Here is a 54,283-nt window from a genome sequence, read left to right as displayed (position 1 = left end):
TTCATCGACCGTTGCGATGGCAGCTGGCATCACGAACTCGATCCGCAAAACCACCCAAGTGCCGATATCTGGGCGGGCAAACCGGATCTGTATCACGCCTGGCAAGCCGTACTGATCCCGCGTCTGCCGCTGGCGCCGAGCATGGCGACTGCGCTGGCACAGTTGTCTCGGCCCGTTCCTGTGTAACCATGCGGTGACATTTGCGCGTCCCTTCGTTACCTGCGAAGGGAAACGCTCTGTTTAAACTCGTGTGCAGCGCAAGCACCAGACTTGCATGCATAACAACAAGAAAGGTACATCTCAGATGAATGCGATTTCTCGCCTCGCTACTGTCATTTCTGTCGCCTCCCTGTTCCCGCTCGCTGTGCTGCCCCTGAGTGTTTCCGCTGCCGAATCCAAAGGTTCGGTGGAAGTCGTGCATTGGTGGACGTCCGGTGGCGAAAAAGCTGCTGTCGATGTGCTCAAGGCACAAGTGGAAAAAGACGGTTTCACCTGGAAAGACGGCGCTGTCGCCGGTGGTGGCGGTGCGACTGCCATGACCGTGCTGAAAAGCCGTGCCGTCGCTGGCAACCCGCCGGGCGTGGCCCAGATCAAAGGCCCGGATATCCAGGAGTGGGCGTCCACCGGTCTGCTCGACACTGATGTCCTGAAGGACGTTTCCAAGTCCGAGAAGTGGGACAGCCTGCTCGACAAGAAAGTCTCCGACACCGTGAAGTTCGAAGGTGATTACGTGGCCGTGCCGGTGAACATTCACCGCGTGAACTGGCTGTGGATCAACCCGGAAGTCTTCAAGAAAGCCGGTATCGAAAAAGCCCCGACTACCCTCGCAGAATTCTACGCCGCCGGTGACAAGCTCAAGGCTGCGGGTTTCATCCCGCTGGCCCACGGTGGCCAGCCTTGGCAGGACAGCACCGTGTTCGAAGCGGTCGTGCTGTCGGTGATGGGTGTTGATGGCTACAAGAAAGCCCTGGTCGACCTCGACAACGCCACCCTGACCGGCCCGGAAATGGTCAAGGCCCTGACCGAGCTGAAGAAAGTCGCGACCTACATGGACCAGGACGGCAAAGGCCAGGACTGGAACCTCGAAGCGGCCAAGGTCATCAACGGCAAGGCCGGCATGCAGATCATGGGTGACTGGGCCAAGTCCGAATGGACCGCCGCCAAGAAAGTCGCCGGCAAGGACTACGAGTGCGTAGCCTTCCCGGGCACCGACAAGGCGTTCACCTACAACATCGATTCCCTGGCTGTGTTCAAGCAGAAGGACGCGGGCACCGCGGCCGGTCAGCAGGACATCGCCAAAGTCGTGCTGGGTGAAAACTTCCAGAAAGTCTTCAGCATCAACAAGGGCTCGATCCCGGTGCGCAACGACATGCTCGCCGACATGGGCAAGTACGGTTTCGACTCCTGCGCCCAGACCGCTGCCAAGGACTTCCTGGCAGACGCCAAGAACGGCGGCCTGCAGCCGAGCATGGCGCACAACATGGCGACCACGCTGGCCGTACAGGGTGCGTTCTTTGATGTCGTGACCAACTACATCAACGACCCGAAAGCCGACCCGGCCGACGCTGCGAAGAAACTCGGCACCGCCATCAAGGCTGCCAAGTAACACCAGCGTAGAGCAGCCGCCAGCTTCAAGTCGCGCATCGGCTTGAGGCTGGCAGCTTGCAGCGGTCCCTCATCTTCTTTACTGGATCTTCCCATGAGTTCTGTTGCTGTGTTCAGCAAGGCCTCGCCGTTCGACGCATTGCAGCGCTGGCTACCGAAACTGGTGCTGGCGCCGAGCATGTTCATCGTTCTGGTGGGCTTCTATGGCTATATCCTCTGGACGTTTGTCCTGTCGTTCACCACGTCGACCTTCCTGCCGAACTACAAGTGGGCAGGGCTGGCGCAATACGCGCGGCTGTTCGACAACGATCGCTGGTGGGTGGCGAGCAAGAACCTGGCCGTGTTCGGCGGCATGTTCATCGGCATCACCCTGGTGATCGGCGTGACACTGGCGATTTTCCTCGACCAGAAAATCCGTCGCGAAGGCTTCATCCGCACCATTTACCTGTACCCGATGGCGCTCTCGATGATCGTCACCGGTACCGCGTGGAAATGGCTGCTCAACCCGGGCATGGGCCTGGACAAATTGCTGCGGGACTGGGGCTGGGAAGGCTTCCGTCTCGACTGGCTGATCGACCCGGATCGCGTGGTGTATTGCCTGGTGATCGCGGCGGTCTGGCAAGCTTCGGGCTTCATCATGGCGATGTTCCTCGCCGGTCTGCGTGGCGTTGATCAGTCGATCATCCGTGCCGCCCAGATCGACGGCGCGAGCATGCCGCGCATCTACTGGAAAGTGGTGCTGCCAAGCCTGCGTCCGGTGTTCTTCAGTGCGGTGATGATCCTGGCGCACATTGCGATCAAGAGCTTCGACCTGGTGGCGGCCATGACGGCCGGCGGCCCGGGTTATTCCTCCGACCTGCCGGCGATGTTCATGTACTCGTTCACGTTCAGTCGTGGGCAGATGGGCATGGGCTCGGCCAGTGCAATCCTGATGCTCGGTGCGATCCTCGCGATCATCGTGCCTTACCTGTACTCCGAGCTGAGGACCAAGCGCCATGACTAGTCTCGCTGCCAAACCTTCCATCAGCCTGAGTCGCATCGCGATCTACGCGGTGCTGATCCTCGCTGTCCTGCTGTATCTGGTACCGCTGGTGGTCATGCTGTTGACCAGTTTCAAGACCCCGGAAGACATCTCCACCGGCAACCTGCTGAGCTGGCCGACCGTGGTCAGCGGCATCGGCTGGGTGAAAGCCTGGGCGACTGTTGACGGTTACTTCTGGAACTCGATCAAGATCACCGTTCCGGCCGTGATCATCTCCACCGCCATCGGTGCGTTGAACGGCTACGTGCTGTCGTTCTGGCGCTTCCGCGGTTCGCAGCTGTTCTTCGGCCTGTTGCTGTTCGGCTGCTTCCTGCCGTTCCAGACCGTGCTGCTGCCGGCGTCGTTCACCCTCGGCAAGATGGGCCTGGCGAGCACCACCACCGGCCTTGTGTTCATCCATGTGGTCTACGGTCTGGCGTTCACCACGCTGTTTTTCCGTAACTACTACGTGAGCATTCCGGATGCGCTGATCAAGGCGGCACGCCTGGACGGTGCAGGGTTCTTCACCATCTTCCGCATGATCATCCTGCCGATGTCGACGCCGATCATCATGGTCTGCCTGATCTGGCAGTTCACCCAGATCTGGAACGACTTCCTGTTCGGTGTGGTGTTCTCCAGCGGTGATTCGCAACCGATCACGGTGGCGCTGAACAACCTGGTCAACACCAGCACCGGGGCCAAGGAATACAACGTGGACATGGCGGCGGCGATGATCGCCGGGCTGCCGACCCTGCTGGTCTATGTGGTCGCAGGCAAGTATTTCGTGCGCGGGCTGACGGCCGGCGCAGTCAAGGGGTAATCATGGCTACGCTCGAACTTCGCAATGTAAACAAGACCTACGGTGCCGGCCTGCCGGACACCCTGAAGAACATCGAACTGTCGATCAAGGACGGTGAGTTCCTGATCCTTGTCGGGCCTTCGGGCTGCGGCAAGTCGACCCTGATGAACTGCATCGCCGGCCTGGAAACCATCACCGGCGGCGCGATCATGATCGGTGACCAGGACGTCAGTGGCATGAGCCCGAAAGACCGCGACATCGCGATGGTGTTCCAGTCCTACGCGCTGTACCCGACCATGAGCGTGCGCGAGAACATCGAGTTCGGTCTGAAGATCCGCAAGATGAGCCAGTCGGCTATCGACGAAGAAGTCGCCCGCGTGGCCAAGCTGCTGCAGATCGAGCACCTGCTCAATCGCAAGCCGGGCCAGCTCTCCGGCGGCCAGCAACAGCGCGTGGCGATGGGCCGTGCACTGGCGCGTCGACCGAAGATCTATCTGTTCGACGAACCACTGTCCAACCTCGACGCCAAGCTGCGCGTCGAGATGCGCACCGAAATGAAACTGATGCACCAGCGCCTGAAAACCACCACGGTCTACGTGACCCACGACCAGATCGAAGCGATGACCCTGGGCGACAAGGTGGCGGTGATGAAGGACGGGATCATCCAGCAGTTCGGTACGCCGAAAGAGATCTACAACGACCCGGCCAACCTGTTCGTGGCGAGCTTCATCGGTTCGCCGCCGATGAACTTCATCCCGCTGCGCCTGCAGCGCAAGGATGGTCGTCTGGTGGCGCTGCTCGACAGCGGCCAGGCCCGTTGCGAGCTGCCGATGGCGATGCAGGACGCCGGTCTCGAAGACCGCGAAGTGATCCTCGGCCTGCGTCCGGAGCAGATTGTTCTGGCGAACGGCGAGGGCAACGGCCTGCCGAGCATCAAGGCTGAAGTGCAAGTCACCGAGCCGACCGGTCCGGACACCCTGGTGTTCGTCAACCTCAACGACACCAAGGTCTGCTGCCGTCTGGCCCCGGACGTGGCGCCGCAGGTGGGTGAGACCCTGACCCTGCAATTCGATCCGTCGAAAGTGCTGCTGTTCGACGCCAAGAGCGGCGAGCGCCTGGGCGTTGCCGGTCTGCCGAAGACTGAAGCGCACAGCGCCAACGTCGCTCAGTTCAAAGGTCGGTAAGAAATCAATGTGGGAATGAGCCTGCAACAGGCTCATTTCTGCAGGGGATGTAAACCGCGTTGGAAAAAAACAGTTAATAACAATAAAGACGAGGATGTAGGGATGAAAAAGAAACACGTCAATGCCCGGTTGATCTGCCAAATGTCAGCTGCGGCCGCATTGGTTCTGGCCGGCAATGCCATGGCCGCCGATGCATTCAGCTCCGATTCCAAGTGGATGACGGGCGACTGGGGTGGTGAGCGGACCAAGCTGATCGAGCAAGGCATCGACATCAAGGCCGACTACGTTGGGGAAATGGGCGCCAACCTGCATGGCGGCTACAACGATGACAAGACCGGCCGCTACAGCGACCAGTTCGGTCTGGGCGTGGCACTGGACCTGCAAAAACTCTGGGGCTGGGACAACACTCAGGCCAAGATCCAACTGACCAACCGTAACGGTCAGAACATCTCCAACGACCGCGTTGGCGATCCGCGTGCCGGCACCCTGTCTTCCTCGCAGGAAGTCTACGGTCGTGGCCACATGGTGCGTCTGACCCAACTGTGGATTCAGCACCAGTTCTTCGACAACAAACTCGACGTCAAGGCCGGTTACTTCGGTGAAGGCGAAGACTTCAACACCTTCCCGTGCGAATTCCAGAACCTGGCGTTCTGCGGCTCGCAGGTGGGTAACTGGGCGACCAACATCTGGTACAACTGGCCCGTCAGCCAGGCCGCGATCCGCGTGAAGTACAACATCAACGACGAGCTCTACGCGCAGATCGGCGCGTACAACCAGAACCCGTCGCAGCTGGAACACGGCAACGGCTTCAAGCTCAGCGGCAGCGGCACCGCCGGTACCGTGTTGCCGGTCGAGCTGGTCTGGTCGCCGAAGGTCAACAGCCTGCCGGGCGAATACCGCGTCGGTTACTACAAGAGCACGGCTGATGCCAATGACGTCCGTGAAGACATCAACGGCAACGACGCAGCAACCACCGGTAACGCCTACCGCACCCACAGCAGCAAGCACGGCTACTGGTTCGTTGCGCAACAGCAACTCACCAGCCACAACGGCGACGCTTCCCGTGGTCTGAACATCGCGGCCAACGCCACGTTCCACGACAAGGACACCAACTTCATCGACAACTACCAGTCGGTGATGTTTGTCTACAAAGGCCCGTTCGACGCCCGTCCGAAGGATGACGTCGGTATCGGTGCCGCGCGTATCCATGTCAACGACGACGTGAAGAAAAACGCCGAGCTGCTGAACGCCTCCAACGGTGTTTCGGACTACGACAATCCGGTGTTCTCGCCGATTCGCGAGACCGAATACAACTACGAGATCAACTACGGCTTCCACGTCACCAACTGGCTGACCGTGCGTCCTAACCTGCAATACATCACTCACCCGGGTGGCGTGGATCAAGTGGACAACGCATTGGTCGCTGGCCTGAAAATTCAGTCTACGTTCTAACGCGTCTGCGATAAGCTCCTCTCTATGTGCGCATATTTGCGGACAGCCCAGGCTGTCCGCTTTTTTTTGCAAAGGGGCGTCGCAGCCCATGAAAGTTGAATCTGGAACCGTGGCCCATGCATGAGCATCCGCTGCAACGCTTCTTCAAATCCTTGCGCGAACGACCGGTGTTCGCCTGGGAGCGCTATCAGATGCGCGATGTGCTGGTGATCGACCATCCGCTGTGTCAGGCGGTGTTCAGTCGTCAGGGCGCGCAGTTGCTGCACTTTCAGCCGCGCGGGCAAAAACCGTGGCTGTGGTGCGCGGCAAAGTGGCCGCATGTCGGCGCGATCCGTGGCGGTGTGCCGGTTTGCTGGCCGTGGTATGGCCGTCATCCGAGCGAAAACGCGTGGCCGTCCCACGGCTGGGCGCGACTATTGGACTGGAAACTGCTCGACAGCAGCACCAGCGATGACGGCGTGCGCTTGCATTGGCAATTGCAGCTGTGCGACTGGCAGGTGGACCTGCACGCGCACCTGGGTGAGCGCATGGAATTGCGCCTGAGCACCGAGCATCAGGACGACATGCCGTGCCAGTTGAGCCAGGCTTTGCATGCTTACTGGCGTATTGGCGATGTGAGTGAGATAGCGCTGTCTGGGCTCGAAGGCGCGCAGGGTTACGATCAATTGAACCGTGAGATTTGTCAGCAGGAAGGCGAATTACGGGTCGAAGGCGGCTGTCAGCGCGTGTTCCAGCACGACGGTGAATTGCAGCTCAAGGATCACGCCTGGCAGCGCGAGTTGTGCATCGATACCGGTGACAGCGCGGACACGGTTGTCTGGCATCCGGGGGCGCGGCCATTGTTGGGCGTGACCTGGGATGAGATCTCGGAATTTGTCTGTGTTGAAGCGGCGGCGGGGGGCACCGACAGCCTGCATCTGGCGCCGGGGGAGAAGGCGCATTTGAGTTTGCAGGCTTGGGCTGCTGCTTAGTCATCGCTCCCACGCGCAAGCGTGGGAGCGATCAGCACGAACTAGTTGAACTCGTCACCCACCGGATACCGGCTAGCATTCAAACTCTCTTTGATCTTGCGCAGATGCGGCTGAAAATCCACCCCGCGACGCAACGTCATCCCCGTCGCCAGCACATCCAGCACCGTCAATTGAATGATCCGCGAGGTCATCGGCATGTAGATGTCAGTGTCTTCCGGCAGCGGAATGTTCAGGCTCAGGGTGCTGGCCTTGGCCAGTGGCGAGTTCTCGGCGGTCAGGCCCAGTACCGAAGCGCCGTTCTCCCGGGCGATGCGTGCCACTTCCACCAGTTCGCGGGTGCGCCCGGTGTAGGAAATGATCACGAACAGCTCGCCAGTGTGCGCCACCGACGCAATCATCCGTTGCATCAGTACATCGGCGTGGGCGGTCACCGCCAGGTTGAAACGGAAGAACTTGTGCTGCGCATCCAAAGCCACCGGGGCCGAGGCGCCCAGGCCGAAGAAGTGGATCTGCCGGGCCTGGATCAACAGGTCGACGGCGCGGCTGATCAGGTTCGGGTCCAGCGCCTGGCAGGCGCTGTCGAGCGAGGCGATGGCGCTGCCGAAAATTTTCTGTGTGTAGGCTTCAGGATTGTCGTCGGCCTCTACTGCACGGCTGACATACGCCGCGCCGCTGGCCAGGCTCTGGGCCAGTTGCAGCTTGAGTTCAGGGTAGCCGCTGACACCGAACGAACGGCAGAAACGGTTGACCGTCGGTTCACTGACCGACGCCGCCTGGGCGAGGGCGGCGATACTGAAGCGGGTGGCCTGCTGTGGGTTGAGCAGGATCACTTCGGCGACTTTGCGTTCGGCCTTGTTCAGCTCTTCAAGGCGACTCTGGATTTGTTCCAGTAAATTTCGCACGCGGTCCATAAGAATTCCTAGATTCACCGGCGCCGATAAGCGCGCGGCTATGCAAATTGGGCCTTTGATGTGGCCCGTGACGGTGGCCTATCCTACTGATGGCTCCGACCGACCACCACTCGGAATCTGTATTTTGCGAAAATGTTGTGGTTATTACTACATTTTCCCTTGAGTGATGCCTTGAAAAAAGGTATTTGTAGCTTAACTTGATAAAAGAACAAACATCATGCCTTCGATTACGGTTGAACCGTGCACCTTCGCCTTGTTCGGCGCCTTGGGCGATCTGGCCCTGCGCAAGCTGTTTCCTGCCCTTTATCACCTGGATGGCGCCGGCCTGCTGCACGAGGACACGCGTATTATCGCGCTGGCCCGTGAAGAAGGCACTGAACAGCAGCACATGGCATTCATTGCTGCCGAACTGCGCCGCTACGTGGGCAAGGAACTGGACGAGGCCGTGGCCGAGCGCTTTCTGGCGCGCCTGACCTACCTGCACGTCGACTTCCTGAAGGCTGAAGATTACGCGGCGCTGGCCGAACTGGCGGGCACCAAACAACGCATGATTGCCTACTTCGCCACCCCGGCGGCGGTGTACGGCGCGATCTGCGAGAACCTGGCGAAAGTCGGTCTGGCCGAAAACACCCGCGTGGTGCTGGAAAAGCCGATCGGCTCGGACCTGGAATCCTCGCGCAAGGTCAACGACGCCGTGGCGCAGTTCTTCCCGGAGAACCGCACCTACCGCATCGACCACTACCTGGGCAAAGAGACGGTACAAAACCTGATCGCCCTGCGGTTTGCCAACAGCCTGTTCGAAACCCAGTGGAACCAGCATTACATCTCCCACGTGGAAATCACCGTGGCCGAGAAGGTCGGCATCGAAGGCCGCTGGGGCTATTTCGACAAGGCCGGCCAGCTGCGCGACATGATCCAGAACCACCTGCTGCAACTGCTTTGCCTGATTGCCATGGACCCGCCGGCCGACCTGTCCGCCGACAGCATCCGTGACGAAAAAGTGAAAGTGCTCAAGGCCCTGGCGCCGATCAGCCCGGAAGGCCTGACCACTCAAGTGGTGCGCGGCCAGTATATTGCCGGCCACAGCGAAGGAAAATCCGTACCGGGTTACCTCGAAGAACCGAATTCCAACACTCAGAGCGACACCGAAACCTTCGTCGCCCTGCGTGCCGATATCCGCAACTGGCGCTGGGCCGGCGTGCCGTTCTACCTGCGCACCGGCAAGCGCATGCCGCAGAAACTGTCGCAGATCGTCATCCACTTCAAGGAACCGTCGCACTACATCTTCGCCCCGGAGCAGCGCCTGCAGATCAGCAACAAACTGATCATCCGTCTGCAACCGGACGAAGGCATTTCCCTGCGTGTGATGACCAAGGATCAAGGCCTGGACAAGGGCATGCAGCTGCGCAGCGGCCCGTTGCAACTGAATTTCTCCGACACCTGGCGCAGCGCGCGGATCCCCGACGCCTACGAGCGGTTGTTGCTGGAAGTGATGAACGGCAATCAGAACCTGTTTGTCCGTAAAGATGAAATCGAAGCCGCGTGGAAGTGGTGTGACCAGTTGATCGCCGGGTGGAAAAAGTCCGGTGACGCGCCCAAGCCGTATGCGGCCGGGTCGTGGGGGCCGATGAGCTCCATTGCATTGATCACGCGGGACGGGAGGTCGTGGTATGGCGATATCTGATGTGAAACTGCCCGCGGGCGTAAATGCCCACGAATTCAAGAGCCCGGTGTTGCTCGCCGAAGGCCTGGCGCTGAATGTCGCCAAGCAGTTGAGCGATGCATTGGCAGCGCGCGGCAACGCTGTGCTGGTGGTGTCCGGCGGTCGCAGCCCCGTGGCGTTTTTCCAGCACCTGGCCAAGCAGGCGCTGGACTGGTCGAAGGTCGTCGTGACCCTGGCCGACGAGCGCTGGGTGCCGGTCGAACACGCCGACAGCAATGCCGGCCTGCTCAAGCAGTATCTGCTCAAGGGCCCGGCGGCCAAGGCGCAGTTCCTCAGCCTTTACAGCGCGGCGGCCAACGTCGAGCAGGCTGCGGAGCAGGCCGATCGGTTGCTCGCCGAGTTGCCGCCCATCGACGTGCTGGTGTTGGGCATGGGCGATGACGGTCACACCGCGTCGTTGTTCCCGGACAGCCCGAACCTGACTGAAGCCCTGCAAGCCGATGGCACCCGTCGCTGCTGGCCGATGCTGGCGCCAAGCGTGCCGCGTCAACGCCTGACCATGAGCCGGGCGCTGCTGGCCTCGGCGCGGCACAAGATTCTGTCGATTTCCGGTCAGTCGAAACTGACCACCCTGAATGCCGCACTGGCATCCAACGACGTCGCCGCCATGCCGGTTCGCGCGTTTCTGCAACCTACGTTAGAGATTTACTGGTGCCCATGAGCCAAGGAACAGCCGCTATGACAACCCCATCCCCGACCGTTTCCATGGCGGACAAAGTTGCCCTGATCGACAGCCTCTGCGCCAAGGCGCGGATCCTGCCGGTGATCACCATCGCCCGTGAACAGGACGTGTTGCCGCTGGCCGACGCCCTGGCCGCCGGTGGTCTGACCGCGCTGGAAGTGACCCTGCGTTCGCAGTTCGGCCTCAAGGCGATCCAGATCCTGCGCGAACAGCGCCCGGAGCTGGTGACCGGTGCCGGCACCGTGCTCGACCGCAACATGCTGGCCGCGGCCGAAGCGGCCGGTTCGCAATTCATCGTCACCCCGGGCATCACCCGTGACCTGCTGGAAGCCAGCGTCGAAAGCCCGATCCCGCTGCTGCCGGGCATCAGCAACGCTTCCGGCATCATGGAAGGCTATGGCCTGGGTTATCGCCGCTTCAAGCTGTTCCCGGCTGAAGTCAGCGGCGGCGTCGCAGCCATCAAGGCCCTCGGCGGCCCGTTCGGCGAAGTGAAATTCTGCCCGACTGGCGGCGTCGGCCCGGCCAACATCAAGAGCTACATGGCGCTGAAAAACGTCATGTGCGTGGGTGGTAGCTGGATGCTGGATCCTGAGTGGATCAAGAACGGCGACTGGGCGCGCATTCAGGAATGCACCGCTGAGGCTCTGGCACTGCTGGACTGATGTTTCTGAAATAGTTTTTTCCTGACACTTCGTTGTGTGTTCTACGGCTTTAACGGTGCGCTTGGTCGGTGCACCGTTTTTTTTTGCCCGCAAAAAACCTTCGTTATCTCGAGATACGTTATCTGGAGATACATAGTTACCGCACCTGGCTTGGTGTGTGGCGCTAACCTGCGTTCATCTTATGGAAGAGAGAACGCGTCATGGATAACCAGCCTTCAGCGCCATCGGTTTATCAACTGGCCCCCGAGCAAGTCGCCGGGCCGTATTTTCGCAATCCCAAACTGCTGCGTCGCAACATCAGTGAAGGCGCCGAGGGCCTGCCCTTGCTGCTGCGCCTGACCATCGTCGATGCGATGACCGCCGAACCGGTCAGCGGGGCACTGGTGGATATCTGGCACTGCAACGCACGGGGCGCCTATTCCGGCTGGAGTCGGGTCAACCCGGACCAGGAAGTCGATGTCGAAGACATCGGTTCAATCCCGCGAACCGACGACGACACCTACCTGCGCGGCGGTCAGTTCAGCGATCACAAGGGCAGGGTGCGCTTCACCACGATCTATCCGGGGTTTTATGCCGGACGTGCCCTGCACATTCACGTGGCGGTGCGCATCGTCGCCGGCAACGAATACCTGGACGAGCGCAATGTGGCCTGGGTCGGACAGCTGTACTTCCCCGAGGTGGTTTCTCGCGGCGTGCTCAACGCCAAGGCGTATCGCGGGCGCGGCTCGGAGCCTGTGTGCAATGCCAACGATGTCTATTACGCCAACATGGGTGGGGAAGACTCGACCCTGACCGTGTGGCCGATCGGCCGCGACTCCCACGAGGACGGTTACTTCGGCCACCTCACGATCGGCATCGACACCTTTGCGGTGTCGTCGCAGATCAAGCCCGAGGACTTCGACAAGTACACGGTTTAACGCAGTTCATTCAGCGCCAGAACCAGCGACTGGATCTCCGCCGCCGTCGTGGTCAACGACGGCGTGATACGGATGCATGGCCCGCAGGCTGCGCCGTTGCGCACGACGGTGAACAGGTTGTAGTCGTTGAGCAGGCGTTCGACCATCGCCTGCTGGTCGGCATGCCGGGTAAAACGCATCGAGGTGATGCCGCAATACAGACGCGGATCGTCCGGGGTCGTGACTTCGATGCCCGGCAGATTGCGCACGGCGCTGACCCACAGGTTGCGCAGGTAATTGACCCGTGCACCCTTGGCCGCCGCGCCACCGAGTGAGCGGTGTTCCTCGAACACCAGCGGCAGGGTCATCAGCGCCGGAATGTTCGGCGTGCTGTGGGGTGTGCGCGAGCGGATGTCGTTGAGCGGGAAATGCATCTCGCCCATGTCCGGGTCGATGTCGGCCAAGCGTTGCGGGGCGATATACAGAAAGCCCAGGGTCAGCGGCGAGCCGATCCATTTGTGCAGGTTGTACCCGGCGAAGGCGATGCCCAGCGCTTCCAGATCGAACTCGATCTGGCCGAGGGCATGGGCGCCATCGAGGATGATATCGACGCCATGCTCCTTGGCCAGCGAGGCGATGGCCTGCACCGGCATCACCAGTCCGGTGCGGTGGGTGACGTGGGTCAGCGCCATCAGCTTGAGCTTCGGATAGCGAGTGAAGGCTTCGCGGTAGGTCGCCAGCAGGCTGTCGAAGCTGGCCGGGTGCGCGTGCTCGATCTCGATCACCTCGACCCCGCGATGGTGGGCCAGCCAACGCATGGCGCCCTTGACCGTGTCGTATTCCAGATCGCAGATCAGCACCTGATCGCCAGGTTCGAGACGGTTGTAGTTGCGGATCAGCGACTGCAGGCCGGCGGTGGCGTTCTGGGTGAAGGCGATGCTTTGCGCACGCACACCGATCAGTTCGGCCAGTTGCGCGCGGATGTCGAGGCTGTCGTGCTGTTCAAAGCGTTGGCGTACGTAGATCGAGTTGCTGTTGTTGATCAGCTCGATGTGGCGCTGATAGTCCTCGACCACGGTGCGCGACATGCGCCCGAAGTAGCCGTTTTCCAGGTTCACGGGGCCGGGGTGGCGGTCGTAACGGTCGGCGAAGGTTTGCCAGAAGGCTTCGTCTCGGGCGCGGCGGGTGTTATCGGGCATGGTCGACTCGGATCAGGATGCGCCTCAGTGGCGCGGGGCGGGTTTGCCATGTTTGGCGCGCAACGGTTCAAGCAGGTCCGACAGGCCGTTGTGGTCGATTTCCTGCATCAGCGCCAGCAGGCCGCCGAGTTCGCCGTGGGGGAAGCCTTCACGGGCGAACCAGTTCAGGTACGGGCCGGGAAGGTCGGCGATGATCCGTCCCTTGTATTTGCCGAAGGGCATTTCGCGGGTAATCAGCAGTTCGAGTTTTTCGGGATTCATTGCACGGATCGTCTGAGTTCAAAACAGTCTGGAAAATACAGGCATTCTGCATGCAGGCCAAATGACAGATCATGCAAATAACAGGCATACAGATTTCGTCTTTATGAGTAACTTATTGAAAATAAAAGAATAAATTCAATAGAAAAAACTGGCACGGCCACTGCAACACTCCTTGCACCTTCCACCGAACGCAAGGAATTGAAAAATGACTGACCTCAATAAAGAAGCCATCTCCGTCCTCAACGACCTGATTGAAACCAGCAAGGACGGTCAGGAAGGGTTCAAGACCTGTGCAGAAGACATCAAACACCCTGAACTGAAAACCCTGTTCGTGAAACGCTCCGCCGACTGCGCTACGGCTGCTGCCGAATTGCAGGCGACCGTGCGTTCAATGGGTGGCGATCCGGAAACTTCCACCAGCGTCAGCGGCGATCTGCATCGTCGCTGGGTCGACGTCAAAGCCGTGTTTACCGGCAAGGACGAAGAAGCGGTGCTCAACGAAGCCGAGCGCGGTGAAGACCATGCCCTGAAGGCCTATCGTGAAGCGATCGAGAAGATCAACAAGCACAACCTGGTGGGCATCCGTGATCTGGTCGAACGCCAGTACCACGGCGTGCAACGCAATCACGATCAAGTGAAAGCCCTGCGTAACCAGGCTCGCGCACGCTCTTAAGCGTTCGGGGCCAAGAAAAAACGCCAGCTAGTCTGGCGTTTTTTTGTGTCCGGATTTAACCGAGATTGATCAGCCGATGCTGATGGCCGGCAAGGTCGGCAGGGTAACGGTCTGTTGTTTACGTGGAGCCAGAATCTCGGCTTCACCGTCCACGACCAATTCATCGCGCTGGTTGAATACGCGAGTGGCAATGCGCACGCGGAATTTTGGCAGTTTCTCGAGGATTTCCAGGCGTACGGTCAGGGTGTCGCCGATCTTTACCGGTTTCTGGAAGCTCATCTGCTGACCGATATAAATGGTGCCCGGCCCAGGCAGCTCGCACGCCACGGCCGCACTGATCAGCGCGCCGCTGAACATGCCGTGGGCGATGCGTTCCTTGAACATGCTGGCGGCGGCAAACTCGGCGTCCAGGTGCACCGGGTTGTGGTCGCCGGACATCGCGGCGAACAGCTGGAGGTCGCGCTCTTCGACAGTCTTGCTGTAGCTGGCGGTCTGGCCGACTTCGAGGGCTTCGTAAGGGATGTTGGTAACCTGGGTCATCGGTCTTGATTCCTGTGACGGATTAAATGAATCCACAATAAATTATTCGCTGCGGTGAGGGCGGCGATGGCTGAGCGCCTGGTCGATCCAGGCCAGCACATCGGCGGTCACTTCGTCGCGGTTGGTCTCGTTGAACAATTCGTGCCGCGCCTGCGGGTAGATCTTCAGTTGCAGGTTCTGGCTGCCGGCCGAGCGCAAGGCATTGGCCAGATCAGTCAGACGCTTGCCTTCGCTCACCGGATCACATTCGCCGCCAATCACCAGCAGCGGCAGGCCCGGGTCGATCTGGGCGAGATTGGACGCTTTGCTGATTTGCTGCAACCCGCCGAGCAGGTCGATCCACAACTGATTGGTGCAGCGAAAGCCGCACAGCGGATCGGTGGCGTACTTGTCGACTTCGGCCGGGTCGCGACTCAGCCAGTCAAACGCGGTGCGCGCTGGTTTGAATTTATTGTTGAACGAGCCGAACGACAGCCATTCAATCAGCGCGCTGCGACCCTTGGCGCCCTGGCGCAGCTTTTCGAACCGGGCGATCTGCCGGGCTGCGCGGTACAGCGCCACCGGCTGGAAATTCGAGCCGCTGAGAATCGCGCCGTGCAGGCTGGCGCTGTGATGCAGTAAATAAGCCTGCGCGATGTAGCTGCCCATGCTGTGCCCGAGCAGCACGATCGGTACGTCGCTATGACGCTGGCCGATGTGCTGGTTGAGGCTGGCCAGGTCGCCGACCACCTTGCACCAGCCATCGTCGTCGGCGAAATGCCCGAGCGTCCCTTGATCGGCCGTTTTGCCATGGCCGCGCAGATCGGGCGCATACACACCGTAACCTTCGGCGCAGAACGACTCTGCCAGTCGCGCATAACGACCGCTGTGCTCGGCCATGCCGTGGGCCAGCAGAATCACCGCCTTCAGCGGTGCGTTCGGCAGCCACTGGTTGATGAAGAGGCGGCTGCGGTCACTCGCGTCCAGCCAGAAAGTGTCGTGGATCATGGCTATTCCTTTTGCTGCATGCTTTTGCTGCAGGGGCCAGCAGAGGTTGCATTGTATAGCGCGTCCGATCAGCTCACGCCACGGCTGGAAGATTCACACGATCAATGAGGACGTCGCCCATATTTGCCTGAATGACCATAGCTGCTAGTGTCCGTGAAGCCCCGCTTTTTGCTTTCGGCTTTTTCAAGGACAAGAGAAAAATGACAGCGAAGCGGCCCCGGATCGGCTCAGGTAAAGAGGACAAGAACAATGCAACCTGATTTCTGGAATGACAAACGCCCGGCGGGCGTACCCCTGAACATCGACGTGGGTGAATTCAAGTCGGTGATCGAGGTGTTCGAGCGTTCCTGCAAGAAATTCGCTGATCGCCCGGCGTTCAGCAACATGGGCGTGACCCTGACCTACGCCGAACTCGAGCGCTACAGCGCCGCGTTCGCCGGTTACCTGCAAGCCCACACCGATCTGGTGCCGGGGGATCGCATCGCGGTGCAGATGCCCAACGTCCTGCATTATCCGATTGCCGTGTTCGGCGCGCTGCGTGCCGGGCTGATCGTGGTCAACACCAACCCGCTGTACACCGCGCGGGAGATGCGTCACCAGTTCAAGGACTCCGGTGCCCGGGCGCTGGTGTACCTGAACATGTTCGGCCAGAAGGTCCAGGAAGTGCTGCCGGACACCGACATCCAGTACCTGATCGAAGCGAAGATGGGCGACCTGATGCCCACCGCCAAGGGCTGGCTGGTCAACACCGTGGTCAGCAAAGTGAAGAAAATGGTCCCGGCGTACTCGCTGCCCCAGGCGATTTCCTTCAAGAGCGCGTTGCGCATGGGGCGGGGCCTGGGCATCAAGCCGCTGAAGGTCGGCCTGGACGACATCGCCGTCCTGCAATACACCGGCGGCACCACCGGCCTGGCCAAGGGCGCGATGCTCACCCACGGCAATCTGGTGGCCAACATGCAGCAGGTTCGCGCCTGTCTCGCCCAGTTCGGCAGCGATGGCCAGCCACTGCTGCGCGAAGGTCAGGAAGTGATGATCGCGCCGCTGCCGCTGTACCACATCTATGCCTTCACCGCGAATTGCATGTGCATGATGGTGTCGGGCAACCACAACGTGCTGATCACCAACCCGCGTGACATCGGCGGTTTCATCAAGGAGCTGAAGAACTGGAAGTTCTCGGCACTGCTGGGACTCAACACGCTGTTTGTCGCGCTGATGGATCATCCGGACTTCAAAACCCTGGATTTCTCCACCCTCAAGCTCACCAACTCCGGCGGCACTGCGCTGGTCAAGGCCACCGCCGAGCGTTGGGAGCAGATCACCGGTTGCCGCATCACCGAAGGCTACGGCCTGACCGAAACTTCGCCGGTGGCCTGCACCAACCCTTACGGCGATCTTTCACGAATCGGCACGGTCGGGCTGCCGGTGCCGGGCACCCGGTTGAAAGTCATCAATGACGACGGCGTCGAACAGCCTTTGGGCGAGCGCGGCGAACTGTGCATCAAGGGCCCGCAGATCATGAAGGGCTACTGGCAGAAACCCGAGGCCACCGCCGAGGTGCTGGATGCCGAGGGTTGGTTCAAGTCTGGTGACATCGCGGTGATCGACCCGGACGGTTTCGTGCGCATCGTCGACCGCAAGAAAGACATGATCATCGTCTCCGGTTTCAACGTGTACCCGAACGAGATCGAAGACGTGGTGATGGCCCACCCGAAAGTCGCCAACTGCGCGGTGATCGGTGTGCCGGACGAGCGCTCCGGGGAAGCGGTGAAGCTGTTTGTTGTGGCGCGGGAAACCGGCGTGAGCCTGGAAGAACTGAAGGCCTACTGCAAAGAGAATTTCACCGCGTACAAGGTGCCCAAACACATTGTGCTGCGTGAGTCGTTGCCGATGACGCCTGTCGGGAAGATTCTGCGGCGTGAGTTGCGCGATATCGCCTGATCGCCGAATGACTGCGCCTGACGCATTCGCGTTGAGGCCTGAAGATCGCAGCCTCTGGTGGCTTCCTTAAGCCGCTGAAGGCTGCGATCTTTTGCTTTTTGTCCCGGAATTCCGGGGCTTTTAGAGAGTTATAGGATTTTTGCTCTAAAATGACTGCCAGTAGTTCTTGAGTCATGAAAATGACTGTAGGGGCCGCTTTTGGCTCTAGTCGACCCTTGGCAAAGCTGCTACTCTCGGCGCGCTTTGTGACTTCTCGGCCTTGTAAAAAGCCAGACTCACCAATAAACAAACACCAATAATAATCGCATCAAATGCGGTGCTGAATTCGCGTTGCTGAGGAGTGGGCTTCCATGATCGAAGACTTTTGGAAGGATAAGTACCCCGCTGGAATTGCTGCCGACATCAATCCAGACGAGTACCCGAATATTCAGGCAGTGTTGAAGCAATCCTGCCAACGCTTCGCCGACAAACCGGCGTTCAGCAACCTGGGCAAGACCATCACCTACGGTGAACTGTACGAATTGTCCGGTGCGTTTGCCGCTTATCTGCAACAGCATACCGATTTGCAGCCCGGTGATCGAATCGCCGTGCAACTGCCCAACGTGTTGCAGTACCCGGTCGCCGTCTTCGGTGCCATCCGTGCCGGACTGATCGTGGTCAACACCAACCCGCTGTACACCGCGCGGGAAATGGAACACCAGTTCAATGACTCCGGTGCCAAGGCGCTGGTGTGCCTGGCCAACATGGCGCACCTGGCCGAAGCCGTGGTGCCGAAAACCGGCGTCAAACACGTCATCGTCACCGAAGTCGCCGACCTGCTGCCGCCGATCAAGCGTCTGCTGATCAACAGCGTCATCAAGTACGTGAAGAAAATGGTGCCGGCCTATCACCTGCCAAAAGCCGTCAAGTTCAACGACGTGCTGAGCAAGGGCCAGGGTCAGCCGGTCGCCGAAGCCAACCCGGACAGCGGCGATGTCGCGGTGCTGCAATACACCGGCGGCACCACCGGCGTGGCCAAGGGCGCGATGCTCACCCATCGCAACCTCGTCGCCAACATGTTGCAGTGCAAGGCGCTGATGGGCTCCAACCTCAATGAAGGTTGCGAGATCCTGATCACCCCGCTGCCGCTGTACCACATCTATGCGTTCACCTTTCATTGCATGGCGATGATGCTGATCGGCAACCACAACATCCTGATCAGCAACCCGCGCGACCTGCCGGCGATGGTCAAGGAACTGTCGAAGTGGAAGTTCAGCGGTTTCGTCGGCCTCAATACGCTGTTCGTGGCCCTGTGCAACAACGAAGGTTTCCGCAAGCTGGATTTCTCGGCGCTGAAAGTCACCCTGTCCGGTGGCATGGCCCTGCAACTGGCCGCCGCCGAGCGCTGGAAAGCGGTCACCGGTTGCCCGATCTGCGAAGGTTACGGCATGACCGAAACCAGCCCGGTGGCCACGGTCAACCCGATCCAGAACATCCAGATCGGCACCATCGGCATTCCAGTGCCGTCGACCCTGTGCAAAGTCATCGACGATGCCGGCGTCGAGCAGCCGCTGGGTGAAATCGGCGAGCTGTGCGTCAAGGGCCCGCAAGTGATGAAGGGCTACTGGCAGCGTCAGGAAGCCACCGACGAGATGCTCGACAGCGAAGGCTGGCTGAAGACCGGTGACATCGCGCTGATCCAGCCGGATGGCTACATGCGCATTGTCGATCGCAAGAAAGACATGATCCTGGTCTCCGGTTTCAACGTGTACCCGAACGAACTGGAAGACGTGTTGGCGACCCTGCCGGGCGTGTTGCAGTGCGCGGCCATCGGTATTCCGGACGAGAAGTCGGGCGAGGCGATCAAGATCTTTATCGTCGCCAAGCCAGGCGTCACGCTGACCAAGGAAACGGTGATGGAGCACATGCGCGCCAACGTCACCGGCTACAAGGTGCCGCGTTCGGTGGAATTTCGCGATGCGCTGCCGACCACCAATGTCGGCAAGATCCTGCGTCGCGAGTTGCGCGACGAAGAGCTGAAGAAGATCAAGGCGAAGAACGCCGCATAAAATAAAAAGCCCCGCAGATGCGGGGCTTTTTGTTGGCGCAGGGTGTGCTTACTGGCGGAACGGCGCAAAGTTCACGTTGGTGCCTGCCGGGCGCATGTCCTGCAGGTACGAGTCCTTGTCGGCACTCAGTTCCAGGCTCAGGGCAGCCTTGCGCTTGCCTTCGTTGCGGATCACCAGGCCTTCGAGCTTCTCGCGCAGAAACACGGTCGGCACTTTCAGGTGCAGCAGCTCGTCGGTGGCCGGGGTGTGCATCAACAGGTGAATCCACTCGTATTGGCCGATGGCCAGACGCGACACCGGCAGATCGAACCACCAGATGTTGCGGTTGCGGTTAAGTTCGGCGAAGTGGCAGTTGTTGGTGCCGAGCACGGCACCGCCCAGTTCCTGGTTGCGACGGGCGATGGCCTGCTTTTTATCGAGTTTCATAACATTCCTGCGGGATCGGTTCTGTGGCGCCTGGCGCCCTTATGGTGGGCATTCTCGGGGCTACGCTCGCAAACATAAAGCGCAACCTGCACGCCGCGACGAAATGAAGCCCTGAAAATAAATGAAACTTGGCGCAAACCGGGCCAGTCAATCGTTACGTACTGACTTTTCCCCTTCAATGCACCAAGGAGAAACACCATGAGTAGCACAGGCGATAAAGTAAAAGGCATGGCCAACGAAGCGGTCGGCAACGTCAAGCAGGGCATCGGTAAAGCCACCGACAACACCAAACTGCAAGTCGAAGGCAAACTGCAAGAGAAGAAAGGCGAGGCCCAGCAAGCCGTGGGCAAAGCCAAGGACGCGATCAAGAAAGGCGTCGACAAGGCTTGATCCAGCCTTGAACGAAACACCGAAGCGGCCATCCAAGGATGGCCGTTTTCGTGTCCCGTTCACATACAGTCACGGATCACAGTGTTTCAAAGTCGCCAAGTAAGCTACTTTGATGAGAGAAAAACGGCCCCTGAGTCGCCACGACTTCAACCTGTTTTGCGGCGAAAGGAGACGCGAATGATTTTCCCCGACATGAAAGGCCTGCCCCTGCACCGGGTCATCGTGCGCACCGTCACCGAGTTCATGGATGACGAGATGTCGACCTATGCCTCGGCACTGGCCTACCAGATGCTGTTCTCGCTGTTCCCGTTCATTCTGTTCCTGATTGCCCTGATCGGTTTCCTGCACCTGCCGGACTTCTTCTCCTGGCTGCGCCTGCAATCGGAGCTGGTGTTGCCGCCCCAGGCGCTGGAGCAGGTCAACCCGGTGATCGACCAGTTGCAGCAATCCAAGGGCGGTCTGCTGTCCGTGGGTATCGTCGTCGCCCTGTACACCGCGTCCGCCGGTGTGCGCCTGATGATGAGCGCGATGAACGCGGCCTACGACGTGGTCGAGGGCCGGCCGATCTGGAAGCGCTTCCCGCTGTCGATCATCTACACCGTCGGCATTGCCGGCATGCTGCTGGCCGCTGCCGCGCTGATGGTGCTCGGGCCGCAGGTGATGGGCTGGATCGCCGGGCAGGTCGGTCTGGAAGACTTCATCGTCACCGTATGGACCATCGCTCGCTGGCCGGTGATCGTGATCCTGATGATGGTGGCTGTCGCGTTGATCTACTACGTGATGCCCGACGTCAAACAGGAATTCCGTTTCATCACCCCGGGCTCGGTGCTGGCGGTGGTGGTGTGGATCATCGCGTCCCTGGGGTTCGCGTTTTACGTCAAGACGTTCGCCAACTACAACGCCATGTATGGCAGCATCGGTGCGATCATCGTGCTGTTGCTGTATTTCTACATTTCCGCCGCCGTGCTGTTGCTGGGCGCGGAGATGAATGCCGTGATCGAACACATGTCCAGCGAGGGCAAGGACCCGGGCGAGAAAGTCCCCGGCGAACTCGATGAGCATCCCAAACAACACGTTTCCGGACTTGGGCGCGATCATTCGCTCAATCCGAACACAGACGAAGCCTGATCATGATCCGTGAAATCCTGAAGATGGGCGATGAACGCCTGCTGCGCATTGCCCCGCCGGTGCCCGCCGAGATGCTCGACAGCCCTGAGCTTTGGCAACTGATCGACGACATGTTCCAGACCATGGAAAGCGTCGGCGGTGTCGGCCTGGCCGCGCCGCAGATCGGCGTCGACCTGCAACTGGTGATCTTCGGCTTCGAGCACAGCGAACGTTACCCGGACGCCGAAGCCGTGCCGCAGACGATCCTGATCAACCCGCTGATCACGCCGTTGAGTCCCTTGATGGAAGAGGGCTTCGAAGGCTGCCTGTCGGTGCCCGGCCTGCGGGGCGCGGTAGATCGTTATCAGCAGATCCGCTACGAAGGTGTCGATCCCAAGGGGCAGCCGATCGTGCGCGTGGCCTCGGGCTTCCATGCGCGGGTGGTGCAGCACGAATGCGATCACCTGATCGGGCGGTTGTACCCGTCGCGCATTACCGATTTCAGCAAGTTCGGTTACACCGAAGTGATGTTCCCGGATCTCGACCCCAACGCCGACGACTGACTAGTCCGCGCGCGGCGCAAGCTCCATGGCAATCATCGGCTTGCTCCGCGCATAACGGCTCAAGCGCTCGGCCATTGCCTGGGGCAGGGCGGGGTCGAAAGTGAAGCCGCGCCGTTCGTAGAAACTGCGCAGATCCGGGTGGCAGAACAACCAGACAGGCGCCTCGACGTCCTTCACCGCTTCGGCAATCAATTGCGCGGCAATACCCTGTTCGCGGCAGGTCGGGTCGACGAACAATCCGGTCAGCCAATGCCCGCCTGATACCGGCCGCAGACACAATGCAGCAACAATCTCCTCCCGCCGCGCCACCCACAATTGCGCCTCGCGCACCGCTTTCATCGACGATTGATGTTGGCGGTAGAACTTGTTCATCAAGGGCCAGGACAGGTCGTCGAGCTGGCTGTAACGGATGTCGGTCATGAATCGGACTACCGGTGCAAAAGCCGCGGATTATAAAACAACGTGCTCGCCGGGATAGGTGTATACCTGATCTCACATCCCCTCTGAGTGGAGTACGCATCATGTCCAAAGGTATGGATTCGAAGAAAGCCGCGAAGAAGAAACCGGCCAAGACCGCCATCGAGAAACGCCACGAGAAAAGGGCGAAAAAAGTCGACATCTTCGGTCATTGATCACCTCCTTCAGGAGCCTGGTTCCCGGGCTCCTGTCTCGCCCCTAAAAACCTCGCCAAAATAATCTGCAAGATTTTCCGCTGGTGTTGCACAGAACGATCAGACCCTCGTTCCGAGCCACGCCATGTCCCATTATTTCGACGATGCCCATCGCCAACAGATCGAAGCCCTGCGCCAACGCTTCACCGCCCGCACCGACTGGCCGACCTGGCTGTTGCTGATCGGCGTGTATGCCGGTTGGTTCGCGATTGTGCTGGGCAGCGGATGGCTGGGCCTCTGGTGGACCACGTTGCTGCTGATTCCGTTGTTGGTGCTGTGGCTGTCGGTGCAGCACGAATTGCTCCACGGTCATCCGACGCGCTGGACTTCGGTGAACAAAGTCCTCGGCTACGCGCCGTTTGCGGTGTGGTATCCGTACACGCTCTATCGCGACAGCCATTTACAGCACCATCGCGATGAGGACCTGACGATCCCCGGCGTCGACCCCGAAAGCCGTTACCTGAGCGCCGAACACTGGCAGGGCAGTTCGCTGTTCGAACGCAGCCTGCATTGGCTGAACAAGACCGTGCTCGGCCGATTCATTCTTGGCGCACCGCTGGCGTTGCTGGCGCTGGCCAATGAACAACTGCAACGCCTGAAAAACGGCGAGCGCCAGGCCTGGCTGATGTGGCTGACCCACGGAACCCTGACCTTGCTGATGCTGTTTTTCATCGCCCGCTACAGCGTGTTGCCGGTCTGGCATTACCTGTTTTTGATCAGCGTGCCGGCGCTGTCGATTGCGATGGTTCGCTCTTACTATGAACACCGGCCGCACGCACAACCGGAACAACGCACGGTGCTCAACGAAGCCGGATGGCCGTGGCGCTGGTTGTTCCTGAACTTGAATTTCCATCTGGTGCACCACGATTTGCCGAAGCTGGCGTGGTACGACTTGCCCAAGGCCTATCGCATGCGCCGGGAGCAATGGGTGGCGCGCAGCGGTGGATTTCTGGTGCAGGGTTATGGGCAACTGTGGCGTCGGCACGGCATCAAACCGATCGACAGTCCGCAGCATCCGTTTATTTGAGGCCACCATGACGTCAGGTTACGCAGAGCTGTTGATGTACATCGCCCCCGAGCCGATCCGCGCGGCGAACGAACAGTGGCTGGCGCGGATTCTCGATCACCTGGGCCGCTCGCGACTCAAGGCCGAAGGCTTGTCGCTGCCCGACCTCTGGCTGTCGCCGCAGTTGCTGCTGACCCAGACCTGCGGCTATCCGCTGATGACCGCACTGCGTGGCCAGGTCAGGATTGTCGGCCGTCCGCGCTATGAATTGCCGGATGCCACTGCCGGCAATCATTGCAGTCTGATCCTTGCCCGCGTCAATGATCCGCGCCGCAGTCTGGCGGAGTTCTTCGACAGTCGCGGGGTGATCAACAGCGAGGACTCCAACAGCGGCATGAACCTGTTGCGCCAGCGTCTGGCGCCGTTGCAGCGGGACGGTGAGTTTTTCGCTTCGGTCGGCCTCAGTGGCGGCCATCGCGAAAGCCTGCGCTGGTTGCGCGAAGATCGCGCCGATCTGGCGGCCATCGACAGCGTGACCTTTGCCTACCTGGCGCAGCACGCCGCCGAAGAGGTCAATGGCTTGCGGGTGGTGGCGCGCAGTGCGTTCAGCCCGACCTTGCCTTTCATCACCGTTGCCAGTGCTTCGGACACGCAGATCGAACAGCTGCGCCGGGCGATGAACCGCAGCCTGCAAGACTTGCCCGACGTTGCCCGCATCCTCGGCCTGCCCGAAGTCCTGCCTGCCAGCGAAAGCGATTACCTCGTCCTGCTGGACTATCAACGCGAGGCCGAAGAACTGGGATACGGCCGCTTGCGTTAGCGGTTTCGACTAATTCATTAATGGAATATAAAAATTCTTTTTAAGTATTTTTAACGCATAAGGCACCTTGCTAGGATCGCGCCACCGGACGACCGGACATTCAGCGACCCTTGACCAAGGAGCCCCCATGTCCGGCGCCGACTCATCCCATCGCAATCATGTGAATACGTTGTTTCGCGACCATTACCAGTGGTTGTGCACACGTCTGCGTCGGCAATCGAATGATGCAGCCAGCGCCGAAGACATCGCCGCCGAAACCTTCGCGCAATTGCTCGAAGCACCGGGCCTGACCGCCATCCGCGAACCCCGCGCGTTGCTCACCACCATCGCCCAGCGGCTGCTGTATGAGCGCTGGCGGCGGGGCGATCTGGAGCGTCGGCATCTGCATCAACTGCAACAGAGTGACTTCGATCACGCGCCGTCTCCCGAAGATCTGGCAGATCTGTCGCAGAGTCTCAAGCATCTGGACCGGACGCTCCAGCGCCTGCCGGGCAAGGTGCGCTCGACCTTTCTGCTGGCGCGCATCGACGGCCTGACCTACCCGCAAATCGCTGCCGAACTGGGCATCTCCCAGCGTTCGGTGAGCATGTACATGACCCGTTCCCAGGCCCTGTGCAATCGCCACAGCGCCAACCAAACCCTGATTTCCTCCCAGAACAAGAGGTCCGCATGAGATCGATCAAAACCCTGCTCGGCAGTTCGCTGCTGGCCCTGACCCTGACTGCCGGCCACGCCGTGGCAGCGGAAAAAACCGCGCCGATCCACTTCGGCGACATCACCTGGGAAAGCGGCAGTTTCATCACCGAAGTGCTGCGCCTGATCGTCGAAAAAGGTTATGGCTACCCGACCGATACGCTGCCGGGCAGCACCGTCAGCCTCGAAGCGGCGCTGGCAAAAAACGACATTCAAGTGATCGGTGAAGAGTGGGCCGGGCGCAGTCCGGCGTGGGTCAAGGCTGCCGCCGAAGGCAAGGTGTTCGGCCTCGGCGACACGGTGAAGGGCGCCACCGAAGGCTGGTGGGTGCCGGAATACGTGATCAAGGGCGACCCCGAGCGCGGGATCAAACCGCTGGCGCCGGAGCTGAAATCCGTGGCCGACCTGCCGCGCTACAAGGATGTGTTCAAGGACCCGGAAGACCCGAGTCGCGGGCGTTTCCTCAACAGCCCGACCGGCTGGACCTCGGAAATCGTCAACAGCCAGAAGCTCAAGGCCTATGCGCTGAACGACAGCTTCGTCAACTTCCGCACCGGTTCCGGCGCGGCGCTGGATGCCGAGGTGGCGTCGTCGATCAAGCGTGGCAAACCGGTGCTGTTCTACTACTGGTCGCCGACACCGTTGCTCGGTCGCTTCAAACTGGTGAAGCTGGAAGAGCCGCCGTTCGACGCCGAAGCCTGGAAAACCCTGGCCGACGCCAACAACCCCCATCCGAAAGGCACCCGCTCGATGCCGGCGAGCCTGGCGATTGGCGTGTCGGCACCGTTCAAGGCGCAGTATCCGGAACTGGTGACGTTCTTTGAAAAGGTCGATTTGCCGATCGATCTGCTGAACCAGACCCTGGCCGGGATGAGCGAGAAACGTCAGCAGCCACGTCAGGTCGCCGAAGCCTTCCTGCGCGATCAACCGCAAGTCTGGAAGTCGTGGGTGCCGGGTGAAGTGGCAAATAAAGTCAGTGGGAGTCTGTAGTACTTTTCCGATAATTGCGTAGTTTCAAAAGTTGCCATTGCGAGTCTGTCGCAATGGCAACCAACACCCCCGCCGCTGAACCGATTCTTGTCCGTTTTTTGTCCAAACTCCCCGTGGTACTGGCCGACTAGTGGCCTTGCGCAAGGCTTTGCGCTGTCTATGCTCACACGTAACTAACTATGTCGACCGCCATCCAATGCGCCTCGACGGCAATCGGTTAGTCATGAACAAAGCTGCCAGAGTGCGCAATCCAAGGCACCGACACTGAACCGACAAGGAGCATGTTTTTAAATGGAAGTTCTTCTGCACGTTAGGAATGGCCCGCCCGCGGGCTATCAAGAGAAGGATGTCTTGATTAGAGCGTCGCTGCATGGACTCTTTGATTAATCATCGTTGATCACCTGACAACTTCCTCCTGTGGAGGAATGCGTGTGCCTGTTCTGTGGAACGTAGTGGTGGATTCTGAAAGACCTGAACTTTCATCAAATCAAAAGACCGCGCGGAAGGTGATAGAGACATGTTCAACCTACATCACAAGGCTGACCTGCAGGAAATCGAACGCTTCAGTTGTGCCCTGACCGAAGCCAACGCCAAGTTGGAGGCGATCAGCCGTTCGATGGCGATGATCGAATTCACCCCCGAGGGCATCGTTCTGGATGCCAATGAGAACTTCTGCAAGACCATGGGCTACAGCGCCGAGGAAGTGCGTGGCAAACATCACCGGGTCTTTTGCGAAGAGGCGTTTTACCGCAGCGAGGAATACGCCAAGTTGTGGCGTGATCTGGCCCGTGGTGAACCGCTCAGCGGGACTTTCCTGCGTTTGAACAAGCGCGGTCAGGAGATCTGGCTCGAGGCCAGTTACATGCCGGTGTATGGCCCGGACAAACAAGTCAGAAGCGTGATCAAAGTGGCGTCGGACATCACGGCGCGCGTGAACAAGGAAAAAGAAGAGGAGAGCATGCTCGCCGCCATCAGCCGTTCGATGGCCGTGATCGAATTCACCCCGGAAGGCAATGTGATCTCGGCCAACGACAACTTCCTCAAGACCATGCAGTATTCGCTCAACGAAATTGTCGGCCATCATCACAGCCTGTTCTGTCATCGCGCCGAAGCCGAATCCGCGCAATACAAAGCGTTCTGGGCCTCGCTCAATCGCGGCGAATATCACTCGCACCGCTTCGAACGCAAGAACAAGTCCGGGCAGACCGTTTACCTCGAAGCCTCGTATAACCCGTTGTTCGATGCCAAGGGCCGGTTGTACAAAGTGGTGAAGTTCGCCAGCGACATCACCCACCAGATGACCACCTTGCAGACCGCTGCGGAATCGGCCCACAGCACCTCGGTACAAAACGACGCCTGCGCGCAAAAAGGCTCACAGGTCGTGCAGCAGACGGTGCAGATCATTCAGGACATTTCCCGCGACCTCAACGAAGCGGCACTGAGCATCGATGCGGTGAGCAAGCAGTCGGACATCATCGGCACCATCGTCCAGACCATTCGCGGGATTGCCGACCAGACCAACCTGCTGGCACTCAACGCGGCCATCGAAGCGGCGCGGGCGGGTGAGCACGGACGCGGTTTTGCGGTGGTGGCGGATGAAGTGCGCAGCCTCGCGGCGCGGACCAGTCAGGCGACCCTGGAGATCGTCGATGTGGTGCGCAAGAACCATGAGTTGTCACTGAGTGCGGTGTCGAGCATGCAGTCGAGCCTGAGCCGCACCGGGCTCGGGGTGGAACTGGCGAACGAGGCGGGGGACGCGATCCGCGAGATTCAGCAGGGCTCGCGGCATGTGGTGGATGCGATCAGCCAGTTCAACGAGACGTTGCAGTTGAACTGACGGTTTACGGCTGAAAAAAAAGGATCCCTTGGGATCCTTTTTTCATTGCGCTGCGAGTCAGAGCGAAGCGAGGAACTTGTCTGCCGACTGGTCGCTGATCTTGACCGAGTTGGCGTCTTGTTTGTTCTGCTTCTCGGCTTCGGCCAGTTTCATCTTGTCCTGCAGGCGATCGGCGATCTCTTTGCCGATGGCCAGTTGTTTCTCTGGCGGCATGGCTTTGATGTCGTCTTCGGTCAAACCCATTTCCTTGAGGATGCTGTCGCGCAGACGCTGTTCCGGCGACTTGCTCATGTAGTCCTTGAACTCGTCGGTGGCGGAAGTGCCGGCAGTCTTGGTCTGCGAAGCGTCAGAGGTCTGCAGGCCGACGCGGGTCTTGGCGAACGCTTCATCGACGTTGTCGCTGATGCGCGTGGCTTCGTTGACTTGCTGGGTGGCGAGTTGCGTGGCCGAGCTTTGAATCTGACTGGTGGCGTCAGTGGTTTGCGCCTGCGCCTGGTTTTGCAGCGATTGCAGCATCGCGCCGTGGAGTCCGCCTTGCAGACCGGCAGCCGACGAAGCGGTGGCGTCTTCGGTGATGCGCTTGGGCAGATGAATCAAATTCGCCTGTTTCGAACTGACCAACATGATGAAGGACCTTGTGGTAATTGCTGTCGGCGGTAAAGCAGCAATTACCGTGCCGTCAGAATAAGTCTCATGAATTCAGCAGGTTAAGGAATTTCCAGTTTTCGGAAGCGGTCATCCTTTGCCGTCCGGCGGCAGAAGATGACCGTTGCCCGTCAGCGATGGGCGATGTTTTCCAGCGCCAGGTTGCGGGTGCGGGGGCCGAAATAGCCGATGGTCAGCATCACGATCAACATGCTGACGACAATGAACGCCAGCACGCCCGGCGTGCCGAAGTGGTCGAGGAACAGACCGATCAACAGGCTGCTGAACACCGTCGACAAACGACTGAACGAGTAACAGAACCCCACCGCCCGGGCGCGGATGTTGGTGGGGAACAGTTCGCTCTGATAGGAGTGATAACTGAAGCTCAGCCAGGCGTTGCAGAAGGTGATCATCACCCCGCAGAAGATCAGGCCTAAGGCGCTGGTCTGCAACGCGAACAAGGTGCCGAAGGTCATGGCGCCCAAGGCTGAGCCGACGATCTGCCACTTGTTCTCGAAGCGGTTGGCGAATTTGACGAACAGCAACGGCCCGAGCGGGTAGGCGAGGGTGATGATGAACGCGTACATCAGGCTGTGAGTGACGCTGACGCCCTGACCGGAAAGCAGCGCCGGCAACCAGTTGCCGAAACCGAAGAAACCGATGGCCTGGAAGATGTGAAAGACGATCAGCATCAGTGCGCGGCGCCGGTACGGTGGTTGCCAAATGTCGGCGAAACGGCCCTTGCCTTCGACATCTACCGCTACCGCTTCCGGTGCGTCCAGTGGTTGGCGGTGATCCTTCTCGCAGCGCGCTTCGATGTCATCGAGAATCCGGTTCGCTTCATCGAAGCGACCATGCTGGGCCAGCCAGCGCGGCGACTCCGGCAGCCGTTTGCGCAGCCACCAGATGAACAGCGCAAACACCGCACTGGCCAGCACCACCCAACGCCAGCCGGACACCCCGAACGGCGCCTGCGGCACCAGCCACCAGGACATCAGCGCCACCGCCGGCACCGACAGGAACTGCACGAAAAACGCGAAGGCGAACGCCGAACTGCGCATGCGTTTGGGCACCAGTTCCGAGAGGTAGGCGTCGATGGTTACCAGCTCAATGCCGAGGCCGATGCCCACCAGAAAACGCATGCAGATGATCCCCAGCGCCGAACTCTGCACCCCCATAAGCACCGTGGCCACGGTGTACCAGACCAGCGCGAAGGTGAAGATCGCCCGCCGTCCGAAACGATCCGCCAACGGACTGAGCAGACTGGCGCCGAGAAACAGACCGAGGAACGTCGCCGAGGCGAACGCGGCCTGATCGGAGAAACCGAACACGCCCTGATTGCCGGTGGCGAAGATGCCGTCGCGGATCAGGCCGGGGCTGATGTAGGCGGTCTGGAACAGGTCGTAGAGTTCGAAGAAACCACCGATGGACAGCAGCGCCACCAGCCGCCAGATCGTGGCGACTGCCGGAAGACGGTCGATGCGGGCGGAAACCTGTGCGGCGCGTATCGGGTCGATGCCATCGCTTTGCGCGGCGGCGGGGGCGTGTGCAGTCATGGGCCGATCCATTTTTTTATGATGGAAAAGCTTAGCCTGCTATCGGAAATCAAGGATTGTTTATATCGGCGCTTGGTACGGGAAAACCGCCGATTTCTTGCAATATCCGCTTACCAATTAGCGATTCATGCTGCGGGCACGGGATCCGGCAGCGCCGAGGCCGGCAAACCGAACACCTTATCGAACAGCCAGTTGAAGGCGAAGGTGTAGCAAGGGATGAACACGATCAGCGCCAGATCCAGCAGGAAGGCCTGCACCAGGCTGATGTTCATCCACCAGGCGATCAGCGGAATCAGGAACACGATCAGCGTCAATTGAAAGCCGACCGCGTGGGCGATACGGCGTTTGACTGTGCGGGTACGCGACACCTGACGGCTTTCCCAGTGCTCGAACAGCGAGGTGTAGATGAAGTTCCAGGTCACGGCGATGGTGGTGATGATCACCGCCAGCGGGCCGGTGCTGCCGGGCGAGGTGCCGGACAACAGGGCCAGGCCGAGGGCCGAGAAGGTCATGCCGATCACTTCATAGAGCGACACATAGACCAGTTTGCGTTTGACGCCTTGCATGGGGAATTGCCTCTTTCTTGCGACTGGTGGCCAGCGGGGCTGGCGAAGGCGACGAAAGATAGCTTCAATGGCGATGACAGAAAAAGTCAGTAGCTTTCAGTTTTATTGATAGGTAGATGATGTGAATTTCAACAGCGAAAGCATCGAGCTGTTTCTCGCAGTGATTGAGCGCGGCTCGTTTTCCGCCGCAGCCAGGGCATTGGGCAAAGTCCCGTCGGCGGTGAGCATGGCCATCGGCAATCTGGAGGCCGAACTCGGCTACCCGCTGTTTGATCGCAGTCACCGCGAACCGCAACCCACGGCGATGGCGCTGTCGCTGGTGCCTCATGCGCGACTGATCGCCGATCAGCTCAAGCAATTGCAGGTGCATGCGGTGCAGTTGTCGCTGGGGCTGGAGAGCAAGTTGTCGATTGGCGTGGCGGCGGATATCGACCGGCGACGTTTGCTGGCGGCGATCAAGGACATCAGTGAGCGCCACCCGCTGCTCGACATCGAAGTGCTGAGCGCGCCGCAGGATGACGTGCTGGCGATGCTTCACAGTGGCCGGGTCAGCGTGTGCCTGGCGTTCGCCGGGTTGAGCGTGAACGTGCTGGAGCGCTTTCAGTTTGTCGGCAGTGAACGGATGATCGCCACGCTGGCGGCGGACAGTCCGCTGTTGCAGGGGCAGGATCTGTTTCTCGAAGATCTGGTGCATGTGCGGCAGATCGTCGTTGGCAGTCGCGACTTGCCGATCAGCGAAACCCGGCCACTGGTGGCCGAATCCCACTGGCGCACCGACAGCCTGGAGACGGCGCTGGAGATGGTCGAGGCGGGGTTGGGCTGGGGTAATTTCCCGTTGTCGGTGGTGCAGCCGTGGCTCGATTCGGGGCGATTGAAACGGCTGAACTTCCGCAACATCGAGAACGGTCTGGTGCTGCCGGTGCACGCGGTGTGGCTCAAGAGCCAGCCGTTGCAGAAGGGCGCGGCGGCATTGGTTGAAATACTCGGCCGGTGATCGTTCCCACGCTCTGCGTGGGAACGCAGCCCGGGATGCTCCGCGTCCCTTCCAGAGCCGAACGCGGAGGTCAGGTGCTTTCGCGGATCTTCAGTTCGAAGCCCATGTCCTCGACCGGTCGCGCCACGCTGTTGCCGGCCATCAGGGTCAGCATCTGTTCCGCCGCACGCCGGCCGATGGCCTCACGCGGGGTGTTGATGCTGCTCAGGCGCGGCACCATATGCTCGGACATCGGCAGGTCGTTGAAGCCGAGGATCGCCACTTGCTCGGGGATCTTGATCCCGTTGCGCAGGGCCTCGAGCAGGGCGCCCTGAGCCAGGTCGTCGTTGCCGAAGAAGATCGCATCGACGTCCGGATGCGCCGCCAGCAGTTGCAGGAACAACTCGCCACCCAGGCCCACGGACGAAGAACGCGGGGTCAGCACTTCCAGATCCGGGTCGTAGCGACCGGCCTTCTGCAACGCTTTGCGAAAACCTTCACCGCGCAGCAGGGTGCGTTGATCGAGCTGCGCGCCGATGTACGCCAGACGCTTGCGGCCACGGGACAGCAAATGTTCGGCGGCGGTTTCCCCGGCGCTGAGCTGGGAGAAGCCGACGCAGTTCACTCCGGCGGCGCTGTCCAGTTCCATCATGTACACGCAGGGAATGTTGCTGGCCTCGATCATCCGCCGCGATGTTTCGGTGCGGTCGAAACCGGTCAGCAGCAAACCCCGTGGCTGATAAGCCATGTAGTTGCGCAGCAGGTTTTCTTCTTCATCGCGGGAATAGTGGAAGTTGCCGATCAGCACTTCGAAGCCTTTGGGCGTGAGCACCCGATGAATGGCTTCCAGGGTGTCGATGAACAACAGGTTGGCCAAAGAAGGCACCAGGACCACCACCGAATGGCTCTGGGCCGAGGCCAGGGCGCGGGCGGCGGGGTTGACCACGTAGTTGAGTTCCAGCGCGGCTTTCTGGACTTTTTCCACCAGTTCGGTGGCGACGGTGCTGACCCCGCGCAAGGCGCGAGAAGCTGTAATCGGACTGACGCCGGCCAGCCGGGCGACTTCATTGAGGGTGGGACGGCCGGTGGTGCGGGTGTTTTTATCGTTTTTAGGGGTGGTCATCGGGCGGCTTGCCAAACAAAAATCAAGGCACTAAGGTAGCGCTGTCCTTATGCAGCTGCAAATGCGTAAGCGAGGTCCTGCCTGATCCTCGCTTTTTGGCGTTGGGACCCAACCTGCTGCAACCCAAAAAAACGACAAGAAGGCGTCGGCAATTTCTGCCTGTGCACTAGAGTCATAGTTAGCAAAGGTAGCGCTGTCTGCGCGCTGAGGTGTTTCATGAATCATCCCATCACCGCCCTGGTCATCATGGGCGTTGCCGGTTGCGGCAAGACGTGCGTCAGCGAGGCCCTGTGCCAATTGAGCGGCGCCACTGCCATTGAAGGCGATACTTTCCATCCGGCCGCGAACATCGAAAAGATGAGCGCGGGGATCCCCCTGAACGACGAAGACCGTGCCGGCTGGCTCGACAGCCTGTGCGATGAGCTGCGTCGCGTCGATGCCCTGGGCGAACGCCCGGTGCTGACCTGCTCGGCCCTCAAGCACATTTACCGCGAACGTCTGCGCAGCGCCTTGCCGGGCCTGGGCTTCGTGTTCCTCGAATTGACGCCTGAAGTTGCCGCCGAACGTGTGTCCCATCGTCCGGGCCACTTCATGCCGGCCACCTTGATCGAAAGCCAGTTCGCCACCCTCGAATCACCCAAGGGCGAGCCGTTGACCCTGGCCCTGAATGCTTCGATCCACAGCGTTGAAGAACTGGCGTCGCAAGCCCACGTCTGGTGGCAAGCTCATGGCCTGAAACAGGCGGTATGAGCGTGTTTGCGAAGATAGCGCTGTCCTTTCGACTTCTGATTAACCCGCTTTAATAACAACAACAAACCAGGAGACACCCCCAATGTTTGGCATGTCCCATGACGCCTACCTGCTGCTTGATGCAGTGGTCACGGTGATCGGGCTTATCGTCCTGATCACCAAGTTCAAGCTCCATCCCTTCATTGCCCTGACCATCGCCGCCGCGTTCCTCGGCCTGACGTCCGGCATGCCGATCGGCACCATCATCAAGGCGTTCCAGGACGGCTTCGGTGGCGTGCTCGGTTTCGTCGGCATCATCCTCGCGCTGGGCACCATGCTCGGCAAAATGATGGCCGAATCCGGCGGTGCCGATCAGATCGCCCAGACCCTGATTCGCGCGTTCGGCAAAGAGCGCGTGCAGTGGGCAATGATGTTCGCCGCGTTCCTGGTGGGCATTCCGCTGTTCTTCGAAATCGGCTTCGTGCTGCTGATTCCGCTGGTGTTCATCGTCGCTCGCCGCACCGGCGTGTCGATCATCAAGATCGGTATCCCGCTGCTCGCCGGCCTGTCCGCCGTGCACGGTCTGGTGCCGCCGCACCCGGGCCCGCTGCTGGCCATCGGCGTGTTCGGTGCTGACATCGGCAAGACCATTCTCTACGGTCTGATCGTCGCGCTGCCGACCGCCATCATTGCCGGTCCGATCTTCGGTACGTTCATCGCCAAGCACATCCCGGGTCATCCGAACCAGGAACTGGTCGATCAACTGGCCCGTGAAACCGATTCGGCCAAGCTGCCAAGCTTCGGCATCACCCTGGTCACCGTGCTGCTGCCGGTGTTCCTGATGCTGCTGAAAACCTTCGCTGATGTGGCGTTGCCGGACGGTCATTTCTTCCGCACCTGGATGGACATGATCGGTCACCCGATCTCGGCGCTGTTGCTGGCCTTGCTGCTGTCGCTGTACACCTTCGGCGCCAAGCAGGGCATCGGTTCTCAGCAGATGCTCAAATGGCTGGATGCGAGCCTGGCGCCAACCGCCGCGATCATCCTGATCATCGGTGCCGGTGGTGGCTTCAAGCAGATGCTGGTGACCAGCGGTGTGGGCGACGTGATCGGCCACATGGCGGTCAGCGCGCAGATCTCGCCGATCCTGCTGGCGTGGCTGGTGGCGGCGGTGATCCGCATCGCGACCGGTTCGGCCACTGTGGCGACCATTACTGGCGCGGGCATTGTGGTGCCGGTAGTGGGGATGATCCCGGGCGTGAACCGTGAGTTGCTGGTGCTGGCCACCGGTGCCGGTTCCTTGATCCTGTCCCACGTCAACGACGCCGGTTTCTGGCTGGTGAAGCAGTACTTCAACATGACCGTGGCGGAAACCTTCAAGACCTGGACCGCGATGGAAACCATCCTGTCGGTGGTTGCGCTGGGCTTTATCCTGCTGCTGTCGCTGTTCGTTTAACCTCGAACGCCAGACACAAAAAAACCGCAGCGATGCGGTTTTTTTGTGTCTGGCGGATCGTTCCCACGCTCTGCGTGGGAACGATCATGTGTCCTGTATCAGGATTTGGTCACCAGGCCATCCGCCCGGAACATCCCGCGAATCCCGCGTACGGCCTGACGAATCCGGTCCTGGTTCTCGATCAGCGCGAAACGCACGTGATCGTCGCCGTATTCACCAAAGCCGACGCCTGGCGAGACGCAGACCTTGGCCTCGGCCAGCAGCTTCTTGGCGAATTCCAGCGAGCCGAGGTGCGCGTAGGCGTCGGGAATCTTCGCCCAGACGTACATCGAGGCTTTCGGGTTTTCGACCATCCAGCCCAGTTCATGCAGGCCCTTGACCAGCACGTTGCGGCGCTGGCGATACTGCTCGGCGATGTCGCGCACGCATTGCTGATCGCCTTCCAGCGCAGCAATCGCGGCCACCTGCAGCGGGGTGAAAGTGCCGTAGTCGTGGTAGCTCTTGATCCGCGCCAGGGCGTTGACCAGCTCCGGGTTGCCGACCATGAAACCGATGCGCCAGCCCGCCATGTTGTAGCTCTTGGACAGGGTGAAAAACTCCACCGCGATGTCCTTGGCGCCCGGCACCTGCATGATCGACGGGGCTTTCCAGCCGTCGTAGACGATGTCGGCGTAGGCCAGGTCGTGCACCACCAGCACGTCGTACTGTTTGGCGAGGGCGATCACCCGTTCGAAGAAATCCAGCTCCACGCACTGCGCGGTAGGGTTGGACGGGAAGCCGAGGATCATCATCTTCGGTTTCGGGATCGAGCCACGAATCGCCCGTTCCAGCTCGTCGAAGAAGTCCACGCCCGGCACCAGCGGCACCGACCGCACCTGGGCGCCGGCAATCACGGCACCGTAGATGTGAATCGGGTAGCTCGGGTTCGGCACCAGCACGGTGTCGCCCTGATCCAGGGTCGCCAGCATCAGGTGAGCCAGGCCTTCCTTGGAACCGATGGTGACGATGGCTTCGCTTTCCGGGTCGATATCGACCTCGTAGCGTTCCTTGTACCAGTTGGAAATCGCCCGACGCAGGCGCGGAATGCCTTTGGACGTGGAGTAACCGTGGGTGTCTTCGCGTTGTGCAACCTGCACCAGTTTTTCAACGATGTGCGGCGGCGTGGCGCCGTCGGGGTTGCCCATGCTCAAGTCGATGATGTCTTCGCCACGACGTCGGGCGGCCATCTTCAGCTCGGCAGTGATGTTGAAAACGTAAGGGGGGAGTCGATCTATGCGCGCAAAGCGGCGCGGCGAACCTTGTTCAGCCATTGTTGCCTCGGATAACGTAAGCGCCCGGAACCGTCCGAGCGACGCTGGTCACTGCGGTGACCTGTGGCGGAAGATAAGGGCAGCGATGGCAGACTGTCCAGCGTGCACGACAACAATTTTTTCCCAAGGAAAACGGTTAATGGAATTCACCAGCGGCTTCTTGCTGAGCCTTTCGCTGTGCCTGGACATCGGCGTGGCCAACATCGCGATGATCACCCTGGCCATGCAGCGCGGCTATTTTCAGGGCTTCGCGCTGGGCCTCGGCACCTGCGTCGGCGACCTGATTTACGCCGTTCTTGCCCTGGCCGGGATGACCGTTCTGCTGCAATACGAAACCGTGCGCTGGGTGTTGTGGATCGGCGGTTCGGCGCTGTTGATCTACTTCGCGGCGAAGATGATCTATTCGGCGATCCACCACGAAGCGCTCTTGGCGGAGACGGCGGAAGTCGGCCAGAACTCCCATCGCAAGGAATTCTTCCGTGGGATTTTTCTCGCCATGTCGTCGCCGAGCGCCATCCTCTGGTTCGCGGCGGTGGGTGGCACGTTGATCGCCCGTTCCGGTGGCGGCGGTCCGCTCAGTTCGGCGCTGTTCCTCGGCGGCTTCCTGTGTGCCGGGCTGTTGTGGTCGGCGGGACTGTGCTTCGCCGCGAGCCACGGCGGCAAACTGCTGGGTGACAAACTGCTGCGCTATTCCTACATGGCATCGGCGGCGATCTTCTGCTATTTCGCGGTCTACGTGATCGTATCCGGTTATAACGAGTTCGTTGGGTCCGGTGCCGTCGAGGCCCTGCACACGCTGTAAATGTGCGAATCGGGTTTGGCTTCTATACTCCCAGCCGAACCCACTTTTTTCGTTCCAAGGAGTCGAGTCATGGATGAGCAAAAACGCGTCGAAGTGGCTGAACCTCGCTTCGAACATGGACACTTCCTGCTGATTGCAGGTTTTCGCGATCGTTTCACCAAAGAGACCGTCCAGGACATCCCCGCGCTGTGGGAAAAACTGATCCCGCACATCGGAAATATTCCGGGTCAGAAGGGCGAAGTGACCTACGGCGTTTGCAGCAATTTCGACGGCAACGGCGGTTTCGATTACATGGCCGGGGTCGAAATCCGCAAGCTGGATGACTTCCCGCAGGAAAAGTATCCGTGGATCGAAATCCTGCCTCGCCAGTACGCGGTGTTCGAGCACAAGGGTTCGCTGGATCTTCTGCCACAGACCATTGAGTACATCTACAAGACCTGGCTGCCGGCCTCCGAATACAAGGGCCTCAACGCCCCGGAGCTGGAACGCTACAGCGCCGATTTCAATCCGAAAACCAATACCGGCAAGCTGGAAATCTGCGTCCCGGTGGAAAAGAAAACCTGATGAACGACCGGCAGCGCGAATCCGCTTCGCGCTGCCGATCAAGCCTTACTTGCCCTTGATCCGTCGTGCCCGCAACAGGTCGATACCCAGGGTGATGAAGCCGAAAAAGCTGATACCCAACACCATCAACAAACCGATTTCCATGCTGCTCATAAACTGTTCCCCTTCGGGTGATCAGAGACAGTGGTCAGGAATAGACCGTCCCGAATCCGAAGAAAAGCGCTTATACGCAGGCTTTACGCCGCCCATGCGGATCGATATGAACACCTTATTCCTTTATCCTTGGCGGCCCTGTTTCCACTGATTTCGAGCCGCCATGAACACCGTCATCCGCCACGTCGCCGCCGCCGACCTGGATCGCTGCTACGCCATCGAAACCCTCGCCTACGAGGGCGACGAAGCCGCGACCCGCGAGAAGATCGCCACGCGTATCGCCACCTGGCCGGACGGTTTCATCGTCGCCGAGGTGGACGGGCAAGTGGCCGGCTTCATCAACTCCGGCGCGGCGTTCGAGGTGCAGATGTCCGACGAGGCGTTCAAGGAACTGATCGGCCACGATCCGGCGGGGCCGAACGTGGTGATCATGTCGGTGGTGGTGCACCCGGACTATCAAGGCCTGGGCCTGGCCAAGCGTCTGCTGGGCGAATTCATCGAGCGCATGCGCGCTCAGGGCAAGGCGACGATTCACCTGATGTGCAAGGATCGGCACATCCCGCTGTACGCCGGATTCGGTTTTGCCTACATCAAACCGTCCGAGTCCGACCACGGCGGGATGGCGTGGCACGAGATGATCCTGACCCTCTAAAGACTTCAGTAGAGCGTTTCACGCACCCGCGCCGGGGCCTCTCGGTCATAGGCCTCGGCATCGAACTGACCTTCGTTCAGACGCTTGTGAAACGTGCCTGCCGTTGGCAGCGCCGAGCGCGGCAAGTGGGTTTGCGGATTCCACGCGTCCGAACGCACGAACGCTTTCGAGCAATGAAAGAACGCCGCCTCCACCGTCACCAGCAACACCGTGCGCGCCGGTTTGCCGTTGACCGCGAAGCTTTCCAGTAACTCCGGATCAGCGCTGATGGTCGCCGTGCCATTGACCCGCAACGTCTCGCCAATCCCCGGAATGATGAACAGCAACGACACTCGTGGATCGTGCAGCACGTTGCGCAAGGTATCGATGCGGTTGTTGCCCGGGCGATCCGGCAGGGCCAGGGTGCGCTCGTCGATAATCCGCACAAACCCCGGCGCATCGCCGCGCGGAGAACTGTCGATGCCGTCGGCACCGACCGAACTGACAATCACCAGCGGCGAAACCCGGACCATCGCCTGATAGTCCTCGTTGAGAAAACCGATCTGCTTGCGCACCGCCCGCTCGTGGGGCAATCCGTAAATAGCTTCCAGTGCTTCGATTGAATCGATCATCGTTGCTCCCTCGACGATTAAAAGAACAGGCCCATGCGCCGCTCGTAACCGATGCGCCCCTTGTACGCTTCGCCGCTGTCGACGAAACCGTACTTGGCATACAGCGCAATCGCAGCATCGTTGTCAGCGTCCACCGACAGTTCCAGCCCTTTGATTTCCGGCCAGGCCTGGCGCGCAACCTCCGGCAACGCCAGCAGGCAGGCCTTGCCATAACCCTTGCCCTGGGCCCGGTGATCGACCTGCAACGCATGCAAGGTTGCGCTGTGCTCATCGGCCCATTCCGGCAACACCGGCGGGCGCTTGAGCAGCAGGAATGCCACAGGTACGTCTTCGGCCAGCAGCGCAAAACCTTTCACGCCGGGGCCGGGTTTCGACAGCAGCGTGTGCAGGGCGCCGTGGATGTCGCCGGAGAACTTGATCTGCTCGGCGTGGATTTCAATTGCCTCGACCTGTTGGCGTTGGGTGGCGTTCAGGTTTTCGTAAGGCACGAGTCGGGCTGACACGGGAATTTCCTTTTTCCTACAAAGATGAGCCTCGGATTCTAGCGATTTTGCGTTCTCTGGAATTTTTTTGTTTCAGCTGTCGATCCGGCCAATCGCCAAGCGACTAAGTGTGTCTTCACAACAAAAACCAGGGAGAAACCCCATGAGTACGCAAGCGCAGATTCAAGCCGTGATCGACACCTACCGTCAGGCCGTCATGACCAAGGACGTGGAAAAGGTCATGACCCTGTACGCCGACGACATACTTTCTTTCGATGCGATCAAGGCCCTGCAATTCAAGGGCAAGGAGGCCTACCGCGCCCACTGGGTGGCCTGCATGGAAATGTGCCCCGGCCCGCACATTTTCGAATTCCATGAAATCGCCATCGAGATCGGGGACAACATCGCCTTCGCCCACTGGGTCGCCAATTGCGGCGGCACCAATGAAAAAGGCGAAACCCAGAGTTGCTGGATGCGCGCGACCGCCTGCTATCGGCTGGTCGACGGGGCGTGGAAAATCGCCCACGAACACTGGTCGGCGCCGTTCGATCCGATGACTGGCTCGACACTGTTTGATGTGAAACCCTGATCTTCAGCCATAGTTGATCCGTCCGATTCAGGAGAACGCCATGAAGTATTTATGCCTGGTCTACAGCGATGAGCGCCTGCTGCATTCGTCGCCCGACAGCCCGGAAGACGCCGAATGCTGGGCCTACGCCGAGTCGATCCAGAGCAGCGGCCGGATGGTCGCCGCCGAAGCGCTGGAGTCGGTGCAGACCGCCACCACGGTGCGCATGCGCAACGGCAAGTTGTCGATCACCGACGGCCCGTTCGCCGAGACCAAGGAGCAACTGGCCGGTTTCTACCTGATCGACGCGCGGGACCTCAACGAAGCGATCCAGGTCGCCGGCAACATTCCGGCGGCCCGGGTCGGCAGTGTCGAAGTGCGTCCCGTGCGGCAGTTGAATGTCTGAGGTCGCGGCTCGGGTCGCGCAGGTCTATCGCGAAGACTCGCGGCGGATCCTCGCGACCCTGATCCGTCTGCTCGGCGATTTCGACCTCGCCGAAGAAGCCTTGCACGAGGCGTTCTTCGTCGCGGTCGAGCGTTGGCAGCGCGACGGCGTGCCGGACAATCCGCGGGCGTGGCTGGTGTCCACCGGGCGCTTCAAGGCGATTGATGTGTTGCGTCGGCGCGCACGGTTCAAGGCGTCGCAGCCGTTGTTGCTGGCGCAACTGGAAGAGCTGGAACAGTCCGAATGGGACGTTGAAGACGTGGAAGACGATCGCCTGCGCCTGATCTTCACCTGCTGCCACCCGGCACTGGCGGCGGACGCGCAAGTGCCGCTGACCCTGCGCGAAGTCTGCGATCTCACCACCGAGGAAATCGCCCGCGCATTTCTCTCGGCCCCGGCGGCGATTGCCCAGCGCATCGTGCGCGCCAAGGCGAAGATTCGCGATGCGAAAATCCCTTATCAAGTCCCGAGCCTGAGCGAGTTGCCCGAGCGCCTCGACAGTGTGCTGCGGGTGATTTACCTGGTGTTCAACGAGGGTTATTCGGCGTCCGGCGGCGCCCAGGTGACCCGCGAGGATTTGACCCGTGAGGCGATTCGTCTGGGGCGTCTGCTGCTGGAGTTATTGCCGGATGCGGAAGTCATGGGCTTGCTGGCACTGATGCTGTTGCATGAGTCGCGGCGTTCGGCGCGGTCGACGCCAAGCGGTGAGCTGATTCTGCTGGACGATCAGGATCGCGGATTGTGGAACACCGAACTGATTGCCGAAGGCTGCGATCTGGTGGAGCGGGCGCTGACCACCGGGCGCTTCGGGCCGTATTGCCTGCAAGCGGCGATTGCGGCGGTGCATGCCGAAGCGCCGACGGCGGGGGAGACGGATTGGGAACAGATTGTCGGGCTGTATGACGTTTTGTTGCGGGCGGTGCCGTCGCCGGTGATCGAGTTGAACCGGGCGGTGGCGGTGGCCAAGCGTGACGGGGCGCTGGCCGGGTTGACCTTGATCGAGGGGATTCTTGACCGTGGGGAGCTACAGGATTACCACCTGGCGCATTCGGCACGGGCGGAGTTTTGTCGGCAGTTGGGGCGGGTTGAAGAGGCGCGGGCGGCTTATTCGCGGGCGCTGGCGTTGACGCGGCAGGAGCCGGAGCGGCGGTTTATCGAGGGACGATTGCGCGAGCTGACGCTGCGCAATCCCCTTTAGTAAACGTCGAGTCAGGCTTGCTGGCGGGTAGCAGCCATCACAATCTCGCGAATACAAACCCCCTGCGGCTGCCCATACGCATAAGCAATCGCCGTCGCCACATCCTCGGCACTCAGCACCGTCCCACCCATGTCCTGCTTCCAAGCCTGATACCCGGTCTTGATCGCCTCATCCGTGGTGTGGCTCAACAACTCGGTCTCCACCGCACCCGGCGCAATAGTGGTCACGCGCACGTTATGCGGCGACAGCTCTTCACGCAGGTTTTCCGACAACCCGTGCACCGCAAACTTGGTGCCGACGTACGCCACATGGTTCGGGAACGTCTTGCGCCCGGCCACCGAGCTGACGTTGATGATGGTGCCGTGCTTGCGCTCGATCATCCCGGCGACCACCGCGTGCACGCCGTTAAGCAAGCCTTTCACGTTGACGTCGAGCATCTGGTCCCACTGCGCCGGGTCCTGTTTGCTCATCTCGCCCAGCAGCATCACCCCGGCGTTGTTGATCAGCGCATCGGTCGGGCCGAATTGGGCTTCGGCCTCGGCAACGGCGGCCAGCAACGCGGCGCGGTCGGTGATGTCGACGCGGCGGCTGAGGGTGTTCGGCAGTGCCAGCGCTTCGAGGCGTTCGATACGCCGCGCCAGCAACAGCAGGGGGTGACCGGCAGCGCTCAAGCTCCGTGCGGTGGCTTCGCCGATGCCCGAGCTGGCGCCGGTGATGATGATCAATGGCTTGCCCATGGTTGAACTCCTGAGATAAGAAAAACAAATAACCAGATTCGAAGCGCAGTATATTTAGCCCGCTGGAGGCTGAAAAATGCCTTATTCCTCTGTCTGCTATCGGAATTTCCTATGGATGTCCGCCATCTCAAAGCCTTCCTCGCGGTGTTCGAGGAACGCAACATCACTGCCGCCGCACAACGGCTGTTCATCAGCCAGCCCACGCTGTCGGTGACCATCAAACAGCTGGAAGAAGAACTCGGCGCGACGCTGTTCGTGCGTCAGCCCCGTGGTGTGGAAGTCAGTGCCGAAGCGCGGCTGCTGTATCCGCAGGCGCGACGGATGGTGGCCGAATCCGAGGCCTTGAGCCGGATGTTTCGCGGCAGCGAAAACCGCGCGCCGCTGACCCTCGGCATCGAGGGTGACATCGCCGCCAGTCACATCGAAGCCTTTGTGCGCATGGCCCATCAGGCGTTGCCCAATCTGCTGCTGACCCTGGAAGAAGGCTGTCACGGCGATGGTCGGCTGGCGGTCGAGGAAATGTGCTGCGAGGACGAACTGTTTCTGCCGCTGTGGGAAGAGTCTTACGTGATGGCGCTGCCACTCGACCATCCGATGGCCAACGCGCAGGCAGGCTGGGCGCCGATCGAGGATTGGATCACCTGCCCGCAACATCCGTCCCATCAGCGGTTGATGGCGCTTTACGGACGCTCGCCGGAAGCGGTGGCGGGGCACGCCGGTTCACTGCAACAGGCGTTGCACATGGTGGCGGCGGGTGTCGGCGTGGCGATGTTGCCGCAGTCGCTGGTGAGCGGGCATGAACGCATCGTCGTACGTGCGCTGCACCTGCCGGCGCCGACCCGGCGGGTGGGGTTGTGCTACGCGGCGCAGGCGCTGGAATTGCCGGCAATGCGCGGGTTGCATGAGTACTTCCAACACAATCGGCCGCCGGCGATTGCCGCTTGAATCGTCACTCGAGCATCTTGCTCAGCAACCAGCTCCCTGCCGGCCCCGGCGGGTACAGCCGCGACCACAGCGCATCGACGAACACCGGTTTCGGCCAGCCGCGCACCTTCAGCTCAACCAGCAGATCGTTACCGAAACGCTCCACCAGCCAGCGCGGCAGCGGTGCCCAGCCGAAGCCCTTTTCGGCCATCTCCAGCAGCATCAGATAACTCGGCGCCGACCACACCCGGCCTTTGCCGCGACTGTCATAGGGATTGACGATGGTGGCCAGGCGCAGCTCGCGATGCTGTTCAAGGACTGTTTGATCGATGGATTCCTGCGTCGCCAACGGATGATTACGGCCGACGAACAGGGCGATTTCAGTGCGTTCGGTGACGGTCGAGGTCGCCAGGTCCGGCGGGTAGTTGTCCTGCATCTCGGCGAATGCCAGGTGCGCCCGACCGCGTTGCACCAGTTCGATCAGGTCATCGCACTCGGCGATCAGGCATTCCAGCTCCAGATCCGGATAGCGCTGCTCGAAGCCCACCAGTGCCGCCTCGAAACGGTCGGATTGATAGGTATCGGAAATCGCCACCGTGAGTTTCGGCTCGACGCCCTGGGCCAATTGCCGGGCGGTCATTTCCAGGCGGCTGGTGGCCGACAGAATCGCCTCGGCCCGTTGCAGCATCACGTGGCCGGCCGGGGTCAGGGCCGGTTTGCGGCTGCTGCGGTCGAACAAGATCAAGTCCAGATCGATCTCAAGACTGGCCACCGCCGCACTCACCGTCGACTGACTGCGCCCGAGTTTGCGCGCCGCTGCCGAAAAAGAGCCTTGAGTGGCGGCCTGGACAAACGCGAGCAACACTTCCTGAGAGGCCATGAACTATCGCCTTGATCGATGGTTATTGGTTATGAAGTATCGGTTGGGTGCTGGATCATGGCAACCATCTTCACAGAGGAACTCGGCCATGACTGCCAACAAATCCATCACTGAACGTATCTTCCAGGCCATCGGTTTCGAACTGCTGGCAATCCTGATCTGTACTCCATTGCTGGCGTGGATCATGGGCAAACCGCTGGTCGAAATGGGCGCCGTCACCATGGCCATCGCGTTGCTGGCCCTGGGCTGGAACGTGGTGTTCAACGGCTTCTTCGACCGCCTGCTCAAACGCTGGAACATCGCCCACAACGCCTGGGTACGGGTGGCGCACGCGCTGCTGTTCGAGGGCGGGTTGATCGTGATGGGCGTGCCGCTGATTGCCTGGTGGCTGTCGGTCAGCCTGTGGCAGGCGTTCCTGCTCGACATTGGCGTGCTGCTGTTCTTCCTGCCGTACACCTACGTCTATCATTGGGGTTATGACGTGGTGCGCGAGCGGCTGGTGATGCGCAGCGTCTGCCAGAACTGAAAACAAAAATCGCAGCCTGCGAGGGCTGCGATTTTTTTTGTCCGGGATTTTTGCCGGGTTTAGAGAAACATCCCGCCCGACGCTTCAATCCGCTGACCGTTGATCCACTGCGCGCCCGGCGACAGCAGCAGCGCCAGTGCACCGCCAATGTCATCCGGCTGCCCGGCACGGCCCAGCGCGGTGTTGCTGGCGACCATCGCGTTCAGCGCCGAATTGTCGCGCACCGCACCACCGCCGAAGTCGGTTTCGATGGCACCCGGTGCGAGGATATTCACGGCAATCTGCCGCGCACCCAGCTCCTTGGCCTGATAACGGGTCAGCACTTCCATCGCACCTTTCATCGCCGCGTAGGCGGCATAACCCGGCAGGGTGAAACGGGCCAGACCGCTGGAGATGTTGATGATCCGCCCGCCATCGTTGATCAGCGGCAGCAGTTGCTGAGTCAGGAAGAACGGCCCTTTCAACTGCACGTTCATCAGCAGGTCGAACTGCTCCGGCGTGGTTTCGGCGAAGGACGCATGCACACCAATCCCGGCGTTGTTGATCAGGAAATCGAAGCGCGACTGACCAAGCTGTTGCAGTGCTTGCCCGACCCGCACGGCGAAATCGGCAAAGCCTTCGCTGCGGCCGACATCCAGTTGCAGCATCACGGCGTTGGCGCCGAGTGTTTTCAGTTCCTCGACCAGCGATTGCGCTTCATCGGCGCGGCTGTTGTAGGTGCCGATGATGTCCACGCCTTGCGCGGCGAGGTGCAGGGCGGCGTTCTTGCCGAGGCCACGGCTGGCACCGGTGATCAATGCGATTTTGCGATTCATGGGTCTTCCTCGAGGGCAGTGACGGTTGATGGGGCCCAGTTTATTTATCCGCCGTGAGGTGATAAACAGACTGAAACCGGAATCACTGGTCGGTATGTACGAACAATCAAAAGGTGGCCCATGAACAAACTGGAACTGCTGCGCACCTTCGTCCGGGTCAGCGAATTGTCGAGTTTTACGATGGCGGGGGAGAGTCTGGGGCTGCCGCGCTCGACGGTGTCCGAGCAGGTGCAGGCGCTGGAAACCCTGCTCGGCACGCGTCTGCTGCAACGCACCACGCGCAAGGTCCAGGCGACTCAGGACGGCCTTGCGTTGTATGAGCGCAGCAAGGATCTGCTGTCGCACATGGACGAAATCGAGAACCTGTTCCGTCAGGACGAAGCGTCGCTGACCGGGCGGATCCGGGTCGATATGCCGAACATTCTGTCGCGGCGGCTGATCATGCCGAAGTTGCCCGAATTCATTGCGCGCCATCCGAACCTGGAACTGGAAATTAGCAGCACCGATCGCCGGGTCGACCTGCTCGCCGAAGGCTTCGATTGCGTGGTGCGCATCGGCGCGCAGCCCGATCAGTCGGTGGTGGCGCGGCATCTGGGGGACTTCAGCATGATCAACTGCGCCAGCCCCGCGTATCTCGAGCGCTACGGCGTGCCGCAGACGCTGGAGGATCTGGCGCAGCATCGGCTGGTGCACTACGTCGGTGTGCTGGGTTCGCGTTCGGAAGGGTTTGTCTATGAGCAGGACGGGCAGATCTACCGCTTGCCGATGGCGGGCAGTGTGACGGTCAACAGCACCGATGCCTACGAGTCGGCGTGCCTTGGGGGATTCGGTCTGATCCAGGTGCCGCGTACCGGCATGAACACCTATCTGGACACCGGTGAGGTGGTGACCGTGTTGCCGCAATACACCGCGCCGGCGATGGGCATTTCACTGCTGTACGCCCGGCAGCGGCACTTGCCGTTGCGGGTGCGGGTGTTCATGGACTGGCTGGGGGAATTGATTCGTTCGACGCTCTGATTCCTGCCGCAAATCCCTGTGGGAGCAAAGGCTCTCACAGGGATTCCGGTTGATCAGAAGATTTGGGTAAACAACCAATACAGGCTGCCCGACAGCAGAATCGCCGCCGGCAAGGTCAGCACCCACGCCATCAGCAGATTGCGGATGGTCTTCATCTGCAGGCCGCCACCATTGGCGACCATGGTCCCGGCCACGCCCGAGGACAACACATGGGTGGTCGACACCGGCAAGCCGAACATGTCGGCGGCGCCGATGGTCAGCATCGCCACGGTTTCAGCCGAGGCGCCCTGGGCGTAGGTCAGGTGGGTCTTGCCGATCTTCTCGCCGACCGTGACCACGATCCGCTTCCAACCGACCATGGTGCCCAGCCCCAATGCAATCGCCACGGCGATTTTCACCCACAGCGGGATGAACCGGGTGGCGTTGTCGATCTGCTGCTTGAACAGTTGCAGTTTGTTGGTGGTGTCGGCGTCGAAGGTGCCGACCTTGTTCTTGTCCATCAGGCGAATGGTTTCGCTGGCCAGGTACATGTCGTTACGCACGTTGCCCATGGCCTCGGCCGGGACTTTCGACAGCGAACCGTAGCCTTTGACTTCTTCACCGATATGACCGGTCAGCGCGGCGAGGGCCGGGACCAGTTGCGGCGTGGCCTGCTTGCTGCGCACGTAATCCGAGAGCACCGGACGCGGATCGGCCGGAGCCGGCAGCGGTGCGCTTTTTACCAGCGCCTGTTGGGTGACTTCAGCCACGGCGGCGAACTGCAACGCCTGATCCGCCGGCATGGTGCGGTTCAGCGCATAAGCCATCGGCAGGGTGCCAACGAGGATCAGCATGATCAGGCCCATGCCTTTCTGGCCGTCGTTGGAACCGTGAGCGAACGACACGCCGGTGCAAGTCAGGATCAGCAGACCGCGAATCCACCACGGCGGCGGGGTGTTGCCTTCCGGGGCCTTGTACAGCGAGCGGTTCTTCACGAACGCGCGCAATGCCAGCAGCAACAGCGCCGCGCAACCGAAACCCACCAGCGGCGACAGCAGCAGTGCGTAACCGATCTTGGTGGCCTGGGCCCAGTCCACACCGCTGGTACCGTCGCGACCGTGCATCAGGGCATTCGCCACGCCAACGCCGATGATCGAACCGATCAGCGTGTGCGACGACGAGGCCGGCAGGCCCAGCCACCAGGTGCCTAGGTTCCACAGGATCGCGGCGATCAGCAGGGCGAAGATCATCGCGAAACCGGCGGACGAGCCGACTTGCAGAATCAGCTCGACCGGCAGCAGGGCGATGATGCCGAACGCCACCGCGCCACTCGAAAGCAACACGCCGAGGAAGTTGAAGAAACCCGACCACACCACGGCCACATTCGGTGGCAGCGAGTGGGTGTAGATCACCGTGGCCACGGCGTTGGCGGTGTCGTGGAAACCGTTGACGAACTCGAAACCCAGCGCAATCAACAGCGCCACGCCGAGCAGCAGGAACGGGGTCCAGGTGGTGACCACCGTGCCGAGTTCGTGCATGTCGTGCATCAGGCTGTAGGCCGTGAACAGCATCCCCATGGCCAGTACGGCGAAGAACACCACGTAAGTGAAGGGGCCGGTTTTCTTATCGAGCGCCGGCCTGCCGCTGGGGGCGGAGGCCGGGCTGGCGGTCAGGGAGGGAGTAGCCATGGGAGGACAATCCTGAGCGGGGGAAGGAGTGTTGCCCATGATCGTTGCTAAATATTACAGAGAGACTGCGGCAGATCAGTGTTTGGCGGATTAGCCGCGCCGCTGGTCTTGCTTAATAGTCACCACGCTTGCGAAACGCCCAGCGCCCGGCAATCACGGTAAACGTCACCACCAGCGCCACCAGAATCCAGAACCCTTCCGGATCAGTGGCCAGCGGCACACCGCCGACGTTCATGCCGAAGAAACCGGCAATGATGTTGATCGGCAGCGCCAGCACCGTCACCACGGTCAGGGTGAACAGCGTGCGGTTGCTCTGCTCGTTGAGGTTGGCGGCGATCTCTTCCTGCAACAGCTTGATCCGCTCACCGAGGGCCGTGAGGTCGTTGATGATCAGCGCGAACTCCTCGGTGGACTTGCGCAGCTCCTTCACGTCTTCCTTCTGCAACCAGGGTGGCGGCCGATTGAGCAGGCGCAGCAGCGAACCCGGCTCCAGCGCCAGCAGTCGTTGCAGGCGCACCAGCACCCGACGGTTGGCGCCGAGTTCGGCGCGGTTGGTCGACAGTCGCGAGGACAGCAACTCGTCCTCGACCTGATCGACGCTCATGCTGGTCTTGCGCACGATCTGGGTCAGCACTTCGCCCTGGTCGCGCAGCAAGTGCACGAGCAATTCCGACGGTGAGCGAAAGCACTCGCCGGCCTTCACCGACGAACGCAGCTTGTCCACCGAGTGCAGCGGTTGCAGGCGCGCACTGACGATCAGTTTGCTGCGCACGCAGACCCACAGCGTCGACACGTCCGACGACACCATGCTGCTGAGGTTGAACACCACGTCGTTGACCACCGCCAGCAACGCCGAATCGACATGCTCGATACGGGTCGAGCGCGAGCCTTCATGCAGCGCTTCGAAAAACTCTTCGGGTAATTGCAGATGACTTTTCATCCAGCGCTCGCACGCGGCGTGCGCCAGGTTCAGGTGCAGCCAGAGAAACTCATCGCTATCGCTGTCGTCTTGCAGGCAGCGCAGGGCAGTCGCCGAGTCGACTTCGCGACCACGCTCGCCGGGGCGGAAACGGAAACCGTAGAGCAAGCCGAACAGGTCTGGATCGCGATGGCTGATATCGAGGCTGTGGTTCATGAAGTCTCGCTGGGAGGAGGGCGTCTGTCGCGGGATTTGCAGATTCACCTGAGCCGCATCATTGCAATGCAGTGTGACGTTTTGGTGACAGCTAAATGACGCCAGAATCAATGCCTTACCGGCGGTCGGATTTTTCTCAAGAAGCCCTCTGGCACGCCGATCACGCATGAGTTAGGTTGCGCGCCTTCGGCCAAGAGCCAAGGTTCGCCGACACGGATGTCCGGCCACAATTCACGTCTTACCGGACGTGCCTCATCCCTGTCATGAGTACCTGCGATGTTGCAAAAATCCCTGAGAGCGCAAATTCTCGCCCTGCTGAGTGGCAGTCTGTTGGCGATGCTGTTGATCGCGCTGGCCTGCTTTCATTTCCTGTCCAACGGCGTGCAGAACTACAGCCAGTTGATTGCCGGCCCCTTGCACACGTCGCAACTGATCGACGAAGCCAACCTGCAATTCAAGGTGCAGGTGCAGGAGTGGAAAAACGTCCTGCTGCGCGGCAAACAACCGGCAGACCTGGCCAAGTACTGGGGCCAGTTCGAAGATCGCCAGCGCGATGTGCAGAACATCCTCGGTGAGCTGGCCAATCAGAAAGGCCTCGAGCCTTCGTTGAAAACCCGCATCGAACGTCTGCGTGAAGAACACCGTCTGCTCGGCGCCGCCTACCAGAAAGGTCGCGATGCCTATGTAGCCGCCGGTGCCGATCCGACCGCGGGCGACACCGCCGTCAAAGGCGTCGACCGCGCCGCCAGCGACCAGATGAGCGAACTGGTGGGCGAACTGCGCAAGCAGGGCACCGAACAGTCGACGCTGATCAGTGCCAGTGCTGATCGCACCGTGTTGCTGGGGATTCTGGTGATGCTCGCATCCGGCCTGTTGATCGGTTTGCTGAGCCTGTGGCTGGTCAACCGCAACCTGGTCGAGCCGATCCGCAAACTCATCGACTACGTCACCCAGTTGAGCAAGGGCCGTCTGGTCGAGCGTGTGTCCAGCAGCCGTCAGGACGAGTTGGGCAACCTGGCCGCCGCCGCCAACACCCTGCGCGACTTCCTCGCTGAAACCTTCAACCACCTGCAGCGCAGCGCCAAGGATCTGGACAGCGCCAGCGGCGAGTTGAACGCCATCGCCACCGTGATGGCCGGCGGCACCAACGAGCAGTTCAACCGCACCGATCAGGTGGCCACGGCGATGAACGAAATGTCCGCCACCGCCCAGGAAGTCGCCCGTCATGCGGCCGACGCGGCGCGTGCTGCCGACGATGCCGACCAGTCCGCCCAGCAGGGTGAAAAGGTCATGCAGAGCACCATCCACAGCATCACCCAGATGCGCGGCGAAATCGCCAACACCGCCACGGTCATCCGTCGTCTGGAAGCCGACAGCGGTCGCATCGGCAAGGTGCTGGAAGTGATTCGCGGGATCGCCGAGCAGACCAACCTGCTGGCGCTCAACGCCGCCATCGAAGCGGCCCGTGCCGGTGAAGCCGGGCGTGGTTTTGCGGTGGTCGCCGATGAGGTGCGTAACCTCGCGCAGCGTACGGCGGAGTCGATCATCGAGATCAACCAGATCATCCAGAGCGTGCAGACCGGCGCGGTGGATGCAGCCCACGCCATCGACAGCGGCCAGACCCGCAGCGATGAAAGCGTCGAGCAAGTGACCCAGGCCGGCGCCATGCTCGAGCGCATCACCCACGCGGTGGAAGCGATTCGCGACATGAACCGCCAGATCGCCACGGCGGCCGAAGAGCAAACGTCGGTGGCCGAAGACATCTCGCGCAACCTGACCGAGATCACGTCGATTGCCAGCACCAACCTCGACAACGTGCAGCGCACCGAAAGCGCCAGTCAGAACCTGCACGGCCTGTCCGGCCAACTGAACGACGTCACCGCTCGCCTGAGCGTCTGACCCGCCAGTGACTGTGTACCGGCCCGGTTACCGAGTCGGTACACAGTCGATCTCAATTCGTGCAGGCCGCCGCCGATGGCCGGTTATTCATAACCGTCATTGGAGATTTCCCATGGTCAGCATCACGTCTGTTTCGATCAATCAGACCGTCACCACACCCACCAGCAAAACCTCGATTGCCGACACGGGCGACGACACCTCGACCACAGCAGCGGCCAGTACCGGTGTGAAGGCCGACACCAGCAAAGTGGCGGCGGGCGGTGGTGCTGCACCGTCGGGTGACAGCAGCTCCAGCAGCGATGAATCGGATACGGTGAAAGAACTGCGCAAGCAGATTGCCGAGCTGCAAAAGCAATTGCAGGAACAACAGCAAGCACTGCAAGCGGCTCAGGCCAAACAGGAAAGTCAGGATGCCAAGGCGGCGGATGTTGCGGCTGCGCAATCGCAGATCGCGACGACTTCGGCTTCGTTGCAGACGGCGACGGCGGCGTTGTTGGCGGCGTTGCAGCAATCTGATTCGAGTACGTCGGGTTCGCTGGTCAGTACCTCGGCATAACTTTCGGACACAAAAAAGCCGCACGATCCGAAAATCGTGCGGCTTTGTCTTGCGGTGCAATCAGTGATCTTGCTTGTTGCTCAGGACCTTGCCGGTTGCCGCATCCAGATCCACGTCCCATTCTTTGCCATCGGCAGTACGCAGCTCGACTTCGTACTCATAGCCGTTGAAATGGTTGTCCAGGTCGGTGTCGACGATGGTCGCGCCCGGGTGCAGGGCCAGGGCAATCTTGTTCAATTCTTCCAGTGGCTTGATCTTGCCGGACTTGACCAGCTCAGGGATCTGATCGACGCGAACGTCAGCCTGGGCCAGGCCAGCGGTGAGGGTCAGGGCGGCAGCGGTAAACAGGGCAGTCAAGGTTTTCATCGGTTATTCCTTTGGGTGATTCGTTCAAGTGAGTTCAGGTTAGCCACCGCAACTTAATTCACCCTTAAAAAAACGCCGTGGGTGTTTGCGTCGTTTGTTCAATCGCCGTTCGCGGGTAACTTTCATGCTCTGCCTTCGATTAATGGAGGTGGACATGAAACGCATTTTTTCGTGGTTGTATGCGCCGTTGTTCTGGCTTGGATTCATCGGCGGCGGGATTGGGTTGGCGGGGCATTCGCTACTGTGGTTGTTGCCGTTGTTTGCTGTGGCGTTGGCGGTGTCGTTCGCGGCCGAATGGCTGCTGCCTTATGAAATGAACTGGAACCGCCCGACCGGCGATCGCCGTCGCGACATGCTCCACGCGTTGATCAACGAAGCGTTGAACTCCCTCGGCCTGCTGGCATTGCCGGGGCTGGTGACGCTGATTGCGATTGACGGTGCTTGGCCGTCGAGCTGGCCACTGTGGCTACAAGTCGGCCTGGCGATTTTCATTGCCGATGCGGGCGTGAGCCTGATGCACTACGCCAGCCATCGCGTGCCGTGGATGTGGCGGCTGCACGCGATTCATCACAGCGTCGAACGGCTCTACGGGTTCAACGGTTTGATGAAACATCCGCTGCATCAATTGCTGGAGGCGACGGCGGGGCTGCTGCCGTTGCTGGTGCTGGGTATTCCGTCCGAGGTCGCGGTGTTGTTGGCATTCGCCATTGCAATCCAGCTGGTGCTGCAGCATTCGAACGTCGACATGCGCGTTGGCCCGCTGCGCTGGATCTTCGCCTGGGCGCCGCTGCACCGTTTTCATCACATGAAGTACGGGCGCGCCGGTGACGTCAATTTCGGGCTGTTCTTTACCCTCTGGGACTGGCTGCTGGGCACCGGTTTTTACACGGAGAATTACCGGATCGGCGCGGGCGATCTGGGCATCGGCAGTCGTCCGGATTTTCCACGGGACTATATGGCGCAGTTGTTCGATCCGTTCGAACCGGCAACGCTGGGCAAGGAACCGAAAGTGCCGGAGGGCTTGAGACGTTGAGTCAGTCCAGCAGACGCAATTCGATGTGTTGCAACGCCTGGCGGGCGGTGACACCGAAAAGTTTTTTCAGGCTGCGGGAGAAGTGCGCGGAGTCGGCAAACCCGGCGGTGTGGGCTGCGTTGGTCACCGGGCTGCCGGCGATTATTAAAGCCATCGCCAGTCGCAATCGTCGCCACAACACCTGTCGCCGCACGGGCAGGCCGACCTGGCTGACGAACAACCGTTGCAACTGGCTCATGGATACGTGGGCGGAATCCGCCACGGCGCTGGCGGCAACTTTGCTCGACAGCGAAGCATCGACAGTGGCGAGGGCTCGTTCGATTCGCGGATCGCTCAGCTCGCGGCGCGGGCATTGGCCAATGGCGTGATCCAGTGCCGCCAGCGACAACTCACTGTCGAACAGCGTATCGCCCAGCGCTTGAGCCTCAAACCGCAACGGTTCGGCATACACGGTGAACACGGGATCCGGCGCTTCGACAATCGCATGACGAGTCTGCGAGGCAATCAGCAGGCGGGAAGTGGTGACGGGTGTGCCCTCGACCAGAACAGTCAACGGCCGGTCAGGCGCAAGAATCAGTTGGTGAGCGTAGTGGGAGTGGGGCGCAGTGCGCCCCGACATCCCGTGGATCAGGCCATAGTCGTGCCCCAGCCAGAGGCGGCCTGTCCACGGGGTGTCCGGTTGCATCAGAAACCGTTGTTCTTCAACACCTGATCCACACTGGCGGCGGCCGGGCGTTTGTAGAACTTCAGCAGTTCGCTGGCACGGTTGGTGAAGATGCCGTCGACGCCGGCAGCCATGACTTTCTCGTAGTCCACCGGCTCATCGACGGTGTAGACGTG

General features: G+C 60.6%; 59 protein-coding genes and 2 pseudogenes (2 of these 61 running past the window's edge). 39 read left to right on the top strand and 22 right to left on the bottom strand.

The window, feature by feature from the left end; translation table 11 throughout:
- From AC1RME_RS16810 to AC1RME_RS16780, 7 genes are all read left to right on the top strand, one after another.
- Positions 1-186: the final stretch of a D-mannose isomerase gene (locus AC1RME_RS16810; protein WP_096818253.1), read on the top strand. The gene continues 1,074 nt to the left of window position 1, outside the view; 186 of the gene's 1,260 nt are visible here — the last part of the coding sequence; the start codon falls outside the window, past its left edge; it ends in the stop codon at positions 184-186.
- 118 nt (positions 187-304) lie between these two features.
- Positions 305-1,606 (top strand): ABC transporter substrate-binding protein, encoded by a 1,302-nt coding sequence (locus AC1RME_RS16805; RefSeq protein WP_096818251.1) that lies wholly within the window; start codon positions 305-307, stop codon positions 1,604-1,606.
- Positions 1,607-1,699: 93 nt separating this feature from the next.
- Positions 1,700-2,608: a carbohydrate ABC transporter permease gene (locus AC1RME_RS16800; protein ID WP_085697145.1), complete on the top strand. Its 909-nt coding sequence runs from the start codon at positions 1,700-1,702 to the stop codon at positions 2,606-2,608.
- A complete protein-coding gene (locus AC1RME_RS16795; RefSeq protein WP_096818250.1) occupies positions 2,601-3,446 on the top strand; it encodes a carbohydrate ABC transporter permease in 846 nt (281 codons plus the stop codon). The genes AC1RME_RS16800 and AC1RME_RS16795 overlap by 8 nt, the downstream gene beginning before the upstream one ends.
- Before the next feature lie 2 nt (positions 3,447-3,448).
- A complete protein-coding gene (locus AC1RME_RS16790) occupies positions 3,449-4,609 on the top strand; it encodes an ABC transporter ATP-binding protein (RefSeq protein ID WP_096818249.1) in 1,161 nt (386 codons plus the stop codon).
- Between the two features lie 102 nt (positions 4,610-4,711).
- Positions 4,712-6,061, top strand: a complete 1,350-nt coding sequence (locus AC1RME_RS16785; protein WP_102621292.1) for a carbohydrate porin — start codon at positions 4,712-4,714, stop codon at positions 6,059-6,061.
- A gap of 116 nt (positions 6,062-6,177) precedes the next feature.
- Positions 6,178-7,032, top strand: a complete 855-nt coding sequence (locus tag AC1RME_RS16780) for a D-hexose-6-phosphate mutarotase (protein ID WP_096818244.1) — start codon at positions 6,178-6,180, stop codon at positions 7,030-7,032.
- 41 nt (positions 7,033-7,073) lie between these two features.
- Here AC1RME_RS16780 and AC1RME_RS16775 read toward each other — a convergent pair whose 3' ends face one another.
- Positions 7,074-7,934: a MurR/RpiR family transcriptional regulator gene (locus tag AC1RME_RS16775; RefSeq protein WP_169842436.1), complete on the bottom strand. Its 861-nt coding sequence runs from the start codon at positions 7,932-7,934 to the stop codon at positions 7,074-7,076.
- Between the two features lie 226 nt (positions 7,935-8,160).
- Here AC1RME_RS16775 and zwf point away from each other — a divergent pair, with 226 nt between their 5' ends.
- The 4 genes from zwf to AC1RME_RS16755 all read left to right on the top strand — a co-directional run bounded on the left by zwf (position 8,161) and on the right by AC1RME_RS16755 (position 11,927).
- The gene (gene zwf / locus AC1RME_RS16770; RefSeq protein WP_085709658.1) at positions 8,161-9,627 is read left to right on the top strand and encodes a glucose-6-phosphate dehydrogenase; all 1,467 of its coding nucleotides are present in this window, start codon (positions 8,161-8,163) and stop codon (positions 9,625-9,627) included.
- Positions 9,614-10,327 carry a 6-phosphogluconolactonase gene (pgl, locus tag AC1RME_RS16765; RefSeq protein ID WP_096818242.1) on the top strand — a complete coding sequence of 238 codons (714 nt, stop codon included), beginning with the start codon at positions 9,614-9,616 and terminating at the stop codon, positions 10,325-10,327. Before zwf ends, pgl begins: the two co-directional genes overlap by 14 nt.
- A gap of 17 nt (positions 10,328-10,344) precedes the next feature.
- On the top strand, positions 10,345-11,010 hold the full coding sequence (locus AC1RME_RS16760; protein WP_011335602.1) for a bifunctional 4-hydroxy-2-oxoglutarate aldolase/2-dehydro-3-deoxy-phosphogluconate aldolase: 666 nt from the start codon (positions 10,345-10,347) through the stop codon (positions 11,008-11,010).
- Between the two features lie 200 nt (positions 11,011-11,210).
- Positions 11,211-11,927, top strand: coding sequence for an intradiol ring-cleavage dioxygenase (locus AC1RME_RS16755; RefSeq protein ID WP_096818241.1), 717 nt, complete (start codon positions 11,211-11,213; stop codon positions 11,925-11,927).
- Here the strand turns inward: AC1RME_RS16755 and AC1RME_RS16750 are convergent.
- Both AC1RME_RS16750 and AC1RME_RS16745 read right to left on the bottom strand, forming a co-directional pair.
- On the bottom strand, positions 11,924-13,105 hold the full coding sequence (locus AC1RME_RS16750) for an aminotransferase class V-fold PLP-dependent enzyme (RefSeq protein ID WP_096818239.1): 1,182 nt from the start codon (positions 13,103-13,105) through the stop codon (positions 11,924-11,926). The two genes, AC1RME_RS16755 and AC1RME_RS16750, sit on opposite strands and share 4 nt — an antisense overlap.
- A 24-nt stretch (positions 13,106-13,129) precedes the next feature.
- Complete coding sequence (locus AC1RME_RS16745; RefSeq protein ID WP_003227425.1) at positions 13,130-13,366, bottom strand: DUF3820 family protein; 237 nt, start codon at positions 13,364-13,366, stop codon at positions 13,130-13,132.
- Positions 13,367-13,571: 205 nt separating this feature from the next.
- Here AC1RME_RS16745 and AC1RME_RS16740 point away from each other — a divergent pair, with 205 nt between their 5' ends.
- Positions 13,572-14,039 carry a PA2169 family four-helix-bundle protein gene (locus AC1RME_RS16740; protein ID WP_096818237.1) on the top strand — a complete coding sequence of 156 codons (468 nt, stop codon included), beginning with the start codon at positions 13,572-13,574 and terminating at the stop codon, positions 14,037-14,039.
- 69 nt (positions 14,040-14,108) lie between these two features.
- Here AC1RME_RS16740 and AC1RME_RS16735 read toward each other — a convergent pair whose 3' ends face one another.
- Positions 14,109-14,579 carry a MaoC family dehydratase gene (locus tag AC1RME_RS16735; RefSeq protein ID WP_096818235.1) on the bottom strand — a complete coding sequence of 157 codons (471 nt, stop codon included), beginning with the start codon at positions 14,577-14,579 and terminating at the stop codon, positions 14,109-14,111.
- Positions 14,580-14,621: 42 nt separating this feature from the next.
- Complete coding sequence (locus AC1RME_RS16730; RefSeq protein WP_096818233.1) at positions 14,622-15,566, bottom strand: alpha/beta hydrolase; 945 nt, start codon at positions 15,564-15,566, stop codon at positions 14,622-14,624.
- Positions 15,567-15,815: 249 nt separating this feature from the next.
- Here AC1RME_RS16730 and fadD2 point away from each other — a divergent pair, with 249 nt between their 5' ends.
- Both fadD2 and fadD1 read left to right on the top strand, forming a co-directional pair.
- The gene (gene fadD2, locus AC1RME_RS16725) at positions 15,816-17,504 is read left to right on the top strand and encodes a long-chain-fatty-acid--CoA ligase FadD2 (protein WP_096818231.1); all 1,689 of its coding nucleotides are present in this window, start codon (positions 15,816-15,818) and stop codon (positions 17,502-17,504) included.
- 350 nt (positions 17,505-17,854) lie between these two features.
- Entirely contained in the window at positions 17,855-19,552 is a 1,698-nt protein-coding gene (gene fadD1 / locus AC1RME_RS16720) for a long-chain-fatty-acid--CoA ligase FadD1 (protein ID WP_096818229.1), read from the top strand.
- A 48-nt stretch (positions 19,553-19,600) separates the two neighbouring features.
- On the opposite strand, the gene AC1RME_RS16715 is transcribed toward fadD1, so the two are convergent.
- A complete protein-coding gene (locus tag AC1RME_RS16715; protein WP_007951149.1) occupies positions 19,601-19,978 on the bottom strand; it encodes a hypothetical protein in 378 nt (125 codons plus the stop codon).
- A 198-nt stretch (positions 19,979-20,176) separates the two neighbouring features.
- Between AC1RME_RS16715 and AC1RME_RS16710 the strand changes: the two genes are divergently transcribed.
- From AC1RME_RS16710 to def, 3 genes are all read left to right on the top strand, one after another.
- A complete protein-coding gene (locus tag AC1RME_RS16710; RefSeq protein WP_096818227.1) occupies positions 20,177-20,368 on the top strand; it encodes a CsbD family protein in 192 nt (63 codons plus the stop codon).
- Positions 20,369-20,545: 177 nt separating this feature from the next.
- Positions 20,546-21,496: a YihY/virulence factor BrkB family protein gene (locus tag AC1RME_RS16705; RefSeq protein WP_096818226.1), complete on the top strand. Its 951-nt coding sequence runs from the start codon at positions 20,546-20,548 to the stop codon at positions 21,494-21,496.
- A gap of 2 nt (positions 21,497-21,498) precedes the next feature.
- A complete protein-coding gene (def, locus tag AC1RME_RS16700) occupies positions 21,499-22,038 on the top strand; it encodes a peptide deformylase (RefSeq protein WP_096818225.1) in 540 nt (179 codons plus the stop codon).
- Here def and AC1RME_RS16695 read toward each other — a convergent pair whose 3' ends face one another.
- Positions 22,039-22,458: a GNAT family N-acetyltransferase gene (locus AC1RME_RS16695; protein WP_493091561.1), complete on the bottom strand. Its 420-nt coding sequence runs from the start codon at positions 22,456-22,458 to the stop codon at positions 22,039-22,041.
- Positions 22,459-22,794: 336 nt separating this feature from the next.
- Here AC1RME_RS16695 and AC1RME_RS16690 point away from each other — a divergent pair, with 336 nt between their 5' ends.
- The 6 genes and pseudogenes from AC1RME_RS16690 (at position 22,795) to AC1RME_RS16665 (ending at position 28,055) form a co-directional block, all read left to right on the top strand.
- Entirely contained in the window at positions 22,795-23,736 is a 942-nt protein-coding gene (locus tag AC1RME_RS16690; RefSeq protein WP_096818223.1) for a fatty acid desaturase, read from the top strand.
- Positions 23,737-23,743: 7 nt separating this feature from the next.
- On the top strand, positions 23,744-24,535 hold the full coding sequence (locus AC1RME_RS16685; protein ID WP_096818222.1) for a phosphate/phosphite/phosphonate ABC transporter substrate-binding protein: 792 nt from the start codon (positions 23,744-23,746) through the stop codon (positions 24,533-24,535).
- Between the two features lie 127 nt (positions 24,536-24,662).
- Positions 24,663-25,208 (top strand): sigma-70 family RNA polymerase sigma factor, encoded by a 546-nt coding sequence (locus tag AC1RME_RS16680; RefSeq protein ID WP_096818221.1) that lies wholly within the window; start codon positions 24,663-24,665, stop codon positions 25,206-25,208.
- Positions 25,205-26,218: an ABC transporter substrate-binding protein gene (locus AC1RME_RS16675; protein WP_096818220.1), complete on the top strand. Its 1,014-nt coding sequence runs from the start codon at positions 25,205-25,207 to the stop codon at positions 26,216-26,218. Before AC1RME_RS16680 ends, AC1RME_RS16675 begins: the two co-directional genes overlap by 4 nt.
- A 517-nt stretch (positions 26,219-26,735) precedes the next feature.
- Positions 26,736-27,506: pseudogene (locus AC1RME_RS16670) on the top strand (PAS domain-containing protein); the annotation flags it as partial.
- A 9-nt stretch (positions 27,507-27,515) separates the two neighbouring features.
- On the top strand, positions 27,516-28,055 hold the full coding sequence (locus tag AC1RME_RS16665) for a methyl-accepting chemotaxis protein (protein ID WP_371320920.1): 540 nt from the start codon (positions 27,516-27,518) through the stop codon (positions 28,053-28,055).
- 57 nt (positions 28,056-28,112) lie between these two features.
- Here AC1RME_RS16665 and AC1RME_RS16660 read toward each other — a convergent pair whose 3' ends face one another.
- The 3 genes from AC1RME_RS16660 to AC1RME_RS16650 all read right to left on the bottom strand — a co-directional run bounded on the left by AC1RME_RS16660 (position 28,113) and on the right by AC1RME_RS16650 (position 30,822).
- The gene (locus AC1RME_RS16660; protein WP_096818215.1) at positions 28,113-28,679 is read right to left on the bottom strand and encodes a hypothetical protein; all 567 of its coding nucleotides are present in this window, start codon (positions 28,677-28,679) and stop codon (positions 28,113-28,115) included.
- Between the two features lie 152 nt (positions 28,680-28,831).
- Entirely contained in the window at positions 28,832-30,256 is a 1,425-nt protein-coding gene (locus AC1RME_RS16655) for an MFS transporter (protein WP_096818213.1), read from the bottom strand.
- A 125-nt stretch (positions 30,257-30,381) separates the two neighbouring features.
- Entirely contained in the window at positions 30,382-30,822 is a 441-nt protein-coding gene (locus tag AC1RME_RS16650) for a PACE efflux transporter (RefSeq protein ID WP_096818211.1), read from the bottom strand.
- Positions 30,823-30,943: 121 nt separating this feature from the next.
- Here AC1RME_RS16650 and AC1RME_RS16645 point away from each other — a divergent pair, with 121 nt between their 5' ends.
- On the top strand, positions 30,944-31,816 hold the full coding sequence (locus AC1RME_RS16645) for a LysR family transcriptional regulator (protein ID WP_096818209.1): 873 nt from the start codon (positions 30,944-30,946) through the stop codon (positions 31,814-31,816).
- Between the two features lie 70 nt (positions 31,817-31,886).
- Here the strand turns inward: AC1RME_RS16645 and gntR are convergent, their stop codons facing one another.
- Complete coding sequence (gene gntR, locus AC1RME_RS16640; RefSeq protein ID WP_096818207.1) at positions 31,887-32,918, bottom strand: HTH-type transcriptional regulator GntR; 1,032 nt, start codon at positions 32,916-32,918, stop codon at positions 31,887-31,889.
- A 216-nt stretch (positions 32,919-33,134) separates the two neighbouring features.
- On the opposite strand from gntR, the gene AC1RME_RS16635 reads away from it, so the two are divergent.
- Positions 33,135-33,668 carry a gluconokinase gene (locus AC1RME_RS16635; protein ID WP_007951121.1) on the top strand — a complete coding sequence of 178 codons (534 nt, stop codon included), beginning with the start codon at positions 33,135-33,137 and terminating at the stop codon, positions 33,666-33,668.
- 82 nt (positions 33,669-33,750) lie between these two features.
- Entirely contained in the window at positions 33,751-35,103 is a 1,353-nt protein-coding gene (locus AC1RME_RS16630) for a GntP family permease (protein ID WP_096818205.1), read from the top strand.
- 98 nt (positions 35,104-35,201) lie between these two features.
- On the opposite strand, the gene alaC is transcribed toward AC1RME_RS16630, so the two are convergent.
- On the bottom strand, positions 35,202-36,413 hold the full coding sequence (alaC, locus tag AC1RME_RS16625) for an alanine transaminase (RefSeq protein ID WP_096818203.1): 1,212 nt from the start codon (positions 36,411-36,413) through the stop codon (positions 35,202-35,204).
- Positions 36,414-36,552: 139 nt separating this feature from the next.
- Between alaC and AC1RME_RS16620 the strand changes: the two genes are divergently transcribed.
- The 3 genes from AC1RME_RS16620 to AC1RME_RS16610 all read left to right on the top strand — a co-directional run bounded on the left by AC1RME_RS16620 (position 36,553) and on the right by AC1RME_RS16610 (position 38,584).
- The gene (locus tag AC1RME_RS16620) at positions 36,553-37,215 is read left to right on the top strand and encodes a LysE family translocator (protein WP_096818201.1); all 663 of its coding nucleotides are present in this window, start codon (positions 36,553-36,555) and stop codon (positions 37,213-37,215) included.
- A gap of 69 nt (positions 37,216-37,284) precedes the next feature.
- Positions 37,285-37,779 (top strand): GyrI-like domain-containing protein, encoded by a 495-nt coding sequence (locus tag AC1RME_RS16615; protein ID WP_096818199.1) that lies wholly within the window; start codon positions 37,285-37,287, stop codon positions 37,777-37,779.
- Between the two features lie 316 nt (positions 37,780-38,095).
- On the top strand, positions 38,096-38,584 hold the full coding sequence (locus AC1RME_RS16610; RefSeq protein ID WP_493091560.1) for a GNAT family N-acetyltransferase: 489 nt from the start codon (positions 38,096-38,098) through the stop codon (positions 38,582-38,584).
- A 5-nt stretch (positions 38,585-38,589) separates the two neighbouring features.
- Here AC1RME_RS16610 and AC1RME_RS16605 read toward each other — a convergent pair whose 3' ends face one another.
- Together AC1RME_RS16605 and AC1RME_RS16600 are read right to left on the bottom strand one after the other, a co-directional pair.
- A complete protein-coding gene (locus tag AC1RME_RS16605; RefSeq protein WP_096818195.1) occupies positions 38,590-39,195 on the bottom strand; it encodes a pyridoxamine 5'-phosphate oxidase family protein in 606 nt (201 codons plus the stop codon).
- Between the two features lie 17 nt (positions 39,196-39,212).
- Complete coding sequence (locus tag AC1RME_RS16600; protein ID WP_096818193.1) at positions 39,213-39,698, bottom strand: GNAT family N-acetyltransferase; 486 nt, start codon at positions 39,696-39,698, stop codon at positions 39,213-39,215.
- Between the two features lie 142 nt (positions 39,699-39,840).
- Between AC1RME_RS16600 and AC1RME_RS16595 the strand changes: the two genes are divergently transcribed.
- The 3 genes from AC1RME_RS16595 to AC1RME_RS16585 are packed head-to-tail and all read left to right on the top strand — an operon-like array spanning position 39,841 to position 41,888.
- The gene (locus AC1RME_RS16595) at positions 39,841-40,266 is read left to right on the top strand and encodes a YybH family protein (RefSeq protein ID WP_096818191.1); all 426 of its coding nucleotides are present in this window, start codon (positions 39,841-39,843) and stop codon (positions 40,264-40,266) included.
- A gap of 40 nt (positions 40,267-40,306) precedes the next feature.
- Positions 40,307-40,651 carry a YciI family protein gene (locus tag AC1RME_RS16590; protein WP_096818189.1) on the top strand — a complete coding sequence of 115 codons (345 nt, stop codon included), beginning with the start codon at positions 40,307-40,309 and terminating at the stop codon, positions 40,649-40,651.
- Positions 40,644-41,888 (top strand): RNA polymerase sigma factor, encoded by a 1,245-nt coding sequence (locus AC1RME_RS16585; protein WP_096818186.1) that lies wholly within the window; start codon positions 40,644-40,646, stop codon positions 41,886-41,888. The genes AC1RME_RS16590 and AC1RME_RS16585 overlap by 8 nt, the downstream gene beginning before the upstream one ends.
- An 11-nt stretch (positions 41,889-41,899) precedes the next feature.
- On the opposite strand, the gene AC1RME_RS16580 is transcribed toward AC1RME_RS16585, so the two are convergent.
- On the bottom strand, positions 41,900-42,625 hold the full coding sequence (locus AC1RME_RS16580) for an SDR family oxidoreductase (RefSeq protein WP_493091559.1): 726 nt from the start codon (positions 42,623-42,625) through the stop codon (positions 41,900-41,902).
- 111 nt (positions 42,626-42,736) lie between these two features.
- On the opposite strand from AC1RME_RS16580, the gene AC1RME_RS16575 reads away from it, so the two are divergent.
- Entirely contained in the window at positions 42,737-43,570 is an 834-nt protein-coding gene (locus AC1RME_RS16575; RefSeq protein ID WP_096818182.1) for a LysR family transcriptional regulator, read from the top strand.
- 4 nt (positions 43,571-43,574) lie between these two features.
- On the opposite strand, the gene AC1RME_RS16570 is transcribed toward AC1RME_RS16575, so the two are convergent.
- Entirely contained in the window at positions 43,575-44,429 is an 855-nt protein-coding gene (locus tag AC1RME_RS16570) for a LysR family transcriptional regulator (RefSeq protein ID WP_096818180.1), read from the bottom strand.
- Between the two features lie 88 nt (positions 44,430-44,517).
- Here AC1RME_RS16570 and AC1RME_RS16565 point away from each other — a divergent pair, with 88 nt between their 5' ends.
- A complete protein-coding gene (locus AC1RME_RS16565) occupies positions 44,518-44,955 on the top strand; it encodes a multidrug/biocide efflux PACE transporter (RefSeq protein ID WP_096818178.1) in 438 nt (145 codons plus the stop codon).
- A 59-nt stretch (positions 44,956-45,014) separates the two neighbouring features.
- Here the strand turns inward: AC1RME_RS16565 and AC1RME_RS16560 are convergent, their stop codons facing one another.
- Complete coding sequence (locus AC1RME_RS16560) at positions 45,015-45,770, bottom strand: SDR family NAD(P)-dependent oxidoreductase (protein ID WP_096818176.1); 756 nt, start codon at positions 45,768-45,770, stop codon at positions 45,015-45,017.
- A gap of 120 nt (positions 45,771-45,890) precedes the next feature.
- Here AC1RME_RS16560 and AC1RME_RS16555 point away from each other — a divergent pair, with 120 nt between their 5' ends.
- Positions 45,891-46,787, top strand: a complete 897-nt coding sequence (locus tag AC1RME_RS16555; protein WP_096818174.1) for a LysR family transcriptional regulator — start codon at positions 45,891-45,893, stop codon at positions 46,785-46,787.
- A 53-nt stretch (positions 46,788-46,840) separates the two neighbouring features.
- Here AC1RME_RS16555 and AC1RME_RS16550 read toward each other — a convergent pair whose 3' ends face one another.
- Together AC1RME_RS16550 and AC1RME_RS16545 are read right to left on the bottom strand one after the other, a co-directional pair.
- Positions 46,841-48,454 carry an inorganic phosphate transporter gene (locus AC1RME_RS16550; protein WP_096818172.1) on the bottom strand — a complete coding sequence of 538 codons (1,614 nt, stop codon included), beginning with the start codon at positions 48,452-48,454 and terminating at the stop codon, positions 46,841-46,843.
- Between the two features lie 112 nt (positions 48,455-48,566).
- Entirely contained in the window at positions 48,567-49,589 is a 1,023-nt protein-coding gene (locus AC1RME_RS16545) for a transporter (protein ID WP_096818170.1), read from the bottom strand.
- 276 nt (positions 49,590-49,865) lie between these two features.
- Here AC1RME_RS16545 and AC1RME_RS16540 point away from each other — a divergent pair.
- From AC1RME_RS16540 to AC1RME_RS16530, 3 genes and pseudogenes are all read left to right on the top strand, one after another.
- Positions 49,866-50,555: pseudogene (locus AC1RME_RS16540) on the top strand (methyl-accepting chemotaxis protein); the annotation flags it as partial.
- Positions 50,556-50,720: 165 nt separating this feature from the next.
- A complete protein-coding gene (locus tag AC1RME_RS16535; RefSeq protein ID WP_371859721.1) occupies positions 50,721-51,488 on the top strand; it encodes a methyl-accepting chemotaxis protein in 768 nt (255 codons plus the stop codon).
- A 112-nt stretch (positions 51,489-51,600) separates the two neighbouring features.
- Positions 51,601-52,044, top strand: coding sequence for a hypothetical protein (locus AC1RME_RS16530; RefSeq protein WP_096818166.1), 444 nt, complete (start codon positions 51,601-51,603; stop codon positions 52,042-52,044).
- A 60-nt stretch (positions 52,045-52,104) separates the two neighbouring features.
- Here AC1RME_RS16530 and AC1RME_RS16525 read toward each other — a convergent pair whose 3' ends face one another.
- Positions 52,105-52,410 carry a PepSY domain-containing protein gene (locus AC1RME_RS16525; RefSeq protein ID WP_065259299.1) on the bottom strand — a complete coding sequence of 102 codons (306 nt, stop codon included), beginning with the start codon at positions 52,408-52,410 and terminating at the stop codon, positions 52,105-52,107.
- Positions 52,411-52,564: 154 nt separating this feature from the next.
- Here AC1RME_RS16525 and AC1RME_RS16520 point away from each other — a divergent pair, with 154 nt between their 5' ends.
- Positions 52,565-53,443, top strand: coding sequence for a sterol desaturase family protein (locus AC1RME_RS16520; protein ID WP_096818164.1), 879 nt, complete (start codon positions 52,565-52,567; stop codon positions 53,441-53,443).
- Between the two features lies 1 nt (position 53,444).
- Here the strand turns inward: AC1RME_RS16520 and AC1RME_RS16515 are convergent, their stop codons facing one another.
- Both AC1RME_RS16515 and AC1RME_RS16510 read right to left on the bottom strand, forming a co-directional pair.
- Positions 53,445-54,128, bottom strand: a complete 684-nt coding sequence (locus AC1RME_RS16515; RefSeq protein ID WP_096818162.1) for a helix-turn-helix transcriptional regulator — start codon at positions 54,126-54,128, stop codon at positions 53,445-53,447.
- Positions 54,128-54,283, bottom strand: the end of a protein-coding gene (locus AC1RME_RS16510; protein ID WP_096818161.1) for a glycerophosphodiester phosphodiesterase. 972 nt of this gene lie beyond the right edge of the window; only the last 156 of its 1,128 coding nucleotides appear in the window; the start codon falls outside the window, past its right edge; the stop codon is at positions 54,128-54,130. Before AC1RME_RS16510 ends, AC1RME_RS16515 begins: the two co-directional genes overlap by 1 nt.

Source organism: Pseudomonas sp. GW822-FHT03F08, from assembly GCF_058801265.1.
The sequence above is the reverse complement of the archived record's forward strand: the minus strand, read 5'-3'. Positions and strand labels throughout refer to the sequence as shown.

Bases quoted from the DNA above. Each gene is read 5' to 3' on its own strand.
- AC1RME_RS16805 (WP_096818251.1), top strand. From the start codon at position 305: ATGAATGCGATTTCTCGCCTCGCTACTGTCATTTCTGTCGCCTCCCTG.
- AC1RME_RS16800 (WP_085697145.1), top strand. From the start codon at position 1,700: ATGAGTTCTGTTGCTGTGTTCAGCAAGGCCTCGCCGTTCGACGCATTG.
- AC1RME_RS16795 (WP_096818250.1), top strand. From the start codon at position 2,601: ATGACTAGTCTCGCTGCCAAACCTTCCATCAGCCTGAGTCGCATCGCG.
- AC1RME_RS16790 (WP_096818249.1), top strand. From the start codon at position 3,449: ATGGCTACGCTCGAACTTCGCAATGTAAACAAGACCTACGGTGCCGGC.
- AC1RME_RS16785 (WP_102621292.1), top strand. From the start codon at position 4,712: ATGAAAAAGAAACACGTCAATGCCCGGTTGATCTGCCAAATGTCAGCT.
- AC1RME_RS16780 (WP_096818244.1), top strand. From the start codon at position 6,178: ATGCATGAGCATCCGCTGCAACGCTTCTTCAAATCCTTGCGCGAACGA.
- zwf (WP_085709658.1), top strand. From the start codon at position 8,161: ATGCCTTCGATTACGGTTGAACCGTGCACCTTCGCCTTGTTCGGCGCC.
- pgl (WP_096818242.1), top strand. From the start codon at position 9,614: ATGGCGATATCTGATGTGAAACTGCCCGCGGGCGTAAATGCCCACGAA.
- AC1RME_RS16760 (WP_011335602.1), top strand. From the start codon at position 10,345: ATGACAACCCCATCCCCGACCGTTTCCATGGCGGACAAAGTTGCCCTG.
- AC1RME_RS16755 (WP_096818241.1), top strand. From the start codon at position 11,211: ATGGATAACCAGCCTTCAGCGCCATCGGTTTATCAACTGGCCCCCGAG.
- AC1RME_RS16750 (WP_096818239.1), bottom strand. From the start codon at position 13,105: ATGCCCGATAACACCCGCCGCGCCCGAGACGAAGCCTTCTGGCAAACC.
- AC1RME_RS16745 (WP_003227425.1), bottom strand. From the start codon at position 13,366: ATGAATCCCGAAAAACTCGAACTGCTGATTACCCGCGAAATGCCCTTC.
- AC1RME_RS16740 (WP_096818237.1), top strand. From the start codon at position 13,572: ATGACTGACCTCAATAAAGAAGCCATCTCCGTCCTCAACGACCTGATT.
- AC1RME_RS16735 (WP_096818235.1), bottom strand. From the start codon at position 14,579: ATGACCCAGGTTACCAACATCCCTTACGAAGCCCTCGAAGTCGGCCAG.
- AC1RME_RS16730 (WP_096818233.1), bottom strand. From the start codon at position 15,566: ATGATCCACGACACTTTCTGGCTGGACGCGAGTGACCGCAGCCGCCTC.
- fadD2 (WP_096818231.1), top strand. From the start codon at position 15,816: ATGCAACCTGATTTCTGGAATGACAAACGCCCGGCGGGCGTACCCCTG.
- fadD1 (WP_096818229.1), top strand. From the start codon at position 17,855: ATGATCGAAGACTTTTGGAAGGATAAGTACCCCGCTGGAATTGCTGCC.
- AC1RME_RS16715 (WP_007951149.1), bottom strand. From the start codon at position 19,978: ATGAAACTCGATAAAAAGCAGGCCATCGCCCGTCGCAACCAGGAACTG.
- AC1RME_RS16710 (WP_096818227.1), top strand. From the start codon at position 20,177: ATGAGTAGCACAGGCGATAAAGTAAAAGGCATGGCCAACGAAGCGGTC.
- AC1RME_RS16705 (WP_096818226.1), top strand. From the start codon at position 20,546: ATGATTTTCCCCGACATGAAAGGCCTGCCCCTGCACCGGGTCATCGTG.
- def (WP_096818225.1), top strand. From the start codon at position 21,499: ATGATCCGTGAAATCCTGAAGATGGGCGATGAACGCCTGCTGCGCATT.
- AC1RME_RS16695 (WP_493091561.1), bottom strand. From the start codon at position 22,458: ATGACCGACATCCGTTACAGCCAGCTCGACGACCTGTCCTGGCCCTTG.
- AC1RME_RS16690 (WP_096818223.1), top strand. From the start codon at position 22,795: ATGTCCCATTATTTCGACGATGCCCATCGCCAACAGATCGAAGCCCTG.
- AC1RME_RS16685 (WP_096818222.1), top strand. From the start codon at position 23,744: ATGACGTCAGGTTACGCAGAGCTGTTGATGTACATCGCCCCCGAGCCG.
- AC1RME_RS16680 (WP_096818221.1), top strand. From the start codon at position 24,663: ATGTCCGGCGCCGACTCATCCCATCGCAATCATGTGAATACGTTGTTT.
- AC1RME_RS16675 (WP_096818220.1), top strand. From the start codon at position 25,205: ATGAGATCGATCAAAACCCTGCTCGGCAGTTCGCTGCTGGCCCTGACC.
- AC1RME_RS16665 (WP_371320920.1), top strand. From the start codon at position 27,516: ATGACCACCTTGCAGACCGCTGCGGAATCGGCCCACAGCACCTCGGTA.
- AC1RME_RS16660 (WP_096818215.1), bottom strand. From the start codon at position 28,679: ATGTTGGTCAGTTCGAAACAGGCGAATTTGATTCATCTGCCCAAGCGC.
- AC1RME_RS16655 (WP_096818213.1), bottom strand. From the start codon at position 30,256: ATGACTGCACACGCCCCCGCCGCCGCGCAAAGCGATGGCATCGACCCG.
- AC1RME_RS16650 (WP_096818211.1), bottom strand. From the start codon at position 30,822: ATGCAAGGCGTCAAACGCAAACTGGTCTATGTGTCGCTCTATGAAGTG.
- gntR (WP_096818207.1), bottom strand. From the start codon at position 32,918: ATGACCACCCCTAAAAACGATAAAAACACCCGCACCACCGGCCGTCCC.
- AC1RME_RS16635 (WP_007951121.1), top strand. From the start codon at position 33,135: ATGAATCATCCCATCACCGCCCTGGTCATCATGGGCGTTGCCGGTTGC.
- AC1RME_RS16630 (WP_096818205.1), top strand. From the start codon at position 33,751: ATGTTTGGCATGTCCCATGACGCCTACCTGCTGCTTGATGCAGTGGTC.
- alaC (WP_096818203.1), bottom strand. From the start codon at position 36,413: ATGGCTGAACAAGGTTCGCCGCGCCGCTTTGCGCGCATAGATCGACTC.
- AC1RME_RS16620 (WP_096818201.1), top strand. From the start codon at position 36,553: ATGGAATTCACCAGCGGCTTCTTGCTGAGCCTTTCGCTGTGCCTGGAC.
- AC1RME_RS16615 (WP_096818199.1), top strand. From the start codon at position 37,285: ATGGATGAGCAAAAACGCGTCGAAGTGGCTGAACCTCGCTTCGAACAT.
- AC1RME_RS16610 (WP_493091560.1), top strand. From the start codon at position 38,096: ATGAACACCGTCATCCGCCACGTCGCCGCCGCCGACCTGGATCGCTGC.
- AC1RME_RS16605 (WP_096818195.1), bottom strand. From the start codon at position 39,195: ATGATCGATTCAATCGAAGCACTGGAAGCTATTTACGGATTGCCCCAC.
- AC1RME_RS16595 (WP_096818191.1), top strand. From the start codon at position 39,841: ATGAGTACGCAAGCGCAGATTCAAGCCGTGATCGACACCTACCGTCAG.
- AC1RME_RS16590 (WP_096818189.1), top strand. From the start codon at position 40,307: ATGAAGTATTTATGCCTGGTCTACAGCGATGAGCGCCTGCTGCATTCG.
- AC1RME_RS16585 (WP_096818186.1), top strand. From the start codon at position 40,644: ATGTCTGAGGTCGCGGCTCGGGTCGCGCAGGTCTATCGCGAAGACTCG.
- AC1RME_RS16580 (WP_493091559.1), bottom strand. From the start codon at position 42,625: ATGGGCAAGCCATTGATCATCATCACCGGCGCCAGCTCGGGCATCGGC.
- AC1RME_RS16575 (WP_096818182.1), top strand. From the start codon at position 42,737: ATGGATGTCCGCCATCTCAAAGCCTTCCTCGCGGTGTTCGAGGAACGC.
- AC1RME_RS16570 (WP_096818180.1), bottom strand. From the start codon at position 44,429: ATGGCCTCTCAGGAAGTGTTGCTCGCGTTTGTCCAGGCCGCCACTCAA.
- AC1RME_RS16565 (WP_096818178.1), top strand. From the start codon at position 44,518: ATGACTGCCAACAAATCCATCACTGAACGTATCTTCCAGGCCATCGGT.
- AC1RME_RS16560 (WP_096818176.1), bottom strand. From the start codon at position 45,770: ATGAATCGCAAAATCGCATTGATCACCGGTGCCAGCCGTGGCCTCGGC.
- AC1RME_RS16555 (WP_096818174.1), top strand. From the start codon at position 45,891: ATGAACAAACTGGAACTGCTGCGCACCTTCGTCCGGGTCAGCGAATTG.
- AC1RME_RS16550 (WP_096818172.1), bottom strand. From the start codon at position 48,454: ATGGCTACTCCCTCCCTGACCGCCAGCCCGGCCTCCGCCCCCAGCGGC.
- AC1RME_RS16545 (WP_096818170.1), bottom strand. From the start codon at position 49,589: ATGAACCACAGCCTCGATATCAGCCATCGCGATCCAGACCTGTTCGGC.
- AC1RME_RS16535 (WP_371859721.1), top strand. From the start codon at position 50,721: ATGGCCGGCGGCACCAACGAGCAGTTCAACCGCACCGATCAGGTGGCC.
- AC1RME_RS16530 (WP_096818166.1), top strand. From the start codon at position 51,601: ATGGTCAGCATCACGTCTGTTTCGATCAATCAGACCGTCACCACACCC.
- AC1RME_RS16525 (WP_065259299.1), bottom strand. From the start codon at position 52,410: ATGAAAACCTTGACTGCCCTGTTTACCGCTGCCGCCCTGACCCTCACC.
- AC1RME_RS16520 (WP_096818164.1), top strand. From the start codon at position 52,565: ATGAAACGCATTTTTTCGTGGTTGTATGCGCCGTTGTTCTGGCTTGGA.
- AC1RME_RS16515 (WP_096818162.1), bottom strand. From the start codon at position 54,128: ATGCAACCGGACACCCCGTGGACAGGCCGCCTCTGGCTGGGGCACGAC.